The 56,147-nt window shown below is 73.4% G+C and carries 53 protein-coding genes and 1 riboswitch; of the genes, 31 read left to right on the top strand and 22 right to left on the bottom strand.

Annotated elements, in window-relative coordinates; all coding sequences use genetic code 11:
* Positions 1-91: 91 nt before the first annotated feature.
* Positions 92-898 carry a hypothetical protein gene (locus ACZ6CV_RS04690; protein WP_469249545.1) on the bottom strand — a complete coding sequence of 269 codons (807 nt, stop codon included), beginning with the start codon at positions 896-898 and terminating at the stop codon, positions 92-94.
* Between the two features lie 226 nt (positions 899-1,124).
* Between ACZ6CV_RS04690 and ypfJ the strand changes: the two genes are divergently transcribed.
* Positions 1,125-2,015: a KPN_02809 family neutral zinc metallopeptidase gene (ypfJ, locus tag ACZ6CV_RS04685; RefSeq protein ID WP_362376767.1), complete on the top strand. Its 891-nt coding sequence runs from the start codon at positions 1,125-1,127 to the stop codon at positions 2,013-2,015.
* A 61-nt stretch (positions 2,016-2,076) separates the two neighbouring features.
* Positions 2,077-2,490 (top strand): VOC family protein, encoded by a 414-nt coding sequence (locus ACZ6CV_RS04680; protein ID WP_469249544.1) that lies wholly within the window; start codon positions 2,077-2,079, stop codon positions 2,488-2,490.
* Between the two features lie 7 nt (positions 2,491-2,497).
* Here the strand turns inward: ACZ6CV_RS04680 and ACZ6CV_RS04675 are convergent, their stop codons facing one another.
* From ACZ6CV_RS04675 to ACZ6CV_RS04665, 3 genes are all read right to left on the bottom strand, one after another.
* Positions 2,498-3,955 carry a hypothetical protein gene (locus ACZ6CV_RS04675; RefSeq protein WP_469249543.1) on the bottom strand — a complete coding sequence of 486 codons (1,458 nt, stop codon included), beginning with the start codon at positions 3,953-3,955 and terminating at the stop codon, positions 2,498-2,500.
* 56 nt (positions 3,956-4,011) lie between these two features.
* The gene (locus tag ACZ6CV_RS04670; protein WP_469249542.1) at positions 4,012-5,148 is read right to left on the bottom strand and encodes an alpha/beta hydrolase family protein; all 1,137 of its coding nucleotides are present in this window, start codon (positions 5,146-5,148) and stop codon (positions 4,012-4,014) included.
* Positions 5,149-5,214: 66 nt separating this feature from the next.
* Positions 5,215-5,925, bottom strand: coding sequence for a class II aldolase/adducin family protein (locus tag ACZ6CV_RS04665; RefSeq protein ID WP_469249541.1), 711 nt, complete (start codon positions 5,923-5,925; stop codon positions 5,215-5,217).
* 292 nt (positions 5,926-6,217) lie between these two features.
* On the opposite strand from ACZ6CV_RS04665, the gene ACZ6CV_RS04660 reads away from it, so the two are divergent.
* The 7 genes from ACZ6CV_RS04660 to ACZ6CV_RS04630 all read left to right on the top strand — a co-directional run bounded on the left by ACZ6CV_RS04660 (position 6,218) and on the right by ACZ6CV_RS04630 (position 14,758).
* Complete coding sequence (locus tag ACZ6CV_RS04660; protein WP_469249540.1) at positions 6,218-7,513, top strand: inorganic phosphate transporter; 1,296 nt, start codon at positions 6,218-6,220, stop codon at positions 7,511-7,513.
* A 12-nt stretch (positions 7,514-7,525) separates the two neighbouring features.
* Positions 7,526-7,750 carry a hypothetical protein gene (locus ACZ6CV_RS04655; RefSeq protein ID WP_469249539.1) on the top strand — a complete coding sequence of 75 codons (225 nt, stop codon included), beginning with the start codon at positions 7,526-7,528 and terminating at the stop codon, positions 7,748-7,750.
* 145 nt (positions 7,751-7,895) lie between these two features.
* Positions 7,896-8,035: riboswitch (cobalamin riboswitch) on the top strand.
* A 110-nt stretch (positions 8,036-8,145) separates the two neighbouring features.
* A complete protein-coding gene (locus ACZ6CV_RS04650) occupies positions 8,146-9,102 on the top strand; it encodes a cobalamin biosynthesis protein (RefSeq protein WP_469249538.1) in 957 nt (318 codons plus the stop codon).
* Positions 9,099-10,607: a cobyric acid synthase gene (locus ACZ6CV_RS04645; RefSeq protein ID WP_469249537.1), complete on the top strand. Its 1,509-nt coding sequence runs from the start codon at positions 9,099-9,101 to the stop codon at positions 10,605-10,607. Before ACZ6CV_RS04650 ends, ACZ6CV_RS04645 begins: the two co-directional genes overlap by 4 nt.
* Before the next feature lie 70 nt (positions 10,608-10,677).
* Entirely contained in the window at positions 10,678-12,756 is a 2,079-nt protein-coding gene (locus ACZ6CV_RS04640; protein ID WP_469249536.1) for a putative cobaltochelatase, read from the top strand.
* Positions 12,756-13,364: a cob(I)yrinic acid a,c-diamide adenosyltransferase gene (gene cobO / locus ACZ6CV_RS04635; protein WP_469249535.1), complete on the top strand. Its 609-nt coding sequence runs from the start codon at positions 12,756-12,758 to the stop codon at positions 13,362-13,364. Before ACZ6CV_RS04640 ends, cobO begins: the two co-directional genes overlap by 1 nt.
* Positions 13,358-14,758, top strand: a complete 1,401-nt coding sequence (locus ACZ6CV_RS04630; protein ID WP_469249534.1) for a cobyrinate a,c-diamide synthase — start codon at positions 13,358-13,360, stop codon at positions 14,756-14,758. Before cobO ends, ACZ6CV_RS04630 begins: the two co-directional genes overlap by 7 nt.
* 23 nt (positions 14,759-14,781) lie before the next feature.
* On the opposite strand, the gene ACZ6CV_RS04625 is transcribed toward ACZ6CV_RS04630, so the two are convergent.
* The gene (locus ACZ6CV_RS04625; protein WP_469249533.1) at positions 14,782-15,513 is read right to left on the bottom strand and encodes a ZIP family metal transporter; all 732 of its coding nucleotides are present in this window, start codon (positions 15,511-15,513) and stop codon (positions 14,782-14,784) included.
* A 110-nt stretch (positions 15,514-15,623) separates the two neighbouring features.
* Between ACZ6CV_RS04625 and cobC the strand changes: the two genes are divergently transcribed.
* Positions 15,624-17,075 carry an Rv2231c family pyridoxal phosphate-dependent protein CobC gene (gene cobC / locus ACZ6CV_RS04620; protein ID WP_469249627.1) on the top strand — a complete coding sequence of 484 codons (1,452 nt, stop codon included), beginning with the start codon at positions 15,624-15,626 and terminating at the stop codon, positions 17,073-17,075.
* 177 nt (positions 17,076-17,252) lie between these two features.
* Here cobC and ACZ6CV_RS04615 read toward each other — a convergent pair whose 3' ends face one another.
* Positions 17,253-18,191 (bottom strand): SCO1860 family LAETG-anchored protein, encoded by a 939-nt coding sequence (locus ACZ6CV_RS04615; protein WP_469249626.1) that lies wholly within the window; start codon positions 18,189-18,191, stop codon positions 17,253-17,255.
* Between the two features lie 421 nt (positions 18,192-18,612).
* Positions 18,613-19,710, bottom strand: a complete 1,098-nt coding sequence (locus ACZ6CV_RS04610; protein ID WP_362376785.1) for an amidohydrolase family protein — start codon at positions 19,708-19,710, stop codon at positions 18,613-18,615.
* 161 nt (positions 19,711-19,871) lie between these two features.
* Here ACZ6CV_RS04610 and ACZ6CV_RS04605 point away from each other — a divergent pair, with 161 nt between their 5' ends.
* The 6 genes from ACZ6CV_RS04605 to thpD all read left to right on the top strand — a co-directional run bounded on the left by ACZ6CV_RS04605 (position 19,872) and on the right by thpD (position 25,468).
* Complete coding sequence (locus ACZ6CV_RS04605; RefSeq protein WP_469249625.1) at positions 19,872-20,972, top strand: pyridoxal-phosphate-dependent aminotransferase family protein; 1,101 nt, start codon at positions 19,872-19,874, stop codon at positions 20,970-20,972.
* 257 nt (positions 20,973-21,229) lie between these two features.
* Positions 21,230-21,757, top strand: coding sequence for a DinB family protein (locus tag ACZ6CV_RS04600; protein ID WP_469249532.1), 528 nt, complete (start codon positions 21,230-21,232; stop codon positions 21,755-21,757).
* 394 nt (positions 21,758-22,151) lie between these two features.
* Entirely contained in the window at positions 22,152-22,703 is a 552-nt protein-coding gene (gene ectA / locus ACZ6CV_RS04595; protein WP_469249531.1) for a diaminobutyrate acetyltransferase, read from the top strand.
* An 83-nt stretch (positions 22,704-22,786) separates the two neighbouring features.
* The gene (gene ectB, locus ACZ6CV_RS04590) at positions 22,787-24,058 is read left to right on the top strand and encodes a diaminobutyrate--2-oxoglutarate transaminase (RefSeq protein WP_362376789.1); all 1,272 of its coding nucleotides are present in this window, start codon (positions 22,787-22,789) and stop codon (positions 24,056-24,058) included.
* A gap of 53 nt (positions 24,059-24,111) precedes the next feature.
* Positions 24,112-24,516, top strand: a complete 405-nt coding sequence (locus tag ACZ6CV_RS04585) for an ectoine synthase (RefSeq protein ID WP_355818633.1) — start codon at positions 24,112-24,114, stop codon at positions 24,514-24,516.
* Positions 24,517-24,568: 52 nt separating this feature from the next.
* The gene (thpD, locus tag ACZ6CV_RS04580) at positions 24,569-25,468 is read left to right on the top strand and encodes an ectoine hydroxylase (RefSeq protein WP_362376790.1); all 900 of its coding nucleotides are present in this window, start codon (positions 24,569-24,571) and stop codon (positions 25,466-25,468) included.
* A 76-nt stretch (positions 25,469-25,544) separates the two neighbouring features.
* Here thpD and ACZ6CV_RS04575 read toward each other — a convergent pair whose 3' ends face one another.
* A complete protein-coding gene (locus tag ACZ6CV_RS04575) occupies positions 25,545-26,606 on the bottom strand; it encodes an alkene reductase (protein WP_469249530.1) in 1,062 nt (353 codons plus the stop codon).
* 161 nt (positions 26,607-26,767) lie between these two features.
* On the opposite strand from ACZ6CV_RS04575, the gene ACZ6CV_RS04570 reads away from it, so the two are divergent.
* Entirely contained in the window at positions 26,768-27,289 is a 522-nt protein-coding gene (locus ACZ6CV_RS04570) for a MarR family winged helix-turn-helix transcriptional regulator (RefSeq protein ID WP_362376792.1), read from the top strand.
* A 342-nt stretch (positions 27,290-27,631) separates the two neighbouring features.
* On the opposite strand, the gene ACZ6CV_RS04565 is transcribed toward ACZ6CV_RS04570, so the two are convergent.
* The 6 genes from ACZ6CV_RS04565 to ACZ6CV_RS04540 form a co-directional block, all read right to left on the bottom strand.
* Entirely contained in the window at positions 27,632-28,657 is a 1,026-nt protein-coding gene (locus tag ACZ6CV_RS04565; protein ID WP_469249529.1) for a zf-HC2 domain-containing protein, read from the bottom strand.
* The gene (locus tag ACZ6CV_RS04560; RefSeq protein ID WP_469249528.1) at positions 28,654-29,289 is read right to left on the bottom strand and encodes an RNA polymerase sigma factor; all 636 of its coding nucleotides are present in this window, start codon (positions 29,287-29,289) and stop codon (positions 28,654-28,656) included. The genes ACZ6CV_RS04565 and ACZ6CV_RS04560 overlap by 4 nt, the downstream gene beginning before the upstream one ends.
* Positions 29,290-29,433: 144 nt before the next feature.
* Positions 29,434-30,513: an aminotransferase class V-fold PLP-dependent enzyme gene (locus tag ACZ6CV_RS04555; protein ID WP_469249624.1), complete on the bottom strand. Its 1,080-nt coding sequence runs from the start codon at positions 30,511-30,513 to the stop codon at positions 29,434-29,436.
* 31 nt (positions 30,514-30,544) lie between these two features.
* Positions 30,545-31,270, bottom strand: a complete 726-nt coding sequence (locus ACZ6CV_RS04550) for a DsbA family oxidoreductase (protein ID WP_469249527.1) — start codon at positions 31,268-31,270, stop codon at positions 30,545-30,547.
* A gap of 105 nt (positions 31,271-31,375) precedes the next feature.
* A complete protein-coding gene (locus ACZ6CV_RS04545; protein WP_469249526.1) occupies positions 31,376-31,984 on the bottom strand; it encodes a DUF1349 domain-containing protein in 609 nt (202 codons plus the stop codon).
* Positions 31,985-31,988: 4 nt separating this feature from the next.
* Positions 31,989-33,521 carry an aldehyde dehydrogenase (NADP(+)) gene (locus ACZ6CV_RS04540; protein ID WP_469249525.1) on the bottom strand — a complete coding sequence of 511 codons (1,533 nt, stop codon included), beginning with the start codon at positions 33,519-33,521 and terminating at the stop codon, positions 31,989-31,991.
* A gap of 195 nt (positions 33,522-33,716) precedes the next feature.
* Between ACZ6CV_RS04540 and ACZ6CV_RS04535 the strand changes: the two genes are divergently transcribed.
* From ACZ6CV_RS04535 to ACZ6CV_RS04510, 6 genes are all read left to right on the top strand, one after another.
* Entirely contained in the window at positions 33,717-34,490 is a 774-nt protein-coding gene (locus tag ACZ6CV_RS04535; RefSeq protein ID WP_469249524.1) for an IclR family transcriptional regulator, read from the top strand.
* Between the two features lie 3 nt (positions 34,491-34,493).
* A complete protein-coding gene (locus ACZ6CV_RS04530; RefSeq protein ID WP_469249523.1) occupies positions 34,494-34,970 on the top strand; it encodes a GNAT family N-acetyltransferase in 477 nt (158 codons plus the stop codon).
* A 153-nt stretch (positions 34,971-35,123) separates the two neighbouring features.
* Positions 35,124-36,107: a hypothetical protein gene (locus ACZ6CV_RS04525; protein WP_469249522.1), complete on the top strand. Its 984-nt coding sequence runs from the start codon at positions 35,124-35,126 to the stop codon at positions 36,105-36,107.
* The gene (locus tag ACZ6CV_RS04520; protein ID WP_469249521.1) at positions 36,104-37,396 is read left to right on the top strand and encodes a sensor histidine kinase; all 1,293 of its coding nucleotides are present in this window, start codon (positions 36,104-36,106) and stop codon (positions 37,394-37,396) included. Before ACZ6CV_RS04525 ends, ACZ6CV_RS04520 begins: the two co-directional genes overlap by 4 nt.
* The gene (locus ACZ6CV_RS04515) at positions 37,393-38,061 is read left to right on the top strand and encodes a response regulator transcription factor (protein WP_469249520.1); all 669 of its coding nucleotides are present in this window, start codon (positions 37,393-37,395) and stop codon (positions 38,059-38,061) included. The genes ACZ6CV_RS04520 and ACZ6CV_RS04515 overlap by 4 nt, the downstream gene beginning before the upstream one ends.
* A gap of 95 nt (positions 38,062-38,156) precedes the next feature.
* The gene (locus ACZ6CV_RS04510; protein ID WP_469249519.1) at positions 38,157-39,605 is read left to right on the top strand and encodes a peptidoglycan D,D-transpeptidase FtsI family protein; all 1,449 of its coding nucleotides are present in this window, start codon (positions 38,157-38,159) and stop codon (positions 39,603-39,605) included.
* An 87-nt stretch (positions 39,606-39,692) separates the two neighbouring features.
* Here ACZ6CV_RS04510 and ACZ6CV_RS04505 read toward each other — a convergent pair whose 3' ends face one another.
* The 5 genes from ACZ6CV_RS04505 to ACZ6CV_RS04485 form a co-directional block, all read right to left on the bottom strand.
* The gene (locus ACZ6CV_RS04505) at positions 39,693-40,457 is read right to left on the bottom strand and encodes a hypothetical protein (protein WP_469249518.1); all 765 of its coding nucleotides are present in this window, start codon (positions 40,455-40,457) and stop codon (positions 39,693-39,695) included.
* Positions 40,454-40,795 carry a PadR family transcriptional regulator gene (locus tag ACZ6CV_RS04500; RefSeq protein ID WP_469249517.1) on the bottom strand — a complete coding sequence of 114 codons (342 nt, stop codon included), beginning with the start codon at positions 40,793-40,795 and terminating at the stop codon, positions 40,454-40,456. The genes ACZ6CV_RS04505 and ACZ6CV_RS04500 overlap by 4 nt, the downstream gene beginning before the upstream one ends.
* A 13-nt stretch (positions 40,796-40,808) precedes the next feature.
* Complete coding sequence (locus ACZ6CV_RS04495; RefSeq protein WP_469249516.1) at positions 40,809-41,561, bottom strand: CPBP family intramembrane glutamic endopeptidase; 753 nt, start codon at positions 41,559-41,561, stop codon at positions 40,809-40,811.
* A gap of 173 nt (positions 41,562-41,734) precedes the next feature.
* The gene (locus tag ACZ6CV_RS04490; protein WP_469249515.1) at positions 41,735-42,529 is read right to left on the bottom strand and encodes an HAD family acid phosphatase; all 795 of its coding nucleotides are present in this window, start codon (positions 42,527-42,529) and stop codon (positions 41,735-41,737) included.
* Between the two features lie 171 nt (positions 42,530-42,700).
* A complete protein-coding gene (locus ACZ6CV_RS04485; RefSeq protein WP_469249514.1) occupies positions 42,701-43,372 on the bottom strand; it encodes a TIGR03086 family metal-binding protein in 672 nt (223 codons plus the stop codon).
* 147 nt (positions 43,373-43,519) lie between these two features.
* Here ACZ6CV_RS04485 and ACZ6CV_RS04480 point away from each other — a divergent pair, with 147 nt between their 5' ends.
* Positions 43,520-44,725, top strand: coding sequence for an MFS transporter (locus ACZ6CV_RS04480; RefSeq protein ID WP_469249513.1), 1,206 nt, complete (start codon positions 43,520-43,522; stop codon positions 44,723-44,725).
* On the opposite strand, the gene ACZ6CV_RS04475 is transcribed toward ACZ6CV_RS04480, so the two are convergent.
* The 3 genes from ACZ6CV_RS04475 to ACZ6CV_RS04465 all read right to left on the bottom strand — a co-directional run bounded on the left by ACZ6CV_RS04475 (position 44,700) and on the right by ACZ6CV_RS04465 (position 48,331).
* Entirely contained in the window at positions 44,700-46,052 is a 1,353-nt protein-coding gene (locus ACZ6CV_RS04475; RefSeq protein ID WP_469249512.1) for a S28 family serine protease, read from the bottom strand. The two genes, ACZ6CV_RS04480 and ACZ6CV_RS04475, sit on opposite strands and share 26 nt — an antisense overlap.
* An 84-nt stretch (positions 46,053-46,136) precedes the next feature.
* Positions 46,137-47,360, bottom strand: a complete 1,224-nt coding sequence (locus ACZ6CV_RS04470; RefSeq protein WP_469249511.1) for a hypothetical protein — start codon at positions 47,358-47,360, stop codon at positions 46,137-46,139.
* Positions 47,357-48,331 (bottom strand): 5-dehydro-4-deoxyglucarate dehydratase, encoded by a 975-nt coding sequence (locus ACZ6CV_RS04465; protein ID WP_469249510.1) that lies wholly within the window; start codon positions 48,329-48,331, stop codon positions 47,357-47,359. The genes ACZ6CV_RS04470 and ACZ6CV_RS04465 overlap by 4 nt, the downstream gene beginning before the upstream one ends.
* A gap of 258 nt (positions 48,332-48,589) precedes the next feature.
* On the opposite strand from ACZ6CV_RS04465, the gene ACZ6CV_RS04460 reads away from it, so the two are divergent.
* From ACZ6CV_RS04460 to ACZ6CV_RS04430, 7 genes are all read left to right on the top strand, one after another.
* Positions 48,590-49,399 carry an NAD-dependent epimerase/dehydratase family protein gene (locus ACZ6CV_RS04460; RefSeq protein WP_469249509.1) on the top strand — a complete coding sequence of 270 codons (810 nt, stop codon included), beginning with the start codon at positions 48,590-48,592 and terminating at the stop codon, positions 49,397-49,399.
* Positions 49,400-49,604: 205 nt separating this feature from the next.
* On the top strand, positions 49,605-50,375 hold the full coding sequence (locus ACZ6CV_RS04455) for a DeoR/GlpR family DNA-binding transcription regulator (RefSeq protein ID WP_362376825.1): 771 nt from the start codon (positions 49,605-49,607) through the stop codon (positions 50,373-50,375).
* 122 nt (positions 50,376-50,497) lie between these two features.
* Entirely contained in the window at positions 50,498-51,865 is a 1,368-nt protein-coding gene (locus ACZ6CV_RS04450) for an ABC transporter substrate-binding protein (RefSeq protein WP_469249508.1), read from the top strand.
* The gene (locus tag ACZ6CV_RS04445; RefSeq protein WP_469249507.1) at positions 51,862-52,824 is read left to right on the top strand and encodes a carbohydrate ABC transporter permease; all 963 of its coding nucleotides are present in this window, start codon (positions 51,862-51,864) and stop codon (positions 52,822-52,824) included. The genes ACZ6CV_RS04450 and ACZ6CV_RS04445 overlap by 4 nt, the downstream gene beginning before the upstream one ends.
* Positions 52,824-53,699, top strand: a complete 876-nt coding sequence (locus tag ACZ6CV_RS04440) for a carbohydrate ABC transporter permease (RefSeq protein WP_469249506.1) — start codon at positions 52,824-52,826, stop codon at positions 53,697-53,699. Before ACZ6CV_RS04445 ends, ACZ6CV_RS04440 begins: the two co-directional genes overlap by 1 nt.
* Positions 53,696-54,685, top strand: a complete 990-nt coding sequence (locus ACZ6CV_RS04435; RefSeq protein ID WP_469249505.1) for a zinc-dependent alcohol dehydrogenase family protein — start codon at positions 53,696-53,698, stop codon at positions 54,683-54,685. The genes ACZ6CV_RS04440 and ACZ6CV_RS04435 overlap by 4 nt, the downstream gene beginning before the upstream one ends.
* Before the next feature lie 112 nt (positions 54,686-54,797).
* Positions 54,798-56,021 (top strand): TerD family protein, encoded by a 1,224-nt coding sequence (locus ACZ6CV_RS04430; RefSeq protein WP_469249623.1) that lies wholly within the window; start codon positions 54,798-54,800, stop codon positions 56,019-56,021.
* Positions 56,022-56,147: the final 126 nt, after the last annotated feature.

Raw genomic sequence — 56,147 nt, 5'->3', positions numbered from 1 at the left:
GTGGGACGACTGAGGTGCTCGGGACCGGTGGCTATGCCGTCCAACTGAGGAGAGGAGCTGCCATGGCAGCCAGTCTAACGGGACGTCGCAACTACTTTTCTGGGCGAGCGCCGCGCTCGGCGGGGTGAGGGCCGCCATCGACGACCCGCCGGACGTCCCCGTTGCCGAGCGGTGTGCGCCCCGGAACGATTCTGCCGTAGTCGTCCACCGCGATGACCTGCGCGGTCCATGCCGCGGTGGGGCTCGTACAGGGCTGGGCGAGCAGCAGGGCCGCACCGTGACGTACGGAACGCGCCGGTTCGAAGGCGCAGCCGCGGCGGGCGGGCAGCACCCAGCGCAGATCGCCGTCCGCGGTGCGGTAGGCGGCGACGCGGTGCGGGGTGACGACGGCCAGCATGCGGGCGCCCGGGGTGAGCGGCTGCAGGACCCCGGCGCCGCCGCGTCCGGCCGGGCCGCGCAGCCAGGGCGCGCTCTCCGGGATGGCGCGGTGCCAGCGCACCGAGCTGCCGTCGGCACGCGCGGTGTCGGTGACCATGCCGTCGTCCCAGAGCGTGAGGGCGTGGCCCGGCGCGGGCAGCACGGTCACCGGACGGCGTCCCGCGCGCGTGTACGTCCAGCGCGGGCCGCCGCTCGCGGTGTCGTACGCCTCGACCGCCCGGCCCCGCGTGCGCAGCCCCGGTTCCGTGCCGGTCCCCGCCGCGCGCGTGTGGACGGTGAGGCGGTCCCCGTAGGGGGCGGGCCGGGCGTGGTGGGCGGCGGTGACGAGCGGCAGCGCGAGGAGCGCGAGCGCCACGGGGAGCGCGACGCGGACGCCGCGGCGGACCGGCGCGGGCAGGCAGGAGCGCGCGCCGGACGCCTCGTGCGGCAGGCCGGCCGCGTCGAACGGCAGAGCGGACATGACGCCCCCCTTCGGTACCACTGCCCACGGATCAGGCGCAGAGCGTAGCGGCGGGGGTCGGGGCGGGCCGCCCGGCGGCGGGGCGACACGGCGCGGGGTGGTCCGCGTCCCCCGTTCGGACCTCCGTCCGGCGCCCGCGGAACGCGGACGTATCAGGATGAAGTGGCCGGGAGCCCGGTGCGGGGCGGCGCGGGCCGTTCCGGATGCGCGGCAGAGGGGTGCGCCCATGCAGTTCGACGACGACGCCGATCTGGACACCTCGGAGGTGCAGGATGCGCGCGGCAGTCGGATCCCCGGCGGCCGGGCGACGGTGGGCGGCGGCGTGGCCGGTCTGATCGCGCTGCTCCTGGGGCTGTTCTTCGGGGTGGGCCCCGACCAGCTCGGGCTCTCCTCCGGCAACGACGAGCCCGCGGTCTCGTCCTCGTCGCTCGACCAGGTGCAGCAGAGCTGCCACACGGGGCGGGACGCCAACAGCAAGGAGGACTGCCGGATCGTGGCGGTGGTCAACAGTCTCCAGGACTACTGGCGTCCGGAGTTCCAGCGCCGCAGCGGCACGTACTCCCCCGCGCGGACCTACCTCTTCACCGGCCGCGTGAACACCGCCTGCGGCACCGCCACGTCGGCGGTCGGACCGTTCTACTGCCCCGGCGACCGGAAGGTCTATCTGGACCTGGGCTTCTTCGACGACCTGCGGACCAAGTTCGGCTCCAGCGGCGGCCCGTTCGCGCAGGCGTACGTGGTGGCCCACGAGTACGGGCACCACGTGCAGAACCTGATGGGCACCCTGCGGCGCTCCCAGGACGGGCGCACCGGGCGCGACAGCAACGCCGTGAAGGTCGAGCTGCAGGCCGACTGCTACGCGGGGGTCTGGGCCCGGCACGCGACCCGCAGCCCGGACGAGCGCACCGGCAAGCCGCTGATCACCAGCCTCGACGACGCCGACATCCGGGACGGCCTCGACGCGGCGGCCGCGGTGGGCGACGACCGGATCCAGGAGAAGTTCCAGGGCCGGGTCACGCCGGAGTCCTGGACCCACGGCTCCGCGGAGCAACGCCAGCAGTGGTTCTACCAGGGCTACCGCAGCGGCGACATGGCACAGTGCGACACCTTCCGCTGACACCGCGCGAGACATCCGGCACACAGCATCCGGCACGAGACATCTGGACGGAGTGATCGGCATGGCAGGCCACGCCGCGGGACGGCCGAGCGTCTTCCCCACCCTGCTGTACGCGGACGCCAAGGCCGCGATCAAGCAGCTGACGGAGGCCTTCGGCTTCACCGAGCTGAGTGTGTACGAGGGCGAGGACGGCAGCGTCATGCACGCCGAGCTGGCGCAGGGCAACGGCGCGGTGATGCTCGGCTCCAAGGGCAGGGGCGGCGCCTTCGACCGGGCGATACGCGACGCCGGACCGTGCGGCGTCTACGTCGTGGTGGACGACGTCGACGCCCACCACCAGCGGGCGAAGGAGCACGGCGCGGAGATCCTGATGCCCCCGACGGACCAGGACTACGGCTCGCGGGACTACATGGCCCGGGACGCCGAGGGCAACGTGTGGAGCTTCGGCACGTACGCCCCGGACACCCGGGGCTGACGCCCGCTCACTCCCCGCCGGTGTGCACCTGGAAGGCCGCGCGGCGCACCGCCTTGGCGAGCGCCGGGTCGGGGTGGGCCGCGGCGAGGGCGACCAGGACCTGCACGGTCCGGGGGTGGCCGACCCGGCGCACCTCGTCGAGGAGTGCGGGCACGGTGGGCTGGACCGCCGACTCCAGGTGCCGTACGAGGAGTTGGGTCTCGCCGTGGTCCGCGACGGCAGCCGCGGTGTCGACCCACAGCCAGGTGGTCTCCTCGCGGGTCAGCACGAGGTGGACGTCCTCGGGGTCGGCGCCCTCCTGCTCGGCGAGCCAGAGCAGTGCGTAGGGGCGCAGGGAGGGCTCGTCGACGACCGCCCTGACCTCCGCCTCGGCGGGCGCGCCGACCACCCGCAGGGCCTCGAAGGCCAGGCCGCGCAGCAGGGCGTCCTCGCCGCGTGCCGCGGTGAGGAGTTCGGTGACCGCGCCGCCCACCGTGCGGGCGGCGAGCCAGGCGCGGTACTCGGCGCGGGCCGCGTTGGGACGCAGCCGGGCGCAGCCGCGCAGCATGTCCTCGGCGGCCTGCTCGATGTGCCCGGCGGGGCTCTGCGCGGCGACGCAGATCTGCTCCAGCTTGACCCAGACCGCCCAGCTGCCCAGCGGGGTGAGCGTGGCCTGGCCGTCGGCCCAGGTCAGCGCGCCGACGGCGGCGAGGCCGTGCAGGGCCCAGTCGAGCAGCGCGGGGAGCGGGGCGTCCTGCGGGGTGTCGGGCGCGGCGGCGGGGTCCGGCTGCGGGCCGTAGGGGATCTCGCAGCGCTCGGTGCGCAGTTCGGTGACGCGCTGGTCCAGGAGGTCGAGCAATTGCGGTACGGGCACGGGTCCTGCCGACAGCTGGAGCAGCGAGAGGACCTGCGGCATGGCCTCGACGACCTCGGCGACGGCCGCGGGGGCGAGGTCGTCCGGCGCCGGGTGGGCCAGCGACCAGGCGTCGAAGAGGGCGACCCAGCCGCGCAGTACGGCGGTGTCGTCGCGGTCCCAGACGCGCAGCCGCCAGCCGGGGCGGGCGACGTCGCCGTGCACCTCGACGAGGCCGGCGAGGCGCGCGGTGTCCCAGTCGGCGCGGATCTGAGCGGCGGTCAGGCCCAGCTCGGCGGCGGCCCGTTCGGCCGTGGCGTCGGAGAGCGTGCCCTTGCCGTCGGGCGTCCCCGGGGCGCCGTCCGGGCCGGGGCGCAGCGCGGCGTCCGCCCAGCGGGCGACCCGCGCGGCGTCGGCGAGCCGGGCGCGCGCCGCTCCGGCCAGCTCCGCGGGGGCGGGTGTGCCCTCGGGTGGCCGGGGCGCGGGGCGGCGCGTGCGGCGGTTGCTCATCGCGCCGGGGGCGGCCGAGAGGGGGCGCGTTGCGTCGCGCCGGGCCTCTCCTCGCTCTTCGGCCCTCGGGTAGGGCGCGCGGACAAGTCGGAGCCTGGAGTCGCGCGGGGTACGGGACGTCACGGGAACAGTCTTCCTGTTGACGGTCCGAAAACCCAAACGGAATGCGGGTGCGGGGCTCAGACCAGGGGCGTGAGGAAGCGCCGCAGCACCTCTTCGTACCCCTTCGGGTCGGCGTTCCACATGGCGCCGTGCGGGGCGTCCGGCACGGTGTGCAGGGTGACCAGGTCCGGGCGCCGGGCGGCCAGTTGGCGGGAGAGCGCCCAGGGGGCGACCACGTCGTCGGGGCCGTGCACGAGGAGGGTCGGGACCTTCGGCATCCCGGCGCCGGCCGCCGCGAGGATGCGGTCGCCGCGCAGCCCGGTGCGCCCCTGGGCCGCGCGGACCGCAAGCGGAAGGAGCGGTCCGGGGGTGCGGCGGGCGCCGGCGAGGGCGCGCAGGGTGGATTCCCAGTTCAGCACCGGGGAGTCGAGGACGAGTCCGCTGACGCGGTCGCGCAGCGCCGAGTGGGCGGCGGCGTGCAGACACATGGCGGCGCCGGTGGACCAGCCGTGCAGGACGATCCGCCCGGCGCCGTTGCGCACGGCGTGCCGCATGGCGGCGTCGAGGTCGCGCCACTCGGTCTCGCCGAGGTGCCCGAGGCCGTCCGGGGAGCGGGGCGCGCCCGGGTCGCCCCGGTAGGCGATGTCCAGGACGGGGACCCGCAGCCGGCGCAGGAAGTCCATCACGACCATGGGGTGTTCGCGGGTGGTGCCGAGGCCGTGCACCGTGATGACCCAGGTGTCGCGGGCGGCGGGCACGAACCAGGCGGGCAGGGCGCCGAGTTCGCCGGGCACGACGACGTCCTCGTGATCGATGCCGAGCGCGGAGCGCGGGTCGCCCACGTGGACCTGTGGGGTGAGCCAGACGCGCGCGCCGGGGTCCAGGGAGCCGTGGGTGACGGCTTCGAGGCGGCGTACGACCGTGTCGGCCTCGTGCGGGGCGGCGTCCAGGACGGGGCCGACGATCGCGTGGGTGCCGGGGCCGCTCAGGCCGTATCGGCCGGGGCGGCGGCTCGCGAGGGCGCGGGTCAGGGTGACCTGGCCCGCGGCCGTGGCGTGCACGGTCAGACGGGGTTCGGTCGGCAGCGGGCGGCCGACGGGCGCCTTGAGGGCGGCGTCGCTGGCGAACCGGCCCGCCGCGATGGCGGCTGCGGCCGTCCCGAGGGCGGCTGTGACTGCGGTGACGGCCGCTGCCGTCGCTTTGGCTGGGCGCACCGTCCCAGTGTCCGGGGGCGAGGCCCGCGAAGCCAGTGGGCGGTGCCCGCGGGGTGAGCGAACAGCTCAGTTGGCCGACTGTCCGTACCCCTTCAGTTTGCCTTCCGCTTCGCGCAGCTGGTCCGGCGAGAGGAGGGCCGGGGTGCGGCCGGGGAGGGCGGCGGCGGTGAGCCAGAGGCGGCACATCCACTCCAGCTGGGCGGTGCGGTCGTACGCCTGGGCGAGGCCGGATCCGTAGGTGACCGTTCCGTGGTTCTGGAGCAGGCATCCGGTGCGCTCGCGCAGGGCGCCGAGCATGGCGCTCGCCAGCTCCTCGGTGCCGTAGAGCGCGTAGGGCGCGACGCGCACCGGGCCACCGAGGGCGGCGGTCATGTAGTGGACCGCGGGGACCTCGGTGACCAGCAGCGACACGGCCGTGGCGTGCACGGCGTGGGTGTGCACCACCGCCCGCGCGTCCGTGGCGCGGTAGAGGGCGAGGTGCATGGGGAGTTCGCTGGTGGGCGTGAGATCGCCGAGCACCTGGCGTCCTTCGAGGTCGACGCCGACGGCGTCCTCGGGGCGCAGCCGGTCGTACGGGACGCCGGTCGGGGTGACCAGGACGGTGTCGCCGACCCGCACGGAGACGTTGCCGGAGGTGCCGACGACCAGGCCGTCCGTCACCGTCCTGCGGGCCGTCGCGACCAGCTCCTCCCAGGCCCGGCCGATCGCGTCGCGCGTCGCCGCCCCGTCAGTGCCGCCGGTGTCCTCGGTGGCATCGGTGTGCCGCTGCTCAGTCATGCGGGGATCCTGCCGGGTGATCTGGATCTCTTCAACGGTGGGCGCCGGCCCGGGGGGCCGGGGGCGGGCGGTCGGTCCGTGCGGGGTGCGCCGCCGGATGGCGGAGCCCGACACTCCGGTCGGTTTGCGGGTCGCCCGGCACCGCTCCGTACAGTCGATCTCAAACACCTGTCCTACCCGGAGCAAGGGCACTCCGCTTTGGGTCACCGCACCGCCCGGCCCAGTTCACTTTCCGTTCACCCGGATTGCCTACGTTCCTTGTGCCACTGACGTCCAACAGAAGCCTGGGTAAATGGAACACATCACGCTTCTCCTCGGGATCGTGATCGTCACCGCTCTCGTGTTCGATTTCACGAACGGTTTCCACGACACAGCCAACGCGATGGCGACGACCATCTCGACCGGCGCTCTCAAGCCCAAGACGGCGGTGGCCATGTCCGCCGTGCTCAACCTCGTCGGCGCCTTCCTCTCCGTGGAGGTCGCCAAGACGATCTCCGGCGGCATCGTCAACGAGGACGGCCTCAAGACAGAGGTGATCTTCGCCGCGCTCGTCGGCGCGATTCTGTGGAACCTGCTGACCTGGCTGGTGGGCCTGCCCTCCAGCTCCTCCCACGCACTCTTCGGCGGCCTCATCGGCGCCGCGGTCATGTCGATGGGCTGGTCGTCGATCAACGGCGGCACCGTCGTCACCAAGATCCTCATCCCGGCCGTCGCGGCCCCGCTGGTGGCCGGCATCGCCGCGACGCTGGCCACCCGCCTGACGTACCGGATCGGCCGCAACACCGACCAGAAGGCCACCGCCAAGGGCTATCGCGCGGGCCAGATCGCCTCCGCGGGACTCGTCTCGTTGGCCCACGGCACCAACGACGCGCAGAAGACCATGGGCATCATCACGCTCGCCCTGATCACCGGCGGCGTCCTGAACCCCGGCGCCAACCCCCCGATGTGGGTCATCGTCTCGGCCGGTGTCGCCATCGCGCTCGGCACCTACCTCGGCGGCTGGCGCATCATCCGCACGATGGGCAAGGGCCTGACCGACCTCGCGCCGCAGCAGGGCTTCGCCGCCCAGACCAGCGCCGCGACGGCGATCCTCGCCTCCTCGCACATCGGCTTCTCCCTCTCCACCACCCAGGTCTGCTCGGGCGCCGTGATGGGCGCGGGCCTCGGCCGCAAGGGCGGCGTGGTCCGCTGGTCGACCGCCACCCGGATGTTCGTCGCGTGGGGCCTGACCCTGCCGGCCGCCGGTCTGGTCGGCGCGGGCGCCGAGTTCCTCACCAAGCAGGGCCCCTGGGGCGTCGCGGTCACCGCGGCCCTCCTGATCGCCGGGGCGAGCGTCATCTGGGTCCTGTCCCGCCGCAACTCGGTGGACCACACCAACGTCACGGACGACGAGATCCGCTCCGGCGACACCCCGGCCGCCGAGCCCGCGGGCGTCGTGACCACCGCGATCGCCGCCGTCACCCCGCCCCCGGCGGGCGCGATGGCCGCCTCCGTCCTGCCGGGCGCTCCCGTCAAGGCCACCGTCTCGGCCCCGACCACCACCACGACCGGCGCCATGGCGGACCCCGCCCGGCCCGCGACCGTGTAAGGACAGACCAGCATGAGCATCGACTGGGCAGCTCTCGGCTCCGTGTTCGGAGTCAGCCTCGCGGTGACGGTGGCCCTGGTGGGCCTGTTCACCCTCGGCATCGTCGGCCTCTCCAAGCAGGAGTCGGCGGCCGCCTCCGCCGGTGGCTCCGCGGCCCTGGCGCGCACCGGCGCGTACGCCTGCTTCGCGCTCTGCGCGGCGGCGGTGGCGTACGGCATCTTCCTGATCGTCGCCTGAGGCGTCGCCCGACGGCAGCCTTTCCTCGTGGGGCGCGGAGCGTACGGACGCTCCGCGCCCCACGCGCGTGCGCGGACCCCGCGTGCAGGCGCCGCGTGTGGGCCCCAACACACTCTCCCGCCGCAGGTCAACGGCGAGTTGACGGGCCTTCGCGGGCCGTGGTGGACTGCCGGGGCCAACCACGGCGGCAGAAGAGGAAGCCGGTGCGAATCCGGCGCGGTCCCGCCACTGTCACCGGGGAGTCCCTCCCCGCGAGCCAGGAACTCTCGCCGCCGATCACGTCGAACCAGGGCGCGGACACCCTGAGTGAGGACATATCGCCATGCTCGGCCGCCCGGTGCCGCCCTTCCCTCTGAGTACGAGCTCGCTCCTCAGCGCGGCGACGGGCTGACCCCGTGCGTGCCGATCGCGACTTCGCGTACGGCGCCGCCGCCGGCCTCCTCGGCGACCTGCTGCTCGGCGATCCCCGCCGGGGCCACCCGGTCGCCGCGTTCGGCCGTGCCGCCGCCGCCGTCGAACGGGCCCTCTGGCGCGACCACCGCGGCTGGGGCGCGCTGCACACCGTGGTGTGCGCCGGGGGCGCGGCGGGTGCCGCTGCCCTGGCCACCACGCTCGTACGCCGTTCACGTGCCGGATCCGTCGCGCTGACCGCCGCCGCCACCTGGGCCGTCGTCGGCGGCACCTCGCTCGGCCGGGAGGCGCGGGCCGTCGGCGGGGCGCTGGCCGCCGGGGACATCGAGGTCGCACGGGAGCGGCTGCCACATCTGTGCGGGCGGGACCCGCAGGCGCTGGACGCGGACGGCATCGCGCGGGCCGTGGTGGAGTCCGTCGCCGAGAACACCTCCGACGCGGTGGTGGGGGCGCTCGTGTGGGGCGCGCTCGCCGGGGTGCCCGGCCTCGTCGCCTTCCGGGCCGTCAACACGCTGGACGCGATGGTGGGACACAAATCGGCCCGCTACCGGCGGTACGGCTGGGCCTCCGCCCGGCTCGACGACGTCTTCGGGTGGCCGGGGGCGCGGCTGACCGCGGGGCTCGCGGCGCTCGCCGGGGACGCGCCGCGCGGGGCCCTGCGCGCCTGGCGCGCGGACGCGGGCAAGCATCCGAGCCCCAACGCAGGACCCGTCGAGGCCGCCTTCGCCGGGGCGTTGGGCGTCCGGCTCGGGGGGACGCTCTCGTACGGGGGGCGGATCGAGCACCGGCCGGTGCTGAACGGGGAGGGGCGCGAGGTGCGGGTGGCCGACATCGACCGGGCCGCCAGGCTGTCCCGGCGCGTCGGGCTGCTCGCCCTGGGAGCGGTGGTGGGCGCCCGCTGGGCGCTGCGGTCGGCGACGTCAGGGAGAGGGAAAGCATGAGCGGTGGACTGCTGGTCGCCGGGACCACGTCGGACGCCGGGAAGAGCGTCGTCACCGCCGGCATCTGCCGGTGGCTGACCCGCAAGGGCGTGTCCGTCGCGCCGTTCAAGGCGCAGAACATGTCCCTCAACTCCTTCGTCACCCGCGAGGGCGCGGAGATCGGCCGGGCGCAGGCCATGCAGGCGCAGGCCGCCCGCGTCGAGCCGACCGCGCTGATGAACCCCGTACTCCTCAAGCCGGGCGGCGACCGCTCCAGCCAGGTCGTCCTGATGGGCAAGCCGGTGGGCGAGATGAGTGCGCGTGGCTACCACGGGGGGCGGCAGGCGCAGTTGCTGGACACCGTCGTGGGCTGCCTGGAGGAACTGCGCAGCACGTACGACGCCGTCATCTGCGAGGGCGCGGGCAGCCCCGCCGAGATCAACCTGCGGCGCACCGACATCGTGAACATGGGCATCGCGCGCGCCGCCCGTTTCCCCGTCCTGGTGGTCGGGGACATCGACCGGGGCGGGGTGTTCGCCTCGTTCTTCGGCACGACCGCGCTGCTGAGCGCGGCCGACCAGGAGCTCGTCGCGGGCTATCTGGTGAACAAGTTCCGCGGTGACGTCTCCCTCCTCGAACCGGGGCTGGACATGCTGCTCGGGCTCACCGGGCGGCGCACCTTCGGGGTGCTGCCGTTCCAGCACGGGCTCGGCATCGACGAGGAGGACGGGCTGCGGGTCTCCCTGCGCGGCGCCGTACGGGAGTCCGTGGTCGCCCCGCCGGTCGGCGAGGACGTGCTGCGGGTCGCGGTGTGCGCGGTGCCGCTGATGTCCAACTTCACGGACGTGGACGCGCTGGCCGCCGAGCCGGGCGTCGTCGTGCGGTTCGTGGACCGGGCCGAGGAGCTCGTCGACGCCGACCTCGTCGTCGTACCGGGCACCCGCGGGACCGTACGGGCGCTGGCCTGGCTGCGGGAGCGCGGCCTCGCGGACGCCCTCGCGCGCCGCGCCGCCGAAGGCCGTCCCGTGCTCGGGATCTGCGGGGGCTTCCAGGTCCTCGGCGAGCACATCGAGGACGACGTCGAGTCGCGGGCCGGCTCCGTGGACGGCCTCGGGCTGCTGCCGGTACGGGTGCGGTTCGCCCGCGAGAAGACCCTCGCCCGGCCGGTGGGCGAGGCACTCGGCGAGCCCGTCGAGGGGTACGAGATCCATCACGGGGTCGCCGAGGTGCTGGGCGGCGAGCCGTTCCTGGACGGCTGCCGGGTCGGCGAGGTGTGGGGCACGCACTGGCACGGGTCGCTGGAGAGCGACGCGTTCCGGCGCCGGTTCCTCACCGAGGTCGCCCGCGCGGCGGGGCGCCGCTTCGTGCCCGCGCCGGACACCGCCTTCGGGACGCTGCGCGAGGAACAGCTCGACCTGCTCGGCGACCTGATCGAAGAACACGCGGACACGGACGGCCTGTTGGACCTGATCGAGAACGGCGCACCGGCCGGGCTGCCGTTCATCGCGCCCGGAGCCCCGTCGTGAGCGCCGTCATGAGAGCCGTCTTCAGCGCCATCGTGAGCGCCGCCCCGCACCACCGCATCAAGGAGGCCCTGTGACCACCCCCTATCCGTTCACCGCCCTCGTCGGCCAGGACGATCTGCGGCTCGCGCTGTTGCTGAACGCCGTGTCGCCCGCCGTGGGCGGTGTGCTCGTGCGGGGGGAGAAGGGCACCGCCAAGTCCACCGCCGTGCGCGCGCTCTCGGCGCTGCTCCCCGAGGTGCCGGTCGTCGCCGGGTGCCGCTTCTCGTGCGATCCGGCGGCCCCGGACCCGAACTGCCCGGACGGCCCGCACGAGTCGGGCGGCGCCACGGCGCGCCCGGCGCGGATGGTCGAGCTGCCGGTCGGCGCGTCCGAGGACCGCCTCGTCGGCGCCCTGGACATCGAACGGGCCCTCGCCGAGGGCGTGAAGGCCTTCGAGCCCGGCCTGCTCGCCGACGCGCACCGCGGCATCCTGTACGTCGACGAGGTCAACCTGCTCCACGACCACCTGGTCGACCTCCTCCTGGACGCCGCCGCCATGGGTGCCTCGTACGTGGAGCGCGAGGGCGTCTCCGTGCGGCACGCCGCCCGTTTCCTGCTCGTCGGCACGATGAACCCCGAAGAGGGCGAGCTGCGGCCGCAGTTGCTGGACCGGTTCGGGCTCACCGTCGAGGTGGCCGCCTCCCGCGAGACCGACCAGCGCGTCGAGGTGGTGCGTCGGCGCCTGGCGTACGACGACGACCCCGAGGGCTTCGCCGGCCGCTGGAGCGAGGACGAGTCCGCGCTGCGGGACCGGGTCGTGGCGGCCCGCGCACTGCTCCCCCACGTCACCCTGGGCGACGGGGCGTTGCGGCAGATCGCGGCGACCTGCGCGGCGTTCGAGGTCGACGGGATGCGCGCGGACATCGTGATGGCGCGCACGGCGACGGCGCTGGCCGCGTGGGCGGGCCGCACCGACGTGCTGAGCGAGGACGTGCGGCAGGCCGCCCTCCTCGCGCTGCCGCACCGCAGGCGCCGCAACCCCTTCGACGCGCCGGGCCTCGACGAGGACAAGCTCGACGAGACGCTGGAGGAGGCACGCGAGGACGAGGCTTCCGAGGAGCCGGAGCCTCCGGAGGGCGACGACGACCCCGACGGCGGCGGCCCGGACGGGCCTGATGGCGGCGGCCCCGGTGGCGGGCAGCCCCCGTCCGACGGCCCCGAATCCCCCGAACTGCCGTCCCAGAACCAAGGCTCCGACACGGATCAGGCGTCCCCCCCGCAGGAGCCAGCACCCGCGCCGGGTGCACCGTCCGGGGCGGGCGAGCAGCAGCCCGTGCGCGCGGCCGAGCCGTTCCGTACGAAGATGCTGAGCGTGCCCGGCATCGGCGAGGGCGCGGCCGGGCGGCGCTCGCGGGCCCGCACCGAGCACGGCCGCACGACGGGCTCGCGCCGCCCCCAAGGCGCCCTGACCAAGCTGCACTTGGCGGCGACCGTGCAGGCCGCAGCCCCGCACCAGAAGGCCCGCGGACGCTCGGGGACCGGTCTCGTCGTACGCCGTGACGATCTGCGTCAGGCGACGCGCGAGGGCCGCGAGGGCAACCTCGTGCTGTTCGTCGTGGACGCCTCCGGGTCGATGGCGGCGCGGCAGCGGATGAGCGCCGTCAAGGGCGCCGTGCTCTCGCTCCTCCTCGACGCCTATCAGCGGCGCGACAAGGTGGGGCTCGTGACGTTCCGGGGCCAGGACGCCGAGGTGGCGCTGCCGCCGACGTCGTCGGTGGACGCGGCCGCGGCCCGTCTGGAGACCCTGCCGACGGGCGGCCGGACGCCGCTGGCGGCGGGCCTGCTGAAGGCGCACGACGTGCTGCGGATCGAGCGGCTGCGGGACGCCGCGCGCCGCCCGCTGGTGGTCGTGGTGACGGACGGGCGCGCCACCGGAGGGGTCGAGCCGGTGGCCCGCGCGGGCCGCGCGGCACGGCTGTTCGCGGCCGACTCGGTCGCCTCGGTGGTCGTCGACTGCGAGTCGGGTTACGTACGTCTGGGCCTCGCTGGCCAGTTGGCGGGCGAGCTCGGCGGGACGGCCGTGACCCTCGACGAGCTGCGGGCGGACTCCATCGCCGGCCTCGTCAAGGACGTACAGACCATGAACTCGCCTTCGAGGAGGGCCGCTTAATGCCGCAGGGACAGCCGAGCGTCGTACCGGACGACGGGCTCACGACGCGCCAGCGCCGCAACCGTCCGCTGGTGTTCGTGCACACGGGCATCGGCAAGGGCAAGTCGACGGCCGCGTTCGGGCTCGCGCTGCGGGCCTGGAATCAGGGGTGGCCGATCGGCGTCTTCCAGTTCGTGAAGTCGGCGAAGTGGAAGGTCGGCGAGGAGAACGCGCTGAAGGTCCTCGGCGCCTCCGGCGAGGGCGGCACGGTCGCCTGGCACAAGATGGGCGAGGGCTGGTCCTGGATCCAGCGCGCCCCCGCCGAGGGCGAGTCGACCAACGAGGACAAGGCCCGCGAGGGCTGGGAGCAGGTCAAGCGGGACCTCGCCGCCGAGACGTACAAGCTGTACGTCCTGGACGAGTTCGCCTACCCGATGCACTGGGGCTGGATCGACGTCGAGGAGGTCGTCCAGGTGCTGCGCGACCGCCCCGGCACCCAGCACGTCGTCATCACCGGCCGCAACGCGCCGCGGCAGCTGATCGACTTCGCCGACCTGGTCACCGACATGTCCAAGGTCAAGCACCCGATGGACGCGGGCCAGAAGGGCCAGAGGGGCATCGAGTGGTAGCTCGCCTCGTCGTCGCGGCGCCGTCGTCGGGCAGCGGCAAGACGACCGTCGCGACGGGCCTGATGGCCGCGTTCGCGGCGGCCGGGCTCGCCGTCTCCCCGCACAAGGTGGGGCCGGACTACATCGACCCGGGCTACCACGCCCTGGCGACCGGCCGTCCGGGCCGCAACCTCGACGCGTACCTGTGCGGGCCCGACCTGATCGCGCCGCTGTTCGCGCACGGGTCCGCCGGCTGCGATCTCGCCGTGGTCGAGGGCGTGATGGGGATGTACGACGGGGTCGCCGGGCAGGGCGAGTTGGCCTCCACGGCCCATGTGGCGAAGCTGTTGCGGGCGCCGGTCGTGCTGGTCGTCGACGCGTCGTCGCAGTCGCGGTCGGTGGCGGCGCTGGTGCACGGCTTCGCGTCCTTCGACCCCGAGGTGCGGATCGCCGGGGTGATCCTCAACAAGGTCGGCTCGGACCGGCACGAGATGCTGGTGCGGGACGCCCTGGACGAGTCGGGCGTGCCGGTGCTCGGCGTGCTGCGCCGCGCCCCCCAAGTGGGCGCGCCGTCCCGGCACTTGGGCCTGGTACCGGTCGCCGAGCGGCAGCCGGAGGCGGTGGAGTCGATCGCCGCGCTGGCCGCGCAGGTACGGGGCGGGTGCGACCTGGACGCGCTTCTCGCGCTGGCCCGTTCGGCACCGGACCTGCGGGGCGAGGCCTGGGACCCCGCGACGGGGCTCGGGGAGTCACCGGCTTCGCCTGGTTCGTCCTCAAGCGCCGGACGGGCTGGATACCCCCCGGCCGGGCCGGAGAGGCCCATCGTCGCCGTCGCCGGTGGGGCCGCGTTCACCTTCTCGTACGCCGAACACGCCGAGTTGCTGCGGGCCGCCGGAGCCGAGGTCGTCACCTTCGACCCGCTCCGCGACGAACAACTCCCCGACGGGACCGCCGGATTGGTCATCGGGGGCGGGTTCCCCGAGGTGTACGCGCCGGAGCTGTCCGCCAACGAGCGGCTCAGGAAGGCCGTGGCCGAACTCGCGCTCTCCGGGGCGCCGGTGGCCGCCGAGTGCGCGGGGCTGCTCTACCTCTCCCGGGAGCTCGACGGGAAGCCGATGTGCGGGGTGCTCGACGCCGACGCGCGGATGTCGGAGCGGCTGACGCTCGGGTACCGGGAGGCGGTGGCCGTCTCCGACAGCGTGCTCGCGGTCGCCGGCACGCGGATGCGGGGCCACGAGTTCCACCGCACCACCGTCGAGCCCGGCGCGGGGCCGACGCCCGCCTGGGGCCTGCACGCGCCCGAGCGGCGCGTCGAGGGCTTCGTCCAGCGGAACGTGCACGCCAGCTATCTGCACACGCACTGGGCCGCCGAGCCGGGCATCGCGCGCCGGTTCGTCGAGAGCTGCGCGCCGTGAGCGTACGCACCGCTCCCGGCGGCTCAGCCCGCGAGGCCCACCACCAGCCAGATGAACGCCGCGCCCGCCACCGTGCACAGCAGCGTCGAGCGGGCCGGGTGGTCGTGGTGCGCCTCGGGCAGGATCTCGGCGGCCGCGAGGTAGAGCAGCGCGCCGCCGAAGAAGCCCAGATAGCCGCCGAGCAGTTGCTCCGGAATGGTGAAGAGCAGCGTCGACGCGGCGCCCACGACCGGGGCCGCCGCGTCCGCGAACAGCATGGCAAGCGCCTTGCGGCGGGCGTTTCCGTACAGGCTGGTGATCGTGTACGTGTTGAAGCCGTCCGCGAAGTCGTGGGCGACGACGGCCAGCGCCACGGCGACGCCCATGCCGCCGCCCACTTGGAAGGCGGCGCCGATCGCGACGCCGTCCATGACGCTGTGCCCGACCATCGCGGCGGCGGCCGTGAGTCCGACCTCGGGGACCCGCTCGTGCCCGTGCCCGTCGGCGCCGTGCGCGGCCTGCCGGCCGGCGAGGAGGCGTTCCACCAGATGGGCGACGAGGAAGCCGGCGACGAACAGGAGCAGCGCGGCCGGTACGCCGAAGACGAGGCCGCCCGCGGCGTCCAGCGCCTCCGGCAGCAGATCGAGGCCGACGACACCGAGCATCAGGCCCCCCGCGAGACCCAGCACCAGATGGCGCCGGTCGGTGACCCGCTGGGCCGTCCAGCCGCCCACCAGGGTCATGAGAAAGGCGCCGAGCGCCACGAACACCGCCATGGGCCCTTGCTATCCGATGGACCCCGCGCCCCGCACATCCGCCACTCCCCCACCTCTGTACGAAAGGACCTCCCCGCATGGCCAGGGCCGCCGGTACCGGTGCCGGACAGATGACACACCCGGACCCCGACGCCGTCCTCGTCGTCGGCGTCGGCGCCTGTGAGGACGCCCCGGTGGAGGAGGTGCTCGGCCTGGTCAGGGCCGCGGTCCGGGAGGCCGGCCGGGGCGAGGACGCGGTCGCCGAGCTGGCGACGGTCGACGTGAAGGGCGAGGAGCCGGCGATCGTCCGCGCCGCCGCCGCGCTCGGGGTGCCGCTCGTGACGTACTCGGCGCGCGAGCTGGCGGAGGTGACGGTGCCAAACCCGTCCGCGCGGTCGCGCGCCGCGGTGGGCACGCCGTCGGTGGCGGAGGCGGCGGCGCTGCGCGGAGGCGGTGAACTGGTCGTCCCCAAGAGGAAGTCGACGCCTGCGGGCCGCCCGTCGATGGCGACGTGCGCGGTGGCGGCCCGCCCGCGCCCGGCCGCCCCGGACCTGCGCCACCACGGTGACGCGGAGGTACGGGACGACGGCGCGGCCCTCACCGACCTGGCGGTCAACGTACGTTCCGACACGCCCCCGGCGTGGCTGAAGGAGGTGATCGCCGCCTCCCTGGACGACCTCGCGGCCTACCCGGACGGCCGCGCGGCGCGCGAGGCGGTGGCGGCCCACCACGGCGTGCCCGCCGACCGCGTGCTGCTGACGTCCGGAGCGGCGGAGGCCTTCGTGCTGCTCGCCCGCGCCCTGAAGGTCCGTCACCCCTATGTGGTGCACCCGCAGTTCACGGAGCCGGAGGCGGCGCTGCGGGACGCGGGGCACGAGGTGGGGCGGGTGCTGCTGCGGGAGGAGGACGGCTTCCGGCTGGATCCGGCCGCGGTGCCGGAGGAGGCCGACCTGGTGGTCGTCGGCAACCCCACGAACCCGACGTCGGTCCTGCACCCGGCGGGCCCCCTCACCCAACTGGCTCGCCCTGGGCGGGCCTTGGTGGTGGACGAGGCGTTCATGGACGCGGTACCGGGTGAGCGGGAAGCGCTGGCGGGCCGCACCGACGTGCCCGGCCTGATCGTGCTGCGCAGCCTCACGAAGACGTGGGGCCTGGCGGGTCTGCGGATCGGCTACGTCCTGGCCGCGCCGGACACGATCCGCGCCCTCGCGCAGGCGCAGCCGCTGTGGCCGGTGTCGTCGCCCGCGCTGGCGGCGGCGCGGGCGTGCGTGAGTCCGCGGGCCCTGGCGGAGGCGGGCCACGCGGCACACCGCGTGGCGGCGGACCGCGCCCATCTCCTCGCGGGCCTCGTGGAGTTGTCCTCCGCGGGGGTGAGCGCGGTGGGACCGGCGGAGGGTCCTTTCGTCCTGGTACGGGTCCCGGGGGCGGCCGGGGTGCGGGAGCGGCTGCGGGGGCGGGGGTTCGCGGTGCGGCGCGGCGACACGTTTCCTGGCCTGGGGCCTGACTGGATCCGGGTTGCCGTCCGGGGGCGGGCGACGTCGGATGCGTTTGTCGCTGCGCTGCGGGAGACGGTGGGCCCCTGACGGGGCCGGGGGGCTAGGCTCCGCAGTTGCCTGCGCCCCCTACCATCCCGCCGCTCCGCGGCGAATACCTCCCACCCACCCACCCGTTCACCCCGCACCGTCAGGCGGGAGTAGGGGCGGGCGTTCACCCCGCACCGCTCGGCGGGAGCGCCGACCTCCCGCCCCCGCCACCAAACCTCAGCCCCGCCGCCTCCGCGCCGCCATCAGCGCCCCACCCCCCGCCACCAACAGCACCACAGCCCCACCCGCCACATACGGCGTCAGCGAACTCCCGCCCGTTTCCGCCAAGTTGGCCTCCCGCTCCGGAGCGGGCGCCTCCGGCTTCCCCGGCTCCCCCTGCGGCTTCGGCCCCGTCCGTACCCCCGCCGGCACCTCACACCCCGCCCCGGCCAACGTCACCGTCCCCGTCACCTCCGCCACGTTCAGCTTCAGCGGGTTCACGTTCACCTTCAGCTCCAGCGCCGACGCCGCCGCCGTACGCGACGTCGTCCGCGTCCTCGACAGCTCCAGCCGCACATCTCCGACCCCCGGCACCTTCACCTCGGTCGTCCCGTGGGCGGTCAGCGTGACCTTCTTGCCGAGCACCGTCACCCCGCCCAGCAGATTCGATTCGGCGACCGGCCGCTCGCCCGCCGTGCAGACCGCCTTGGAGGTCACCTGCTCGACCTCGACGAGGGAGAGCAACGGCAGCCCCGGCACATGGACCCGGGCCCGCGCGATGTTGCTGTACCCCTTCGCCGTGTCACCCCGCACCGTCGCCTTCGCCGTGGCCACATCCGCCCGCAGCACGCTGAACGGACGCCCGCCGTTCACCCCGTCGAGCCGGGCGGTCAGCGCCGTCTTGTTCGCGTCGGCGGGGGCCTGCACCTCGTTCAGGGCGACCTTGAGCGGGACGTTCACGGTCTTGTTGAGCAGGGAGACGTTCAGCCCGGTGCGCAGGACGACGGCGTCGGCCCGCCCGCCCCGGTGACCGGTGTCGCCGCCCGTGGCGCCCGCGGGCCCCGCCCCGGCGAGCGTCATGGGCCCGGCGACGAGCGCGGTGGCGGCGGCGACCACGGAGAGGCGGCGCACGGACGTACGGAAGGCGTTGCCGTTCGGGAAGGTGCGCGCGGGCATGCCGAAGGTGTTGCTGTTCAAGGTGGTGGAACCCCCACAGGAGATACGGGCCACCGGCGGCGCACGCCACAGGGGACAGCACGTGCGCGACGGCCGATGGCGTCGCCCCTCATCGACGGGGGACGACGCGGGAATCTTTACGCACTGAGAGTGAACGGTCAGCAACCTGACGTGAGTTCACTCCAAAGGGAGGTTTCCGCCCGCGCATTCGAATCCCCCGGCACACGCGTTCCCTCGCACCACCCGAGCAACCGCCTTCCCGCGCACGGCGGTTGACGCACGCTCCCCCGCGGACCGGTTCCAACGAGCCACGACGCGATCACGTCACGCCCGGGTCAACACCCCGTCAGCGCCCCGTCAGCACCCGTCGACGTGCAGGTCGACGCCCAGACACGGCGGACGCCCCGGCGGCCGGCGAACCTCACCCCACCACCCGCCCGTTCAGCACGACCCGCCGCGGCGCCGCAAGCACCCGCACGTCCTCCCGGGGATCCGCCCCGTACACCACGAGGTCCGCCGGCGCGCCCTCGGCGAGACCCGGGCGCCCCAGCCACTCTCGCGCGCCCCACGTGGTCGCCGAGAGCGCGTCCACCGCGGGGATCCCCGCGCGGGTCAGCTCGACGATCTCCGCGGCGACCAGACCGTGCGCGAGGGAGCCGCCCGCGTCGGTGCCGGCGAAGACGGGGACGCCCGCGTCGTAGGCGGAGCGCACGGTGTCGTAGCGGCGCGCGTGCAGTCGGCGCATGTGGTCCGACCAGCGGGGGAACTTCTTCTCGCCGCCCGCGGCCAGATCCGGGAACGTCGCGATGTTCACCAGGGTCGGCACGATCGCCACGCCGCGCTCGGCGAAGAGCGGGATCGTGTCGTCCGTCAGCCCCGTGGCGTGCTCGATGCAGTCGATGCCCGCCTCGACCAGATCGCGCAGCGAGTCCTCGGCGAAGCAGTGGGCCGTGACGCGGGCGCCCAGCCGATGGGCCTCGGCGATGGCCTCCCGTACCGCGTCGCGGGGCCAGCACGCCGTCAGGTCGCCGGCCTCGCGGTCGATCCAGTCGCCGACGAGCTTGACCCAGCCGTCGCCCCGCCGTGCCTCTTGGGCGACGTACGCCACCAGGTCCTCGGGCTCGATCTCGTGGGCGTAGTTGCGGATGTAGCGGCGCGTGCGCGCGATGTGGCGGCCGGCCCGAATGATCTTGGGCAGGTCCTCGCGGTCGTCGATCCAGCGGGTGTCGGAGGGCGAGCCCGCGTCGCGCAGCAGCAGCGCGCCGATCTCGCGGTCGGTCAGGGCCTGCTTCTCGGCGGTGGCGGCGTCGACCGGGCCGTGCGCGTCCAGGCCGACGTGGCAGTGCGCGTCGACCAGGCCCGGCAACGCCCAGCCCTGGACGGTGCGGACGTCGCCGGCCGCGGTCCCGGCCGGGCGGTCGTACGTCACCCTCCCGCCGACCACCCACAGTTCGTCCCGTACGTCCTCGGGCCCGACGAGCACCCGCCCCTTCACGTGCAGCACCGCGTGATCGCTCATGGCAGCAGCTTAGGAGGCACCCGAAACGCCCGACACGGGCCGGTCGGTACGTACACCGGTCGGCGCGTACACCGGTCGGCGCGCACGAGGCCGGTCGGTACGCTCGGTACCGCAGCCCGAACGAACTCGTGAGCGAAGTGAGCAGTGACGTGAGCAGTACTGTGACGCACCCCTTTCTGGACCTGGCGCCGCTGAGCGCCGAGCACTTCACCGCCATCGAGGCGCGGGTGGCCCGGCTGCTCGACACCGAGCAGGACGTCGTGATCATGCAGGGTGAGGCCCTGCTGCCCCTGGAGGGATGCATCCGGGGCGCGGCGCGGCCGGGCACCACCGCGCTGAACGTGATCACCGGACCGTACGGCCAGACCTTCGGCAACTGGCTGCGGGACTGCGGCGCGACCGTCGTCGACCTCGCCGTGCCGTTCCACACCGCCGTCACCGCCGAGCAGGTGCGCGAGGCCCTCGCCGAGCACCCGGAGATCGACTTCGTCTCCCTGGTGCACGCGGAGGCGGCCACCGGCAACACCAACCCCGTCGGGGAGATCGGCGAGGTCGTACGGGCGCACGGGGCGCTGTTCATGCTGGACGCCGTCGCCTCGGTGGCCGCCGAGCCGCTGCTGCCGGACGCGTGGGGCGTGGACCTGTGCGTGATCGGCGCGCAGAAGGCGATGGGCGGGCCCGCGGGCGTCTCCGCGGTCTCCGTCAGCGAGCGGGCCTGGCAGCGCATCGCCGCCAACCCGCAGGCGCCGCGCCGCTCCTACCTCTCCCTCCTGGACTGGAAGGAGCGCTGGATCGACGGCGGCAGGAAGGCGCTGCTGCACGCGCCCGCCCAGTTGGAGATGCTGGCGCTCGAGGCGTGTGTGGAGCGGATCGAGTCGGAGGGCCTCGACGCCCTGATGGCGCGGCACGCCACCGCCGCGGTCGCCACCCGCGCGGGCGCGCTGGCGCTGGGCGGGGGCCTGGCGCCGTACGTGCACGAGGCCGTGGACGCGGCGCCGGTCGCCACCACGCTGCGGACGCCCCCGGGTGTCGACGCCTCGGAGCTCGTGGCCAGGGCGCTCGCCGCGGACCCGGTGCTTCCGCTGGTCGCGGGGGGCGGGGCGCTGGCCACCGAGATGATCCGGGTCAACCACTACGGCCCGGACGCGACCGTTGGCGTGGTGCACGCCTGCGTCGCGGCCCTGGGCGCCGCGATGGGCGAGGCCGGCCTCGCGGTCGACCTGGAGGGGGCCCGGCGCGCGGTGACGGACGCGTGGGACTGAGGGCCTGTCCCTGAGCGGAACGGAACGCCGACGCCCCGGGCCTGACGGGTCCGGGGCGTCTGCCGTGCACCGGTGCAAGGATTGCGGCCGCACGCAGACCGGCAGCCGTACGCAGACCGGCACGAGACTGCGTACGTATGCGGGGTGGCATGGCATCGCCTACGCACCCCGGCACACGGGACCACCCCCGACCTCGACCTACCCGACCTGGACGAAATCGCTGCGCCCGTCCACCCCCTCATGGCACCGTGCCTGTCATGACCACGCTTCCGGACGGCCGTCACATCCCGCCGCTGACCGCCGACGAGTCGACGATGCTGGCGAGCTGGCTCGACCTGCACCGGGCCACGCTGGCGGTGAAGTGCGCCGGGCTCGACGACGAGCAGGCGCTGCGCACGCCGGTCGAGCCGTCCACGCTCTCGCTGTTCGGTCTCGTGCAGCACCTCGCCGAGGTGGAGCGGAACTGGATCCAGCGGATCTTCGACGGGCGTGAGGTGCCGGCGATCTACGAGGGCGCGCCCGGCGGCTTCGCCGTGGACCGGTCGAGGACGTTCGCCCAGGTCCTCGCCGTGTGGGAGGACGAGGTCGCCGTGAACCGGGAGATCTGCGCGGGCCGCACGCCGGACGAGACAGGGCGGCTTACTGCGGCCGAGGCCGCCGTAACGGGCGGCGAGTCCGAGGTCAGTCTGCGCTGGATCCTGATCCATCTGATCGAGGAGTACGCCCGGCACAACGGCCACGCGGACCTTCTGCGGGAGCGCGTCGACGGGGTGACGGGCACGTGAACCGGACGCGCCGCAACCCGTTTCGGGCGCGCGGAAACATGTTTCGGGCGCACCTAAAAGGCACCCTCCGCGCCCCGTCAGCCAATTCATCCGCGCATTCTCACGAATTCTTTATCAACACAGCTTTCCGTGTTCTTCTGCCCGCTTTCCCCGGACCTAAACACTAAGATTTCAACAGCACCAATCACCGTAATTCGGACGCCCCCCTCACGGGTTACGGGCATGTGACGCACTCCACACAAGGTCCGTTTCGCGAAGATTTTCCCGGTCAAAGTCGGGCATAACGCCAATTGCTCCTGCGGGCGCGCATGCTCGCGCGATAACACATGAGACGCCTTCGCGTAACCCCTCCCCCCGATGCAATTCCAGAAATTGCTCGGTAAATTCAATCCGCATGACCGCTGCACAAGCCGATCTACCGACCGACCTGCAGGCGAAATTCCTGGAAATGCCTGAGGGGCTGCGCCTTGACAGCCCCGCTGTCGCCGACGGCGCCGCCATCTGGCGTATCGCCCGCGACTCCAAGGTGCTGGACCTCAACTCTTCGTACAGCTACCTGCTGTGGTGCCGCGACTTCGCGGCGACCTCGGTGGTGGCCCGTGGCGCCGACGGCGAGCCGGCCGGTTTCATCACCGGCTACATCCGCCCCGAGCGCCCGGACACCCTGCTGGTCTGGCAGGTGGCCGTCGACCACGAACAGCGCGGACGCGGGCTGGCCGGCGCACTGCTCGACGGACTGACCGCGAAGGTCTCCGCCGAGCGTGAGCTGACCACGGTCGAGACGACCATCACGCCCGGGAACACCGCCTCCGAGCGGCTGTTCCTCTCCTACGCGCGCCGTCACGGCGCGTCGGTCGAGCGGAAGATCCTCTTCGACGCGGGTCTTTTCCCTGATGACGGGCATGAGCCAGAGGTGCTCTACCGCATCGGCCCGATCGGGCACTGAGCCGATCGCCCCCTGAACTTCGCTCCCCCCGCACGTCCGCAACCCCCCACTTCCACGCCTTTCCATCTCCCAGGAGATTCGCTGTGACCATCACCCAGCCCGACCTGAGCGTCTTCGAGACCCTGGAGTCGGAGGTGCGCAGCTACTGCCGCGGTTGGCCTACGGTCTTCGACCGCGCGCAGGGCAGCCGCATGTTCGACGAGGACGGCCACGAGTACCTCGACTTCTTCGCCGGTGCCGGTTCGCTCAACTACGGCCACAACAACCCGGTCCTGAAACGCGCGCTGATCGACTACCTGGAGCGCGACGGCGTCGTGCACGGCCTGGACATGTCGACGTCCGCGAAGCGCGCCTTCCTGGAGTCGTTCCAGAACATCATCCTGCGCCCGCGTGACCTCCCGTACAAGGTCATGTTCCCGGGCCCGACGGGCACCAACGCGGTCGAGGCCGCGCTGAAGCTCGCCCGCAAGGTCAAGGGCCGTGAGTCGATCGTGTCGTTCACGAACGCCTTCCACGGCATGTCGCTCGGCTCCCTCGCGGTGACCGGCAACGCCTTCAAGCGGGCGGGCGCCGGCATCCCGCTGGTGCACGGCACCCCGATGCCGTTCGACAACTACCTGGACGGGCAGACCCCCGACTTCATCTGGTTCGAGCGCCTCCTGGAGGACCAGGGCTCCGGCCTCAACCAGCCCGCCGCCGTGATCGTCGAGACGGTGCAGGGCGAGGGCGGCATCAACGTCGCCCGCGCCGAGTGGCTGCGCAAGCTCGCCGACGTCTGCGAGCGCTGGGACATGCTCCTGATCGTCGACGACATCCAGATGGGCTGCGGCCGCACCGGCGCCTTCTTCTCCTTCGAGGAGGCGGGCATCACGCCGGACATCGTCACCGTGTCGAAGTCCATCAGCGGCTACGGCATGCCGATGTCGCTGTGCATGTTCAAGCCGGAGCTCGACGTCTGGGAGCCGGGCGAGCACAACGGCACCTTCCGCGGCAACAACCCGGCGTTCGTGACGGCCGCCGCCGCGCTCGAGACCTACTGGTCCGACGGTTCGGCGATGGAGAAGCAGACCCGCGCCCGCGGCGAGCAGGTCGAGCAGGTGCTCGCCGCGATCGTCGAGGAGAACCGCGCCGACATCAAGGAGTTCCGCGGCCGCGGCCTGGTCTGGGGCATGGAGTTCCTGGACAAGGACCGGGCCGGCGCCGTGGCGAAGCGGGCCTTCGAACTGGGCCTGCTGATCGAGACCTCCGGCCCCGAGGGTGAGGTCGTCAAGCTCCTTCCGGCGCTGACCATCACCCCCGACGAGCTGGACGAGGGGCTCCGCACGCTGGCCCGCGCGGTCCGCGAGACCGCCTGAGCGGCGCAGGATCCGAGCCCCCGGCACCGTAAGAGAAAAGGAACCAACTCACCGTGATCGTCCGTTCGTTCAAGGACATTGAAGGCACCGACCGCCATGTGAAGGCCGCGTCCGGCACGTGGGAGAGCAAGCGCATCGTCCTCGCCAAGGAGCGTGTCGGCTTCTCGCTGCACGAGACGATCCTGTACGCGGGTACGGAGACGTCGATGTGGTACGCGAACCACATCGAGGCCGTCGTCTGCACCAAGGGCGAGGCCGAACTGACCGACGACACGACCGGCGAGAAGTACACCATCACGCCGGGCACCATGTACCTGCTCGACGGGCACGAGAAGCACACCATGCGGATCAAGGAAGACTTCCACTGCCTGTGTGTCTTCAACCCGCCCGTCACGGGCCGCGAGGACCACGACGAGAACGGCGTGTACCCGCTGCTCACGGAGCCGGACGCGGGCTGACCCGCGACTACATCCCGAACAGGGCCGTACGAGAGGAGAGGCAGGCAACACCATGACCACCGCACCCGAACGCACCAGTGACCTGTACCCGACCCGAGGCGCCGAAGAGGTGCTCATCGAGCGCAAGGACCCCGTCGTGTGGTCCGAGCCGGGTGCTGCTGGGCCGATCACGGCCGGGGATCTGGCCGGGTTCGAGCGGGACGGTTTCCTGGCGATCGACCAGTTGATCACCCCGGACGAAGTGAGCGTGTACCACGCCGAGCTGGAGCGGCTCATCAACGACCCGACGATGCGTGCGGACGACCGCTCCATCGTCGAGCCGCGCTCCCAGGAGATCCGGTCGATCTTCGAGGTGCACAAGATCAGTGAGCTCTTCGGCAGGCTCGCCGCCGACCCCCGGGTCGTCGGCAGGGCGCGGCAGATCCTGGGCTCGGACGTCTACGTCCACCAGTCCCGGATCAACGTGAAGCCGGGCTTCGGTGCCTCCGGGTTCTACTGGCACTCGGACTTCGAGACCTGGCACGCGGAGGACGGCCTGCCCAACATGCGGACCGTGTCGGTGTCCATCGCTCTGACGAAGAACCACGACACCAACGGCGGTCTCATGATCATGCCGGGGTCGCACAAGACGTTCCTCGGCTGTGCGGGCGCCACGCCGAAGGACAACTACAAGCGGTCCCTGCAGATGCAGGACGCGGGCATCCCGTCCGACGAGACGCTCACGCACCTCGCCTCCGACCACGGCATCCGCCTGTTCACGGGCGAGGCCGGCTCGGCGACCTGGTTCGACTGCAACGCCATGCACGGCTCGGGGGACAACATCACCCCCTACCCGCGCAGCAACGTCTTCATCGTGTTCAACAGCGTGGAGAACCCGGCGGTGGAGCCGTTCTCGGCGCCGGTGCGCCGGCCCGAGTACATCGGGGCGCGGGACTTCACCCCGGTCAGGTGAGGTAACGCGGACACGGGCCGGCCCGGCACCCTTTCGGGGTGCCGGGCCGGCCCGTTGCTGCGACGGGTCCGCCCGGTCACAGCGGCAGGTAGTCGGTGTAGCCCTTCTCGGTGCCGCCGTAGTAGGTCGCCCGGTCCGGGGTGTTGTACGGGCCACGGCTGCGCAGGCGGGCCGGCAGGTCGGGGTTGGCGAGGAACAGCGCGCCGAACGTGAGGATGTCCGCGGTGCCGTCCTCCACGAGGGCGAGCGCGTCGTGGCCGGTGGGCCCGTCCGTGTGCGGGTTGAGGACGAGGGTGCCGCCGAACTCCCCGCGCAGCCGCTGGGTCAGCTCGCGGACCTCGCCCACCTCCATGACGTGCAGATACGCGAGGCCGAGCGCGCCCAGCTCCTTGGCGAGGGCGGTGTACGCCGGCGCGGGGTCGGGCTCGGAGATGTCATTGGCGGGGTTGCCGGGCGAGACGCGGAAACCGGTGCGGTCCGCGCCGATCTCGGCGGCGACGGCCGCGGCCACCTCGACGGCGAAGCGGATGCGGTGCTCGGCCGGGCCGCCCCATGCGTCGGTGCGGCGGTTGGAGCCGGGCGCGAGGAACTGGTGGATGAGGTAGCCGTTGGCGCCGTGCAGTTCGACGCCGTCGAAGCCCGCGTCGACGGCGTTCCGCGCGGCGGCGGCGAAGTCGGCGACGGTGGCGCGGATCTCCGCGTCGGTCAGCTCGCGCGGGGTGACGAAGTCCTTGGGGCCCTCGGCCGTGTAGACCTGCCCCTGTGCGGCGACGGCCGAGGGGGCGACGTTGACCAGTCCGTCGGGCAGCAGCACGGGGTGGCCGACCCGGCCCGCGTGCATGAGCTGGGCGAAGATCGTGCCGCCCGCCGCGTGCACGGCGTCGGTGACCTTGCGCCAGCCGGCTATCTGCTCGGCGCTGTGCAGGCCCGGGGTGTCGGGGTAACCCTGGCCGACCACAGAAGGCTGGATCCCCTCGGTGACGATCAGCCCGGCCGAGGCGCGCTGCGCGTAGTACTCGGCCGTCAGCTCCGTGGGGACACCGCCCGCACCGGCGCGGCTGCGGGTCATGGGGGCCATGGCGATGCGGTTGCGGAGGCGGCGGCCGGACAGGTCGATCGGATCGAACGCGGTGCTCATCAGGATCTCCCGGGCTGGTTTATGTGGTCGGCCAACGAATGGACTGAGGGCGACTATAGCCCATTCCTTGGCCGACCAAGGTAATCTTTCGGAAGACGGTGGTCCCGCACGGGATCCGGACAGGCCACCGGGGCAGCGACGACGGACGACAGGAGCTCGCAATGAAGGCCGACACCGCGAAGGCGCCCGCGGGCGACCCCGTCTGTACCCCCGGGGCGGCGGGTGTCGCCGCGGCGGGCCCCGTCAGCCTCGCCGTCAGCCGGGTGGCCCGGCTGCACCGCATCGCCGCGGGCAAGGCCCTGAAGGGGCTCGGCCTCTACCCGGGCCAGGAGTTCGTGATGATGCACCTGTGGGAGGCCGGCGCGGTGCGCCAGTCCGAACTGATCAGGGCGGTCGGCCTCGACCCGTCGACGGTCACGAAGATGCTGCAGCGCCTGGAGCAGGCGGGACATGTACGACGTCGCCCCGACCCGGCGGACCGGCGCGCGGTGCTCGTCGAGGCCAGCGCGGCGAGTTGCGGGTTGCTGGCCCAGGTGGAGCGCGCGTGGGCGGAGCTGGAGGGCCACACGTTGGCCGGCCTGGACGAGAACGAACGCGAGGCCCTCACGAGGCTCCTCGCCAAGGTGGAGACAAGCCTCCGCACGGAGACGGCAGACTGCCCGGAGAGACGCGGCGAGCTCTGACGGCGGAGCTCCCCCGCCCCGGCGGTGCGGGCCCGCCGACGACACCACCCGGCACGCACCCGCCGAGCACCCCGGCTGCCGCCCGGCGCGTACCCCCAGCACTGCCAGCCCGACTGCCTGGCCGACGTCGACCGAAGGCTGCGGGGCCGCGGCGGCAGGCGCTCCGGGCGGCCCCGTCGCGGAGACCTGCTCCGTCGCCGAGGAGGCGGGCACCGCGGACGTGCGCGCAACGCGACAGCGACAGGCTTCCGGAGCACACGGACCGCAACGGACCGCCCGGCCTCCCGGCGGTGCGGACCCGGCGACGACGCCTCCCGGCACCACACCTGCTGAGCCCCCCGGTCACACCAGTGACGCCGCCCGGGACAGTAGGCGGCGGGCGGAGGCGGTGTCGCCGGATGTGCCTCGTGGGATGTGGTCCGGGGTGCGGCGGCCGGTCAGGAGGAGGCAGAAGTCGACGGGGTGCAGGACGAGTTCGGCGCGTACCGGGTCCGCCGCGCTGCCCAGCACCCACACCGTCTCGCCGTCCTCCCCGGCGACGGTGAGCGCGACCGGTGGTGCCTGCGGGCCGAGTGCGGGGCCGAGGAGGCGGACGCCGAGGCGGACGAGCTGCCACAGGTGCGGGGTGGGCGGCGGGGGTACGGGCAGGCCGAGCGCGGCGCCGATGCCGTCGGCGTGCGCCCAGGTGTCCAGGGCCCGCGCCAGGAAGTGGTCGGCGACGGGCAGCCGTACTCCGCCGAGCTCCGTGGCGCGGGCGGCGCGCTCGGTGTCGTGGGCGGCCGGGGTGGAGAGCAGCCCGGCGGCCTGGACGCGCCACGTGGAGACGGTCTGCGCGGGCGTACGGGCCCGCTCCCGCCGGACGACCTCACGGATGCGCGCCTCGCGCACCGCACGCCAGGGCGCGCCGTCCGGCACGCGGGCGACGCCGGTACGGGGACGGGGGGCGGGCCCGAGATGGTGGGCGAGGGGTTCGTCGGCGGCGATCAGCCGGGCGACCGTGTCGTGCACGTTCCGGCCGTGCCCGACCGGCGCGTCCCAGGGCCCGCGTCCGTCCAGCTCCGCGAGCAGCACCTGGAGTCCGGCGACCGCGGCGGCGTAGGGCGCGGCGTGCGGGGCGGTGCGCAGGGCGGGGGCGCGGGTGCGCAGGGCCAGCGAGAGACCGTGCGCCGCGGGGGTCGCGCCGGGCGCGGGGTCCGGTACGGCGGGCCCGTCCAGATGCCGCACCGCGGCCCGCAGCCGCGCGGCCTCGGCGGCGCAGGACGCGCAGCCGTCGAGGTGCGCGGCGATCCCGGCCGCGTCGCCCGGCAGGAGGGCGTCCACGGCGCGGGCGCCGAGCAGTTCGCGTACCGCTTCGTGGCCGTTCGTCACGGGTGCTCACCTCGCGGGGCGGGGTCGGCGAGCGTCTCGGTCAGAGCGCGCAGGGCCGCGCACAGGCGGGCCTGCGCGGTGGCCTCGGGGATGCCGAGTTCGACGGCGGCCTGCCGGTAGGTGCGGCCCGCGAAGTGGGCGAGGTGCACCATCTGCTGCTGGGGCAGCGGGAGTCGGGCGAGGGCGGAGTGCAGGAGCAGGGAGCGTTCCTGTCCCGGGCTGGCCGCATCCGCGCCCTGCACCTGCCCATTCCCCTGCGCCGGGGCCGGGACTGCGCGCGGGGCGGTCTCGTCGGTGGCGTTCTTGTGGTGCCGTTCCTCGCCGCGCACCCAGTCCACGGCACGGTGGTGGGCCCGCACCGAGAGCTGGACGCGCAGGCTGCCCCTACGGGTGTCGAAGGCGTAGGGCCTGCTCCAGAGGAGCGCGAAGACCTCCCGGGCCACCTCGTCGGCGGCGGCCCGGTCCCGGGTGACGCGCAGCGCGACGGCGCGGACGAGCACGCCGTACGCGGCGTGGGCCGCGGCGAGCGCCGCCTCCTCGCCGTGGACGAGGCGCCGGTGCAGGTCAGCGTCGGGCCCCTCGGAACCCGACCCCTCGGAGGACGGCGACTCGAAGGACGGCTCCACCGGCACCACCCCCTCGCGCGGACGACCGTGTGAGGCCCCCCGTACGGGCCACCTCGTACGGGCCACTCCGTGCGACCACTCCGTGCGACCACTCCGTGCGGACCACCCCGTGCTGCAAGCGTGGCGTTTCGCGGCCCGGCGCGCCAGGGTTCAGCCGGAGAGGACATCCAGGAGCCGGTCCACATCCGCCTCCGTGTTGTACAGGTGGAACGCCGCCCTCAGATGTCCCGCGCGCCCCGAGACGAGGACGCCGGCCCGGGCCAGCTCTGGGGCGCGGTCGGCGAGCCCGGGCACCGACACGATGGGGGCCTCCCCCGGCACCGGCGCGTGGCCGAGCCGGGCGAGTCCGGCACGGTAGCGGGCGGCGAGCGCCGTGTCGTGCGCGTGGATCGCGTCCACCCCGCACTCCTCGACGAGCGAGAGCGCCGCGGCGGCGCCGTGGTAGGCGAGGAAGGCGGTGGGCTCGTCGAACCGGCGGGCGTCCGGGGCGAGTTCGGTCAGCGGACCGTACGTGGAGTGCCAGGTGTCGGCCGCCGCGAGCCAGCCGCCGTGCAGCGGCCGCAGCTCCTCCTGCGCCGCCTCGCCCACGGTGAGGAACGACGTGCCGCGCGGGCACAGCAGCCATTTGAAGGCGCCGGTCACGGTGTAGTCGTAGGCCCCCGCGTCGAGCGGCAGCCAGCCCACCGCCTGGGTCGCGTCGAGCAGGGTGCGTGCGCCGTGGGCGGCCGCCGCCGCGCGGACGGCGGCGAGGTCGGCGGTCCGGCCGTCGGCCGACTGGACGGCCGAGAACGAGACGAGCGCGGTGGTTGGGCCGACGGCGGCGGCCAGCTCCTCCAGCGGCGCGTACCGCATCTTGAGGTCGCCGCGCAGCACGAAGGGGTTCACGATGGACGCGAACTCCCCCTCGGCCGCGAGGACTTCGGCGCCTGCGGGCAGCGAGGCGGCGATCAGTCCCGCGTGCACGGCGACGGAGGTGCCGACGGCGACGCGCCCCGGCGCCACGCCGACGAGCTGGGCGAACGCGGCCCGGGCCGCGTCGACCACCTCGAAGTCGCCCGCGCCGCCCGGCCGTCCGTCACCGTTCTCGGCCACGAGCGTGCGCACCGCCTCGGCGGCGCGCCGGGGCAGCAGCCCGCAGACGGCGGTGTTGAGGTAGGTCGAGGTGGGAGCGAATTCGCTGCCGAGGTGGCCGGTGCCGAGGTCGCCGGTGCCGCGGTGGTTGATCCCCATGGACTCCATGGGGATCAACCTAAACGGCCGCTCAGCCCCGCGGAACCGCGCATCCGTCGGGACCGCACGCGTCGCCGCCGCCGTCACCGTCGGCGGTGGCGAGGGTGGTGAGCGGCGCGCGCTCGCCCCAGGCCTGCTCCAGCGCCTGGGTGAAGACCTCGGCGGGCTGGGCGCCGGAGATCCCGTACTTGCGGTCGAGGACGAAGAACGGCACGCCGTTGGCGCCCAGCTCGGCGGCCTCGCGCTCGTCCGCGCGGACGTCGTCGGCGTACCGCTCGGGGTCGGCGAGGACGGCCCGCACCTCGTCCGCGTCGAGCCCCGCCTCGACGGCGAGCTCCACGACGCGCGTGTCGTCGGCGAAGACGGACCGCTCCTCGGCGAAGTTGGCGCGGTAGAGCAGCCCGATCAGCTCGTCCTGCCTGCCCCGCGCCTTGGCGAGGTGCAGGAGGCGGTGCATGTCGAAGGTGTTGCCGTGGTCGCGGCCCTCGGTGCGGTAGTCGAGCCCTTCCGCGGCGGCGTTCTCCCCGAGCCTGCGCTCGCCCTCGCGGGCCTGCTCCTCGCTCATCCCGTACTTCCCCATGAGCATCGGCAGCACCAGCCCGGTGTCACCCTTGGCCCGGCCGGGGTCCAGCTCGAAGGAGCGGTGCACGACCTCGACGCCGTCACGGTGCGGGAAGGCGGCGAGCGCCTTCTCGAAGCGGGCCTTGCCCACGTAGCACCAGGGGCAGGCGATGTCGCTCCAGATCTCGACGCGCATGTGTGTGGCTCTCTTCAGGTCGTACGTCAGGGGGCGCGGAGGCGGCCTCCGCTCACGCTGTCAACGTACGGGCAAAGCGCCTCATTCCCGGTGCCGTCGCGAGGCCTACGATCCGTCGCGCAGACCCTTGGGCCAGTTCGGCCGGAACTCGATGTGGTCGTACGTCACCACGCAGCCCTCGCCCACCGGCGACTGGGCCATGAAGCCGACGAGGGCCGCGCCCGCCGTCTCCTCGTCGCCGAGGGCGAAGATCCGTACGAAGGTCCACCGCTCGCCGTCCGTCGACGCGTGGAACGCGAACGCCGAGCCCGTACGGCTGATGCGCAGCCACGCGGTGCTGCCGTCCACCACGAAGGCGTTGGCGTCGTCGGAGTGGCCGCGGGTGACGACCGTGCAGATCGTCGGCTCGTCCGGCGAGCGCTCCAGGCAGAGCTTGGCCCACTCGCGCTCGCCCACGTGCAGATACAGCACGCCCGCGTCGAAGGCGGCCGCGAAGCCGACCGTGACGCGGGCGATCAGCTGGAAGTCACCCTCCGGGGCGCCGAGCAGGCGGGGCGCGTCGGAGGCCGGCTCCGGCACCCCGGACGTCGGGGGCACGAAGCGGTCCTGGCGCGGGCCCGCCCAGCCGGTGAGCACACCGTCCTCGTGGGACCAGTGGCCGTCGGGGCCGTAGGTGCGCAGCGGGAAGGGCAGTTCGGGAAGGGTGACGTCCATGGCCTCAGTGTTCCAGGCGGCCGTCGAGGCGACGCGGCACCCCCAGCGGGTTGGCGTCGCGCAGCTCCGGCGGGAGCAGCGCCTCGGGGGTGTTCTGGTACGCGACGGGCCGCAGCCAGCGCTCGACGGCCGTGCCGCCCACGGACGTCGAGGTCGAGGTGGTCGCGGGGTAGGGGCCGCCGTGGTGCTGGGCCGGGGCGACGGCGACGCCCGTGGGCCAGCCGTCGACGAGGACGCGCCCGGCGAGCGGGGTGAGCTCGGCGAGCAGCTCGGCGCCCCGGCCGCTCTCCCCCGCCGCCTCCCGCGAGGAGAGCTGCACGGTGGCGGTCAGGTTGCCGGGCAGGCGGGAGAGGACGGCGGTGATCTCCGCGTCGTCGGCGTACCGCGCGACGACGGTGACCGGCCCGAAGCACTCCTCCAGGAGCAGGTCGTGCGCGCCCTCGGCGGCGAGGCGGGCGGCCGGGACGGTCAGGAAGCCCGCGCTGACGGTGTGTTCGCCGCCCGCGCCGGGGGTCACCGGGGCGTCCACGTCGGGCAGTTCGGCGCGCTCGCGGACCCCGGCGACGAAGTTGTCCCGCATCCGGTGGTCGAGGAGCACCCCCGACCCGGTGTTGCTGACCGCGTCGGTCAGGGACTTCACCAGCCGGTCGCCGCCCGCGCCCTCGGGGGCGAGGACCAGGCCCGGCTTGACGCAGAACTGGCCGACGCCGAGCGTCATCGAGCCGGCGAGTCCGGTGCCGATCTCCTCGCCGCGTTCGGCGGCCGCGGCCTCGGTGACGACGACGGGGTTGAGGGAGCCGAGCTCGCCGTGGAAGGGGATCGGCACGGGCCGGGCGGCGGCCGCGTCGAAGAGGGCGCGCCCGCCCCGGATGGAACCGGTGAAGCCGGCGCCGGCGACCAGCGGGTGCTCGACGAGTTCGACGCCCGCGTCGAAGCCGTGCACCAGGCCGACGACGCCCTCGGGGACGCCGTGCCGCTGGGCCGCCCTGCGCAGCACCGAGGCGACCAGCTCCGAGGTGCCCGGGTGGTCGGGGTGGGCCTTGACGACGACGGGGCAGCCCGCGGCGAGGGCGCTCGCGGTGTCACCGCCGGGCACGGAGAAGGCGAAGGGGAAATTGGAGGCGGAGTAGACCGCGACGACGCCGAGCGGGATCTTGTAGCGGCGCAGGTCGGGGATGGGCGGGGTCGCCGTGGCGTCGGGGTGGTCGATGACCACGCCGAGGAAGGCGCCCTCGTCGACGATGTCCGCGAAGGAGCGCAACTGGTAACAGGTGCGGGCGAGTTCGCCGGTGAGCCGGACGGGCCCGAGCGCGGTCTCCGCGTCGGCCGCCTCCACGAGGTGGTCCCCGGCCTCTTCGAGGAGGTCCGCCGCGGTGCGCAGGAAGGCGGCGCGGACGGCGCGGTCGGCGAGGGCGGGCGCGGCGGCGCGGGCGGCGCGGACCGCCTCGTCGACCTCTTCGGCTGTGGCTTCCACCGCAACCTGCTCGCGCTGCTTCCCGGTTCGGGGGTCGACACTCCAGACTGGTGCTGCTGCCACCGCGGATTCCCTTTCCAGAGGTACTGCCTGAGACGTATGACCTGAGACGTATGAGGGGTCTTGCCGGGGTCTTCGAGGGGTCTTGCCGGAGGTATGCCACTCACCAGGGCCGTTCGATATGCTGAACGCCGTCTCCGTCGGTGAATGTGCGGGGACTCGGAGACTATTTCTCGGCGTTCAAAGGGGTCAAGGGCGATGTCGGCTGGCGAGACCGGAGGCGGTGCGCAGGTCAAGTCCGCGGTGCGCACGGTGGAATTGCTCGAGTACTTCGCGGGCCGTCCCGGAATGCACTCGCTGGCCGCGGTCCAGGAGGCCGTCGGCTACCCCAAGTCGAGCCTCTACATGCTGCTGCGCACCCTGGTCGAGCTCGGCTGGGTGGAGACGGACGCGACCGGCACGCGGTACGGCATCGGCGTGCGCGCCCTGCTCGTCGGCACGTCGTACATCGACGGCGACGAGGTCGTGGCCGCCGCCCGGCCGACCCTGGACCGGCTCTCCGACGACACCACGGAGACCATCCACCTCGCGCGCCTCGACGGCACGAACGTCGTCTACCTCGCCACCCGCCAGTCGCAGCACTACCTGCGGCCCTTCACCCGGGTCGGCCGCCGGCTGCCCGCGCACTCCACCTCGCTCGGCAAGGCGCTGCTCGCCACCCGCACCGACGAGCAGGTCCGCAAGCTGCTCCCGGAGACGCTGCCCGCGCTCACCGAGCACACCATCACCGACCGCGAGAAGCTCATCGAGGAGCTGCACGCGGTGCGCGAGCAGGGCTTCGCGGTGGACCGCGAGGAGAACACACTCGGGCTGCGCTGCTTCGGCGTCGCCATCCCCTACCGCACCCCCGCGCGCGACGCGATCAGCTGCTCGGTGCCGGTGGCGCGGCTCACCCCCGCGCACGAACAGATGGTGAAGGACGCCCTGTTCGACGCCCGCGACCGGCTGACACTGGCGACTCGTAGGATCTGACGCATGGATGTGAGCCTGCGCGCGGTGCACGACAGCGATCTGCCGGTGTTCTTCCGGCAGATGAGCGATCCCGAGTCCCGGCACATGGCCGCCTTCACCCCCGAGGACCGGGCCGACCGCGACCGCTTCGACGCGCACTGGGCGAAGATCCGCTCGGACCCGGACACCGCCATCCGCACCGTCCTCGCCGACGGCGACGTGGTGGGCAGCGCCGGGGTGTACGGGGAGCCGGGTGAGCGCGAGGTGACGTACTGGATCGACCGTGCGTACTGGGGCCGCGGGCTCGCCACGGCAGCGCTGCGCGGCCTCCTTGACCTGATCCCCGAGCGTCCGCTGTACGGCCGCGCGGCGGCGGACAACACGGGCTCGATCCGGGTCCTGGAGAAGTGCGGGTTCCGGCGCTTCGGCGCGGACCGGGGCTATGCCGCGGCGCGCGGGGCGGAGATCGACGAGGTGGTCCTCGTCCTGGACGGCGGCTGACCCTCCCCCGCACGGCGGAGGCGGATCGGCACGGCGCAGGAGGTGCGGGGGCCGTCCCGGCGGGAGCGTGGAGCCATGAAGCATCCACGGTCCCCCTCTCCGCCGCCCCTGACACCGGCCCCCGCCCCGCCGGTTCCCGCCTCGCCGGCCCCGATGCCGCAGACCTCATCCCCCTCCCCGCACGCCGCCCCCGGCCCACACGGCCGCGTGCTGCGGACCGTCGTCGGCATCGCCTGCGCCCCGTATCTCGCCCTCAAGGTCGCCTGGATCTGCGGCAGTCGCCTCGGGATCCCGGACGGCAGTCCGCTGCTCGACGACCGGGCGCTGATGATCTGCGCCAATGGTCTGACCGTCCTCATGGACCTGGCCGTCATCGTGCTGGCGGCCCTGCTCACCCGGCCCTGGGGCCTGCGCACGCCCGCCCGGCTGCTCGTGCCGCCGATGTGGGCGGCGTCCGGGCTGCTGCTGCCGATCGTCGCCGGGTTCCCGCTGACGCTGCTGGTCGGCGCCCTCTCCGGCGACGCCACCGCCGACGACGGCGCTGCCGAGCCCTTCCTCCGACCCTGGGTCTTCGGCGTCGTCTACGGCGGTTTCATCGTCCAGGCCCTCGCCCTCGGCACCCTCTTCGTCCGGTACGCCCTGGGCCGCTGGGGCCACCTGTGGCGCGGCCGCGTGGGCGACCTGCCGCCCGCCCCAGGCCGCGGTCCGCGCGCCGCCGCCGTCGCGGCGGGCCTCCTCGCGCTCGGCACCGTCGCCGTGCACCTGCTGTGGGCCACCGGCTCCACCGCGGGCCTCAACGCGTCCCGGATCCAAGGGCGTTCGGGTGACTTCTACGCCCTGGAGTTCCTCAACGCCCTCTACCCGGCCCTCGCCGCCGCCGGCGCCCTGCTCCTCGTCTTCCGGTGGGGCCGCGCCCTGCCCGTCGGGGTGCCGCTCGCGTTCGCCTGGCTCGGCTCGGGCGCGGTGGCGTGCTGGGGCGGCTGGCTGCTCCTCGGCTCGCTCACGACCCTCGGCGACGCCGCCGGGCGGCCCACGGGCCCGATGTACCTGACCTACGCTGTGCACATGATCACCGGGACGGTCGTGGCGGCTCTCGGCGTGCGGTTCCTCAAGGAGCGGGCGGGGCCCACCCCGTGAGGCCACGCGCCACCGTCCCGGCCGGGCGCCGGGCGGGCGTCCTGTTCGGGCGCCGGGCCCGCCGCCGGTGGATCCACCTCATCCTCGGCGGCGCCCTCGCGATGCCGTACGTCTTCGTCGGCTCGGTGATCGTCGGCCCGCTCTTCGGCGACAGCGGCCTCTTCGAGTCGTTCGGCGCCCAGCTCAGCGCGTTCGCGGTGGGGCTGCCGCTCGCCGCGGTCACCGCGCTGTTCCCGCTGACCCGGCCGATGTCGGTGGCCGCCGTGCGGGCGTTGTGCGCGGTGCCGGACGACTCCCTCGCCGAGGGGCCCGCGCGGTCCCGGGCCGCGCGCGGGCGCACCGCCGCGTGGTTCACGCTGCACCTCGGTCTGGGCGGGGTGATCAGCGGCATGTCACTGGCGCTGCCACCGTTCGCGGGCGTCCTGATCGCGCTGCCGTTCTTCGTGGTGCTCGGGGAGAGCCGCATCGGGATGCCGGGGGTGTTCGGCGAGCCCTGGATGGTGGTGCTCGCGCCGGTCATCGGGGTGGCCTCGCTGGTGGCGCTCGCGGCGTGCGCGGCCACGGCGGGCGGGCTGCTCGCGCGCTGGGCGCCCGACCTGCTCGGGCCGACGCCCGCGGACCGACTCGCCGCCGCCGAGCGCCGCGCCGCCGACCTCGCCGTGCGCAACCGCCTCGCGCGCGAGCTGCACGACTCGGTCGGGCACGCGCTGAGCGCCGTCACGCTCCAGGCGAGCGCGGCCCGCCGGGTCCTCGACCACGACCCGGAGTTCGTCCGGGAGGCGCTGGCCGCCATCGAGGACACCACGCGCCGCACGGTCGGCGAACTCGACGCGGTGCTCGGTGTGCTGCGGGAGACCGGCGGCAGCGGCCCGACCGCGCCGGCCCCCACCCTCGCCACCGACCTGGACGGCCTCCTGCACCGGACCAGGGCGGCCGGCCTGCCGGTGTCCGCCACCGTCGACGCGGACCCCGCCGCCCTGCCCCCGCTGATCTCCCGCGAGGCCTACCGCATCGTCCAGGAGGCCCTGAGCAACGCGCTGCGGCACGGCGGCGCCGGCGCCCCGGTCTCCCTGCGCGTCACTCTGGACGGACCGGACCTGACCGTCACCGCCGAGAACCCGCTGCCGTCCGGCTCCGCCGACCGCCGACCCGACCGCCGCCCTGGCGGCGGCCACGGGCTGCGCGGTGTCGCGGACCGGGCCCGGCTGCTCGGCGGCGCCTGCGAGGCGGGCCCGGCGTCGGGCACCTGGCGACTGCACGTACGACTTCCGCTGAAGGGACAGCCATGACGGCCATGCCGGTGAACGACATCAGAGTGGTCCTCGCCGACGACGAGCGGATGGTGCGCACCGCCCTGCGCGCGATCCTCTCCGCCGAGCCGGGCATCGAGGTGGTGGGCGAGGCGGCGACGGGCGCCGAGGCGGTCTCCGTCGTACGGGAGCTGCGGCCCGACGTGGTCCTGATGGACGTCCGCATGCCGGAGGTCGACGGCATCCGCGCCACCGAGCGGATCCTGAGGTCGGTGCCAGGGCCGCCGCGCGTCGTCGTCGTGACGACCTTCGAGAACGACGCGTACGTGTACGAGGCGCTGCGCGCCGGGGCCGCCGGTTTCCTGCTCAAGCGGGCGGAGGCCGACGAGCTCGTCCAGGCGGTCCGGCTGGTCGCGCGCAGCGACTCGCTCCTCTTCCCCGCGGCGGTCCGGGCGCTGGCCACCCGGCACGGCTCCGCAGCGGCGGAGCCGCCGGCCTGGGTGGCGCGGCTGACCGGCCGGGAGAGCGAGGTCCTGCGGCTGATGGCGGCGGGGCTGACCAACGCGGAGATCGCCGGCCGGATGGACGTCGGCCCCGCGACGGTGAAGACGCATGTGGCGGCCGTCCTCGCCAAGACCGGCGCACGGGACCGCACCCAGGCGGTGATCGCGGCCTACGAGGCCGATTTCCTGCGGACTTCCTGAGGGCTTGTGCGGACTTCCTGAGGACTTCCTGAGAAAACGCCCACAACCGGCTCAGATGGGAACGAAACCCGTCCGCCCGCTCGTCCTTCCACGGGATGAACAAGACGATCAGGCGCGCCTCGGTCTTCGCGCTGCTGCTCGTGCTCGCTCTGCTGATACGGGCGACATGGGTGCAGTTCCACGACTCGACGGCGCTCGCGGACGACAAGCACAACCGGCGCAACGCGATCGAGCAGTACGCGCACCCGCTGGGCGACATCATCGTGGGCGGTGAGGCCATCACCGGCTCCGAGCGGACGAAGGGCGGAGACCTCGCGTACAAACGCACCTACAAGGACGGCGACCTCTACTCGCCCGTCACGGGCTACAGCTCCCAGGTCTTCGGCGCCACCCAGCTCGAAGGCATCTACAAGGACCTGCTCGACGGGACCGACAACCGGCTGAAGAACCCCTTGGACACGCTCACCGACAAGCGTGCCGACCCCGGCGACGTCGTGACCACCATCGACCCGGCGGTGCAGAAGGCCGGGTACAAGGCGCTGGGCGACACCAAGGGCGCGGCGGTCGCCATCGACCCGGAGACCGGCAAGATCCTCGGCATGGTGTCGACCCCGTCGTACGACCCGTCGAAGATCAGCGGCTCCACGGACTCCGAGATGTGGAAGAAGCTGACCACCGACAAGGAGAAGCCGATGGTCAACCGCGCCATGCGGCAGCCGCTGCCGCCCGGCTCGACCTTCAAGCTGGTCGTCGCGGCGGCGGCCCTGGAGGACGGTCTGTACGGCTCGGTGGACACGAGGACGGACAGCCCGAACCCGTACACGCTGCCCGGCACCCGGCAGGTCCTCCACAACGAGAACCGGTCGGCGCCCTGTGAGAACGCCGACATCCGCACGGCGCTCCAGTACTCCTGCAACAACGTCTTCGCGAAGATGGCCGTCGACCTGGGCCAGGACAAGGTCAAGTCGATGGCGGAGAAGCTGGGCTTCAACGCCGACAAGCTGGACGTGCCGGTGCGCGCGGGCAAGAGCGTCTACCCCTCCGGCATGGACAAGGCGCAGACGGGGCTCAGCGGCATCGGCCAGTTCGACGTGACGGCGACGCCGCTGCAGATGTCCATGGTGTCGGCGGCCATCGCCAACGGCGGCGAGCTCGCCAAGCCGCACATGGTCTCGCAGATCAGCGACGCCGACGGGAACGTCCTGGAGAAGTACGACGACGCCGAGTCCCAGCGCGTGATGGACGAGTCCACCGCCGAGGGGCTGCAGTCCGCGATGCGCACGGTCGTCGACAAGGGCACCGGTTCCAACGCGAAGATCCCCGGCGCCACGGTCGGCGGCAAGACGGGCACCGCGCAGCACGGCGAGAACAACAGCAAGACGCCGTACGCCTGGTTCACGTCGTACGCCAAGGGTGAGAACGGCAAGGAGGTGGCGGTCGCGGTGATGATCGAGTCGTCCAGCGCGGCGCGCGACGAGGTGAGCGGCAACGGTCTCGCGGCGCCGATCGCCAAGGCGATGATGCAGGCGGCACTGAAGGGCTGAGCGCCGCCGCCGCGGCGCCGCCGACCGAGGCCCGCGCGCTGTGGTCCGTGCCCCCGAGAGGCGCCGCCCCGCCCCCGCGTCCGCGGGTCAGCTGGGGCGGCGCCTTCGCCATGTCCGCAGGGCCGCCGCCACGGCCACCATCGCCCCGGCCCCCGCCGCCGCTCCGGCGAGCGCCCCCGCCACCACGCCGAGGCCTGAGCTCGCCTCGCCGTCGGCCACGGCCACCGCGACGGCGAGGGCGACCAGCAGGACGGCGAGCGCGGCCAGCAGAGCGTAGAACTTCCGGCTGAGGAAACGGGACCGCTCCGGCACCGGCGGCGGTGACTCCACCCGGGCTGCCGGCCCGAGGCTCGCCGCCCTCGGCCGCTTGAACCACGCGTAGACCACCCAGGTCCCGCACGGCTCCCAGCCGTCGGGCGCGAGCCGCTCGTCGATGCCCTCGCGGCCGCGCGTGACCAGCTCCCTGCGGTACTCCCAGCGCTGCGCCCGCGCCGCGTCCCGGTGGCTGACGAAGCGGCCGAGGGCGTCGACGCGCTCGACCTCCCACCCCTCGTCGCCGAAGCGGTTCAGGAGCTCCTCGTCGACGTAGATGTCGGCGGTCCAGCGCCAGATCTCCACCTGCTCGGGCGGAGCCTCGGGGGCGCCGCCCGCGCCGGGGGCGAGCTGCCGGGCGAACTCGTCGACGGGGCCGAACTCGCCTTCGGCGTCCTCGGTTCCGCACTCGTCCAGATGCGCGGCGAGGTCGTCGACCGTCGCCTCGATGTGGTCGGCGGCCAGGCCGTGCTCGCGCAGTTGCTCGGCGAGGCGGACGAGGTAGCCGTCGCGCTCGTGACGCGCGTTGAGAGCGTTCATCGTGGGGTCACTCCCGCCTTCGCGAGGACGTCGCGTACGGATGCGTCGAAGGCGAGCCACAGGCCGCCCTGTTCGCCGAGGGTCTCGCGGCCGGCGTCGGTGAGCCGGTAGTAGCGGCGGCCGGGGCCCTTCTCGGTCGCGCGGAACTCCGCGGAGACCAGGCCCGCCTCCTCCAGGCGGTTGAGCACGGGGTAGAGCGTGCCGCCCTTGATCTGGCCGAAGCCCGCGGCATTGAGCACCTTGGCGATCTCGTAGCCGTAGCTCTCGCCGTCGGTGAGGCCGGCGAGCACGAGCAGGTCGAGGACGCCCTTGAACCAGCTGGCGCGGCGGTCGGTCACGTCGGTCTGCCTTTCAGACGGCGGGGGCGGCGCGCGGCCCGTCGGGCGTGGCGGCCGGCTTCTCGGGCGCGGGCAGCGTCAGATCGCGTACGGAGAGGGCGATGTGCGCGGCGACGGGGAGCAGCAGGCTGCCGGTGGCGAGGTAGAGGCCGGCGAAGACCGCGCCGAACAGGGCGAAGGCGAGGACGCCTTGGCGGCCCTGGTAGAGCCCGGCGACGGCGTACACGAGGACCGAGAGGACCGCCGCCGCGGAGGGCCCGAGGCCGAGCACGCCGACGCCGAAGGCGATGAGGAGGCCGCGGTAGAGCAGTTCGGCGCAGAGTCCGTCGGTCACGGCGACGGCGATCGCGAGCCGGCGCTCCTCGGCGGTGCGCGGCAGCATCGCCTCGATGGCGGCGAGCCCCGGCACGTTGCGGCCGCGCCGGGCGAGGGCGCGGAAGTTCCGTCCGGAGGCCACGGCGATCGCGGTGGCGACGAGGATCCCCACGGTGGCGTAGACGGGCCGGTCGGGCGCGGTGAGGCCGAGATCGGCGGCGTCCGTGCCGGGCGAGAGCAGCAGGGCCGTCACGGCGAGCGCGGCCAGCGCCCACCAGAGGGTGAGGACGAGGCCGAAGTAGCGGACGAGCGCGCGGGGTTCGGTGTCCCTGCGGCGGGCCAGCGAGCCGTACATCCGGCGGCCGGCCCATGGCTCGCCGAGCAGCAGATAGGCGGCGAGCACGGAGGTGACGGCGGTCGATGCCACCGAGAAGTCCGGCGAGATGGTCATGGGATCCCCCTTCCCGAGGGGGCCGCGCGGCACGTCGTGGGACGGCGGGGTCCCGCCGTCGACGCGTCGCCGTGCGACCCCTGAGCGTCTGAGCTACCTAGACCGTAAGACGACCTAGTCAGGAATGCAACCTATCTCGCGCCGCAGAGTCGATCGCTCCGCGTCGGCCCGGGTCAGCCCACGTAGTACGTGGGGTTCGGGAGCTTGTACGTCTTGTCGGCGTAGCCGCCCGCGAGGTCGGAGGTCTGGTCGCCGAAGCTGCCGACGATGTCGTACCCGGTCGACTCGATGTACTTGCGGGTGCCCTCCTTGAACTGGACGGTGGTGCAGTTCCACGCCGTGGGCGTCGCGCAGTTCTTCAGGTAGGCGGGCGGGTTCGCCTTGTCCTTGGTGAAGACGTGCGTGCGGTCGAGCTTGGTGGCGTAGCCGGCGCGGGCGAGGTTGGTGACGGCGCCCTGGCGCAGCGGCTCGGCGAGGCCGGTGAGGAAGAAGACCTCGACGCCCTTGCGCTTGGCGTACTTGACGAGGTCGGGCATGCCGAAGACCGCGGGGCGCTTGGCCTCGTTGACGTAGGCGTTCCAACTGTCGTTGTTGTACGTGTAGTTGGTCGACTTCTCGTAGTCGAAGCTGAGCAGCGCGGTGTCGTCGACGTCGAGGACGATCGCCGGCTTCTTGCCGTGCCGGGGGTGGTGCGCGGCCGCCTTCTTGATGTCCTTCTTCGCCTTGGCCTGGATGCGGGCCAGGTCCTTGGCGTACGGGCTGTGCGGCGAGGACTTCCACACGCCGTCGGCGCCCTTGGTGGCACCGTAGTAGGCGTCGATCTCGCCGACGAGGAGGCCGATGTTGTGCGGCTCCTTGGTGGGGCGGGCCTCGGCCTGGTCCGCGCTCGCGGCACCGGTGGCGTAGAGGGCGGCGCCGGCGACGGTGCAGGCGGTGGCCAGGCCGGCCACGCGTAGGGACTTGCGCATGTGTTGCGTCTCCGCATCAGGATTCGGGCAGGTCAATGACTGTCTACGCGCATCGACCCGGAGGCGGGGAGTGCGCGGGGAGACCCTTTACCTGATCCATACCTGGGCGGTGCCGCTTCTGCGGAGGAGTGAGCGGAGTTGCCCGGTTGTGCCGGGCCGTGGGGTCAGACCTCAGCCCCGCGGCCGCCAGTCCGGGGCGCGGCCGCTCAGGCCGATCACCCGGTCGAGCAGGGGCGCGTCGTCCGGCACCTTCACCGGCGTACCGAAGAGGCCGCCGTCGGACGGGCCGTCGCCCGTCGGGTCCGGCTGCGCCGCGGGGGCCAGCAGCGCCCGCGCGCCCTCCAGGCTCGCCTCGTCCGGCGCGTACTCCTGGCCCGTCGCCCGCGCCAGGTCCCAGCCGTGCACCACCAGTTCGTCGAGCGCGACCAGGCCCGCGACCTCGCCGGGCAGGTCGATGCCGCCCGCGCGGGTCATGCCCTGCCACGCCGCCGGGTCGCGCCACGCCTCGGCCATCGCGTCCAGCGCCGCGGGCAGTTCGGCGCGCCAGCCGGGCCCGACGTCGGGCAGCACGCTGCCGGGCGTCTGGTCGAGGGTCGGCCCGAACTCCTTGCCCGCGGCCTGCCGGAAGGCCCCGGCGAGGCCGAGCACATGGCCGAGGAGGTGCCGGACCGCGTAGTCGGGGCAGGGCGTGGGCGCAGAGAGCTGCTCGTCGGTGATGTGTCCGGCCACCCGCGCCACGAGGCGGGCCTGCGGGCGGAGGTCGAAGGGGACACGGCCCGAGCCGCCGCCCCCGTCCCCGCCGGTGGTGGCGTCGGTGTCGGTGTCCCTGCCGGTGTCGGTCATCGAAAGCTCCTGGGTCGTACGAGCCATAAGGGGGCCGTGTCGGTATCCCTCCCCTGTAGACCGGCCGCACGCCGTGAACTCATCGCCGCACCTTGGGGAAGACGCCCGATATCGCCGCCAGGGCCTTAGGAACCAGCATCACCAGGCATGACATCAACCATCGGGCGCGTCCTGCGGGACCGCAACGCCGGGCTGTACCTGGGGGCGACGGTGGTCTCGGGGTTCGGGTCCTCCGCGCTGTGGCTGGCCTCCGGGATCTGGGTGAAGGAGCTGACCGGCTCCGACGGGCTCGCCGCGCTCTGCCAGTTCGCCCTGTGGGCGCCCACCCTCGTCGGCCCGCTGCTCGGCACCCTCGCCGACCGCACCCGGCGCAGGCCGCTCCTCGTCGCCGCGAACCTCGCGCTCGGCGCGCTGCTGCTGTCCCTGTTCACCGTCGACGCCGCGGGACGGCTGTGGATCCTCTTCGCCGTCCTGGTGGTGTACGGAGCGTGCGGGGTGGTCACGGACGCGGCGGAGGCCGCCCTGGTCGCGGTCGCCGTCGACAAGCGCGTGCTCGGCGACTTCAACGGCCTGCGGATGTCCGCGAACGAGGGCATGAAGCTGGTGGCGCCGCTCGCGGGCGCGGGCCTGTTCGCCGCGTACGGCGGCGCCCGGGTGGCCCTCCTGGACGCGGTGACGTTCGTGCTCGCCGCGGGGATGTACGGGCTGCTGCGGATCCGCGAGAGCGTACCGGCGCCGGACCGCACGCCGCTGCGGGCGCGGACCGCACAGGGCGCGCGGCACCTGTGGGGGCACGAGCGGCTGCGGCGGCTGGTCCTGGCGGGGGGCCTGACGATGCTGGGCTCGGGGATGAGCGGCGCGACGGTCTTCGCGATCGTGGAGGGGCTGGGCCGCGCCCCCTCGTACACGGGGGTGCTGTACGTCGCGCAGGGCGCCGGATCCGTGGCGGTGGGCGTCGCGTCGGGCGCCCTGATGCGGCGCCTGGGGGCGCGCCGCTTCGGTGGCGCGGGCATCGCGCTGACGGCCGTGGCCCTGGTCCTGAACACGCTGCCGTACGACGCCCTGGTCCTCCTCGGCAGCTTCCTGAACGGCGTGGGGCTGCCGTGTGTCCTCATCGCGGGGCTGACGGCGGTGCAGCGGGAGACGCCGGACGCACTCGTCAGCCGGGTGGCGGCGACCGCCAACACCGTGATGTTCGCGCCGACCGCGGTCGGCATCGCGGCGGGCGCCGTCCTGGTGGAGAACGTCGACTACCGGCTGCTCCTCCCGCTCCTCGCGGGGGCACGGCTGCTGACCGCCGTGCCCCTGCTGAGGCCCCGCACCCGGGCTACTGCACGCCTGCCCAGCGCTTGATGGTGGCGACCGCCTTGGCCTGGTCCGCCTGCGGGAGCTTCGCGATCGAGGCGCCGTGGTTGGCGCCCGGGACCACGTAGCGGTACGAGTCGTGGCGGCTCGGGGTGAACTTCTCCGCGCTCCACGGGTCGTTCTCACCGTAGACGAACATCATCCGCGTGCCGCGCGTCCTCACCCAGCGGTCGACGTCGGCGACCGTCCGGTTCTCGTAAGAGCCGCGCATGGCGGCGGGCAGCACCGAGTTGGGCTGGTAGATGTCCGGGTGGTGGCGGAGGTCGGCGAGGTGCTTGAACTTCAGGTCGGCCCAGCCGAGTTGGGTGGCCGCCTGCCGGTAGTAGGGGCCCGTGCCGTTGGTGCCGAGTTCCTGGTCGTGGTAGACGCTGAAGCCGTGCTTCTTCGACCAGGAGTACAGCTCGTCGTCCGTCGCCTTCTTCGCGTCGGGGACCGTGGCGCAGTCGGCCGCGGTGCCGCTCTGCCAGAAGTTCCACACCTGGTCGAGGACGGCGAACTCGTAGGCGCGGTCGGTGGTACCGAGGGTCGCGTCGAAGGTGTGGCCCGCGGCCTTCGCCTCCGCCTCGAAGGCGGGGAGCAGGGTGTCGCGCCGTACGAGCATCTCGCGCTGCACGGCGTTCAGCCCGTCCCGGCACTCCTTGGTGCCGACCGTTCTGAAGAAGCGCTCGTAGCCGCTGTCGTCCCGGTTGTCCGCGTCGTCGGGCGCGACGAACGCGACGACGGCGTCGAGGTCGCCGGGGTGGAACCGCTCGTGGTACGTCGCCGTCATGCCGCCCTTGCTGGCGCCGGTGCCGAGCCACTTGCCCCGCTCGACGGCGCGCAGGGCGCGGGTGAGGCGGTGCTCGTCGGCGGCCTCCTGCTGGACCGTCATCTTGGACCAGTCGTCGCCCGCCGCGCCCGAGGGCCGGGACTCGGCGAAGTAGCGGTGCTCGACGCTCACTTGGTTGGCGTCGATCAGCTTGGTGAGCGAGGCGGTGCCGCCGGCCAGGGTGTACCCGCCGGTGTAGAGGACGGTCGGCTTGTCCGTGGCCTTGTGCCAGAGCGTGGCGCGCTGCGTGAAGGTGGCGCCGTGCGGCCTGCGGTGGTCGACGGGCTGCCGGTAGGTGAGCGTGTAGAAGGGGTGGCCCTCCTTGTCGGCGACGGAGACCACCGTCATGCCGGGTATGCGCTCCAGCCGTTCACGGATGTCCGGAGCGGCGGGGCCGCCCTGCCGGGCCGGGGCGGGCTGCGCGGCGGCCGGTGCCGCGCCGCCGAGTGCCGCCGCGCCCGCCATGAGTCCGGCGCAGACCAGCGCGGGTATTCCCTTGTTGCGCACCCTGTCCCCCCTCTGTCCCCTGGTGCGGGGAGTGGTCCTTCGTTGCAGGAGTGATCCTTGTGGTCACGCGGATCGTATCGGCGTTCACTCCGTGCGCGACAGGGCGTCCTTGAACAGGGCTTCCTTGACCAGGGCGAGATCGTCGTCCGACGCCAACCCCGCGTGATAGAGCCGCAGTTCGGTGGCGCCGAGCCGCGCGGCGCGCGCCGCGTCGGCCGCGAGCGTGCCGGGGCTGCCGCCCATGCCGCTCACCACCGTGAGGTTGGCGGCCAGGACCGCCCCGTCCCCGCCCTGCCCGGCGAACGGCGTCAGCAGCCGCGGATCGCCCGTGCAGGGCACGACCACCCCGTCGGCCACGGTAAGGATGTGCGCCGGGTCGACGCCCGCGTTGGCGCCGCAGTGGTACGACACCGGGTCGGCGTGGAGCAGCACTTGGAAGGGCCGACCCTCGGCGGTCGCCCCCGCACCGCTCCCGGCGGCGGCCGCGCGGACGGCGGCGACGGCGGCCTCCTGAAGGGTACGGGCGCTCTCCTCGCGCCACGCGCGCGTGGCCGCCGCCCGCTCCGACCCCAGCAACTCCTCGACGGCTACCCACCCTTCGCCCTCGGCCGCGCTCTCGCCCGCCCCGCGCCACAGCGGCTTCAGGGCGCCGCGCACGGCGACGGCCAGCTCGTCGGGGTCGAGGCCCTGCGCCGCGTACCCCTGCCGGCAGGCGGCGCAGAAGCAGAGTGACATCAGGTACTGCCCGGCCTCGCCGAGAGAGACACCGCCGATCTTGTCGTGGGCGTGCAGGTGCGCGAGCCCGTACCAGCCGCAGGACTCCAGTTCGGTGCCGCGCGTGCCGGGGCGCACGGCGGCCTCCGCGGCGAGGTCGACGAGGTACGCGCGCGTGGCGGGCCCGGCGATGCAGGGGGCCCAGGGGTAGCGGTCGCCGTAGGCGTTCACCACGGAGGTCTGCGGATACACCTCGCCCATACGGGAGTTGTGGGCGAGGACGACCCAGCTGTGCACCTCGATCCCGGCGTCGGCGAGCGCCCGCGCCGCCTCTCCGTAGGCGTCGCCCGGCGCCCACTCCCCGGCGGCGTACGGCCGTGGCTCGCGCCCCCGCCAGCGGTCGCCGGGCGGATAGAGGACGGCGGCGTGCGCGGCGGTGACGACGCGGTGGCGCGGATGGCGCGGGGTCAGCGCGCGCGTGGAGTGGTAGGCGGAGGCGAGGGTGACCTGGCGGATGCCGAGGCCGGCGAGGCGGGCCGGGGCGTCGGGGTCGCCGACGACGTCCCAGGGGTAGAGGAACGCGGCGGCCTTCACGCGCCCTCCCCGAGGCCGTCCGGCAGCCCGGTCCGCAGCAACTCCCGCCCCCGCTCGACGAGTTCCGCGAGCCGCTTGACGTGTTCTCCGGCGGGTTCGTGCAGCGGTGGGCGTACGGGGCCGACGTCCAGGCCGCCGAGCCGCACCCCCGCCTTGACCAGGGAGACCGCGTAGCCGCGGCCGAGGGCGCGCAGTTCGACGAAGGGCCGGTAGAAGCCGTCGACGAGGCGGTTCACGGTGGCGTCGCCCTGCGGCGTACCGGCGTTGAGCGCGCGGTGGAAGGCGAGCGCGATGTCGGGCGCGAAGCAGAAGACGGCCGAGGAGTAGAGGGTCACGCCGATGCCGCGGTAGGCCAGGCCGGTCAGTTCGGCGGTCGGCAGGCCGTTGAAGTACAGGAAGTCGCCCGGCACTTCGGTGCGCACGGCGCTCACCGTGCGCTGTATCAGGTCCATGTCGCCGAGGCCGTCCTTGAAGCCGATGATGCCGTCCGCGCGGGCGAGTTCGACGACGGTCTCCGGGGTGAGGACGGCGTTGTCGCGCTGGTAGACGATGACGTCCAGGGAGGTGGCGGCGGCCAGTTCGGTGTAGTGCCGGATCAGCCCCTCCTGTTCGGCGACGACGAGGTAGGGCGGCATGGCGAGAAGACCGTCGGCGCCGGCCTCCTCGGCCAGGCGCGCGTACCGTACGGCGAGCGCGGTGCCGTACCCGGCGCCCGCGACCACCGGCACCCGGCCCGCCGTCTCCGCGACGGCCGCGGCGACGCACTCCTGGAACTCCTCGGGCGTCAGCGCGTGGAACTCGCCCGTGCCGCAGCAGGCGAAGACGGCCGCCGCCCCCGCGTCGATGCCGGCGCGCACGTGGGCGCGGAAGGTGTCCAGGTCGAGAGCGCCGTCCGGCCCGTACGCGGTGACCGGGAAGAACAACGGCCCACTGGGGAGCCGGAGTCGGGAAGCGAGGGGGGCTGAGGTCACGGGCTCTCCCTAGGCGTGCATGGTTATGATTCGCGTCCATATCTCTGAACGCGACCACGCTAAGGCGCCCTCGCGTGCGGGGTCAAGCGGATGAACTCCCCACCGGCGAACGGATTCACCCCTTCCGCACCCCCTACGCGCACCCTTGACGCGCGGCGGCGGAGATCTCTAACTTGTCCATGGATATGAACGGAGTACGTGCATGCGTACGCCACCCCGCACCCGGCCGCCCAGTCCGCCCGCCCGAGGAGACCCCTCATGCCCGCTCCCCGCACCGTCCTGCTCACCGGCGCCGCCGGTGGCCTCGGCACCCTGATGCGCGGGCTCCTGCCGGCGCACGGCCACGAGCTGCGCCTGTTCGACGTGCGCCCCGTGCCGGACGAGCCCGCGGCGATCACGGCCGACCTCGCCGACCGGGCGGCGCTGCGCGAGGCCGTGCGCGGGGTCGACGCCATCCTGCATCTGGCGGGCATCTCCCTGGAGTCCACCTTCGACAAGATCCTCATGGCCAACATCGAGGGCACGTACAACCTCTACGAGGCGGCCCTCGAGGAGGGCGTGCGGCGGGTCGTCTTCGCCTCCTCCAACCACGCGGTGGGCTTCACCCCGCGCCCGCGGGGCGACGACCCGCTGATCCCGGTCGACACCCCGCGCCGCCCCGACACCTTCTACGGCCTCTCGAAGTCCTTCGGCGAGGACCTCGCGCAGTTCTACTGGGACAAGCACGGCATCGAGACCGTCTCGGTGCGCATCGGATCGTGCTTCGCCGAACCCTCGAACGTACGGATGCTGTCGGTCTGGATGAGCCCCGAGGACGGGGCGCGGCTCTTCCACGCGGCGCTCACCGCCCCGGACGTGGGGCACACGGTCGTCTACGGCTCGTCCGCCAACACCCGCCTGTGGTGGGACCTTTCCTCCGCGCGGGCGCTCGGCTACGCCCCGCGGGACGACTCCGAGCGCTTCGCGGCGAAGCTCGTCGCCGAGCAGGGCGAACTGGACCCGGCCAACGCGGACCACGCGCACCTGGGCGGCCACTTCTGCACGAACCCGCCGGTCTGGCCCTACTGAACCCATACGGGCGCCGAACGGGCGGCCCGCGCCTCTGAAACGGGCACGCCCGCGGCCCGCCGCACAGGCCGTCGCCCCACCAAGCGGGCACAAACGGGCAGCATCGTGCCCGCGACGAGCCTGGTCCTCCCCGCGCCGCACGCTGTAGAACTTCCCCACAGGGCCCGAACGGGCACCGCAACACCAAGGGAAGAGGGTGGCGCCGATGACCGCGGAAGAACGTCAGCGGCGGATCGTCAACGCGGCCCGCCACTCCGGCTCCGTCGACGTGACGGCGCTCGCCGGGGAGCTCGGGGTCGCGAAGGAGACCGTCCGCCGCGATCTGCGGGCCCTGGAGGACCACGGTCTGGTCCGCCGCACCCACGGCGGCGCCTACCCCGTGGAGAGCGCGGGCTTCGAGACCACCCTCGCCTTCCGCACCACCATGCACGTCCCCGAGAAGCGGCGCATCGCGGCCGCGGCCGCGGATCTGCTCGGCGACGCCGAGACCGTCTTCGTCGACGAGGGGTTCACCCCGCAGCTGATCGCCGAGGCCCTGCCGGCTGCCGCGGCGGGCCGCCCGCTGACCGTGGTCACCGCCTCACTGGCCACCGCCGGCACCCTCGCCGAGGCGGAGAACGTCACCGTGCTGCTGCTCGGCGGCCGGGTGCGGCCCGGCACGCTCGCCACCGTCGACCACTGGACGACCCGCATGCTGGCCGGGTTCGTCATCGACCTGGCGTACATCGGCGCCAACGGCATCTCCCGCGAATACGGCCTGACCACCCCCGACCCCGCGGTCAGCGAGGTGAAGGCGCAGGCGATCAGGGCGTCGCGGCGGACGGTGTTCCTCGGCGTGCACACCAAGTTCGGGGCGACGAGCTTCTGCCGGTTCGCCGGGATCGGCGACCTGGACGCGATCGTCACGAGCAGCCGCCTGCCCGCGTCCGAGGCGCACCGCTACTCGCTCCTGGGGCCCCAGGTCATCCGCACCTGACGCCCCGCACCTCCCGTCACCTCCCCGACGTCTCCGTCCCCTCCTGCGGTCCTCCCGGGCTCCCGCACGCCCTGAGGCACCCCCTTCGCCCCGCTTCACCCCTCTATGTACAGGAGCGATTCATGCGAACCCCGAGCCGACGGAGGCCGCGCGCGCTCGTCGCGGCCGCCGCAGGGGCGCTGCTCACCCCGCTGCTCGCCGGCTGCTGGACCGGTGCCGGCGGCGCCGGTTCGGGCGGCGACTCCCTCAACGTCCTCATGGTGAACAACCCGCAGATGGTCGAGTTGCAGAAGCTCACCGCCGCCCACTTCACCAAGGAGACGGGCATCAAGGTGAACTTCACCGTCCTGCCGGAGAACGACGTCCGCGACAAGATCAGCCAGGACTTCGCCAACCAGGCGGGCCAGTACGACATCGCGACGCTCAGCAACTACGAGATACCGATCTACGCACGCAACGGCTGGCTGCACGAGCTCGGTCCGTACGCCCGCAAGGACCGCGCGTACGACGAGAAGGACGTCCTGGCGCCCATGCGCCAGTCACTCACCGGCAGCGACGGGAAGCTCTACGGACAGCCCTTCTACGGGGAGTCGTCCTTCCTGATGTACCGCAAGGACGTCTTCGAGAAGGCCGGCCTGACCATGCCGAAGCACCCCACCTGGCAGCAGGTGGCGGACCTCGCCGCCCGCGTGGACGGCAAGGAGCCGGGCATGAAGGGCATCTGTCTGCGCGGCCTGCCCGGCTGGGGCGAGGTGATGGCGCCGCTGACGACCGTCGTGAACACCTTCGGGGGCACCTGGTTCGACAAGGACTGGAAGGCCCGCCTGGACTCCCCCGAGTTCGCGAAGGCGACCCGCTTCTACGTGGACCTGGTCCGCGAGCACGGCGAGTCCGGCGCCGCGCAGTCCGGCTACGCCGAGTGCCTCAACAACCTCACCCAGGGCAAGACGGCCATGTGGTACGACGCGACGGCCGCCGCGGGCTCGCTGGAGTCCGCCAAGTCCCCGGTCAAGGGCAAGATCGGTTACGTCGCCGCCCCCGTGGCGCGGACGAAGAGCTCCGGCTGGCTGTACACCTGGGCCTGGGGCATGCAGAAGGCCTCGCACAACCCGGACAAGGCCTGGAAGTTCATCTCCTGGGCGTCGGGCAAGGAGTACGAGAGGCTGGTCGGCGAGAAGACCGGCTGGTCCAACGTCCCCGCCGGCAAACGCGCCTCGACCTACGCGAACCCCGCGTACCGCAAGGAGGCCGCCGCCTTCCAGGACGTCACCCGCGCCGCCATCGAAGGGGCGCGGCCCCGCGACCCGGGCGTACAGCCCCGGCCCGCGCCCGGCATCCAGTTCGTCGGCATCCCCGAGTTCACCGACCTCGGCACCAAGGTCTCCCAGGAGATCAGCGCGGCCATCGCCGGACGGCAGTCCGTCGGCTCGGCCCTGAAGAAGTCGCAGGAGCTCGCCGAGAAGATCTCCGAGGAGTACGAGGGACGATGAGCGCCACCGCGAGCACCACCACGGTCGGGCACGCGCGCGTGCCCGACGCGAAGACCGCCAAGACGCCGGGGCCACCGCGGCGGCTGCGCGCCTGGGCCACCAGGGCACCGCTGCTCCCCGCCCTCATCTTCATGATCGCCGTGACCCAACTGCCGTTCGTGGCCACCCTGGTGATCTCCTTCTTCGACTGGAACGCCCTCTATCCGGACGCCCGCAGCTTCACCGGGTTCGCCAACTACACCGAGGTCCTCACCGACCCCGACCTGCGCAAGTCCGTGCTGACCACGATCATCCTGACGGCCACCGTGGTGCTCGCCAGCCTGGTCGCGGGGCTCGGTCTCGCCCTGCTCCTGAACCGGAGGTTCCGCGGCCGGGGCCTGGTGCGCACCCTGCTCATCGCGCCCTTCCTGCTGGTCCCGGTGGCCGCGGCGCTGCTGTGGAAGCACGTGCTCTACAACCCCGAGTACGGGCTCTTCAACGGGCTGCTGCACTGGGTGGGCGGCGACTCCGCGGCCCAGCCGGACTGGATCTCCCACACCCCGCTGCTCGCCGTCGAGGCCTCCCTGGTGTGGCAGTGGACGCCCTTCATGATGCTGATCCTGCTCGCCGGGCTGCAGAGCCGCGACCCCGAACTGATCGAGGCGGCCCGCATGGACGGCGCGAGCAACTGGCAGGTCTTCCGCCATCTGACCCTGCCGCATCTGCGCCGCTACCTCGAACTGGGGGCGCTGCTCGGCTCGATCTACATCGTGCAGAACTTCGACGCCGTCTTCACCCTCACCTCGGGCGGCCTCGGCACCGCCAACCTGCCCTACACCGTCTACCAGAGCTTCTACCAGGCCCACGAGAACGGCCTGGCCTCCGCGGCGGGCGTCCTCGTCGTCATCGGCTCGCTCGTCATCGCGACCTTCGCGCTGCGGGTCGTCTCGTCCCTGTTCCGTGAGGAGGCGTCCCGCTGATGGCCGTACCCGTGCAGAACCCTCCCCTGAAGAGCCCTCCTGTGACGGGCCGTCCCCGCGCGCGCGGGTCCGCGCTCGGCCTGGTCGCCTGGCTCGCCGGGATCCTCTTCTTCCTGCCCATCGCCTGGATGGCGCTGACGTCCCTGCACTCCGAGGAGGACGCCGCGACCAACCCGCCCTCGCTCGCCGCGTCCCTCACCCTGGACGGCTACCGCGACTTCTTCGGGGCGGGCGGCGGCGCGAGTCCCTGGCCCTCGCTCGTCAACTCGGCGGTGGCGTCCGTCGTCTCGACGCTGTTCGTGCTGGTCCTCGCGCTCCCGGCCGCGTACGCGCTGTCCATCAAGCCGGTGAAGAAGTGGACGGACGTGCTCTTCTTCTTCCTCTCCACGAAGATGCTGCCGGTCGTGGCAGGCCTTCTGCCGATCTATCTGTTCGCGAAGAACACCGGCCTGCTGGACAACATCTGGCTGCTCGTCCTGCTCTACACCTCGATGAACCTGCCGATCGCGGTGTGGATGATGCAGTCGTTCCTCGCCGAGGTGCCGCGGCCCGTCATCGAGGCCGCGCAGATCGACGGGGCGCGGCTGCCGACCATCCTCACGCGCGTGGTGGCGCCCATCGCGCTGCCCGGGATCGCCGCGACCTCGCTGATCTGCTTCATCTTCAGCTGGAACGAACTGCTCTTCGCGCGGGTGCTCACGGGCGTCGTCGCCCAGACCGCGCCCGTCTTCCTGACCGGCTTCATCACCAGCCAGGGCCTGTTCCTGGCGAAGGTGTGCGCCGCGTCGCTCGTGATCTCCCTGCCGGTGCTCGCCGCGGGGTTCGCCGCCCAGGACAAGCTGGTCCAGGGCCTGTCGTTGGGAGCCGTCAAGTGAAGGCCGCCATCATCGAGTCCGTCGGCAAAGCCGTCGTCGGGGAGCTGCCCGACCCCGAGCCGGGTCCCCGCGAGGTCGTCGTCGAGGTCGCCGCGTGCGGGCTGTGCGGGACCGATCTGCACATCCTCCAGGGCGAGTTCGCGCCCACCCTGCCGGTCGTTCCCGGCCACGAGTTCGCCGGCGAGGTCGTCGCGCTCGGCCGCGAGGTGCGGGAGCTGGCCCTCGGCGACCGGGTGGCCGTGGACCCCTCCCTGCACTGCCACGAGTGCCGCTACTGCCGGGACGGGCGGGGCAACCTCTGCGAGCGGTGGGCCGCGATCGGCGTGACCACCGCGGGCGGCGCCGCCCAGTACGCGGTGGCGCCGGCCGCCAACTGCGTACGCCTCCCCGACCACGTACGCACCCAGGACGCCGCCCTGATCGAGCCGCTGTCGTGCGCGGTGCGCGGCTACGACGTGCTGCGCACGCGGCTCGGCGCGCACGTGCTGATCTACGGCTCGGGGACGATGGGCCTGATGATGCTGGAGCTCGCCAAGCGCACCGGGGCGGCCAGCGTGGACGTGGTGGACCTGAACGCGGACCGGCTCGCCACGGCGCGCCGGCTCGGGGTCTCCGGTTCGGCGGCGAACCCGGACGAACTGGACCGTCCGCAGGGCTGGGACGTCGTCGTCGACGCGACCGGGAACGCGGCCGCGATCCAGGACGGCCTCGAACGGGTCGCGAAGGCGGGCACGTTCCTGCAGTTCGGCGTCGCCGACTACGCCACGCGCGTGAGCATCGACCCGTACCGCATCTACAACCAGGAGATCACCATCACCGGTTCGATGGCGGTCCTGCACAGCTACGAGCGGGCGGCGGAGCTGTTCGCGGGCGGGGTGCTCGACCCGGACGTGTTCATCAGCGACCGGCTGCCGCTGGACGAGTACCCGAAGGCGCTGGAGCGGTTCGCCGCCGGGGTGGGGCGGAAGATCGTGGTCGTACCGTGATCGGTCCTGATGTCCGGTGACCGGTCCTGGTCCCTCGGGACGGCCGGGAAAAACCTTGTGCGGGTAAGGGAACGGTAAAGCGGGATCGTTCGTTACCCCAGGCATGACAGCTATGACCCCTGGCTCGAACATCCCGCTGACCGCCGCCCGCGTGGCGGTGGACGTCGCCGCTCCGGTGCGGCTCGACGTATCGGGCCTGCTGCTCACCGCCGACGGCAAGGTGCGCTCCGACGACGACTTCATCTTCTTCAACCAGCCCTCGGGACCGGGCGTGACCTACCAGTCGGGCGGTGGTACGACGCCCGACAAGGTCACCGTCGACACGGCCGCCGTGCCGGCCGGCATCGAGAAGATCGTCGTCACCGCGAGCCCGGACGCGGCGGGCCAGACCTTCCAGGGCATCGAGCCCACCGCCACCATCCGCAACGCCGACGACGGCTCGGTCCTCGCCACCTTCACCCCGCCGCAGCTCGGCTCCGAGACGGCCCTCGTGATCGTCGAGATCTATCTGCGCAACGGCGCGTGGAAGGCCCGCGCGGTCGGCCAGGGGTACGCGAACGGCCTCGCGGGCATCGCGACGGACTTCGGCGTCTCCGTGGAGGAGCCCGCCCCGGCGCCCGCCCCGCCCGCCGCCGCCCCGATGGCGCCGCCCGCCGGTCCGCCCGTGCCGGGCCCGCCCCCGCCGGTCGCCGACCCGCGCCTCGCGGCTCCCGCCCCGGCCGCCCCGCCGGCCCCCGCCGCGCCCGCGCCCGGCGCCGGGAAGATCAACCTGGACAAGGGCCGCGTCAGCCTCCAGAAGAACCAGACGGTGTCCCTGGTCAAGGGCGGCCGTCCGCTGCTCTCGCAGGTCAAGATGGGCCTCGGCTGGGAGCCCGCGTTCCGCGGCAAGGACATCGACCTGGACGCCTCCGTCATCGCGTACGGGCCGCAGCGCAACCACGTCGACAGTTGCTACTTCGGCAAGCTGTCGATCGTGAACGGCGCGATCAAGCACTCCGGCGACAACCTCACGGGTGAGGGCGGCGGTGACGACGAGGTGATCGTCGTCGATCTCGGCCGGCTCCCGCAGGACGTCACGGGCCTGGTCTTCACGGTGAACTCGTTCTCCGGCCAGAAGTTCACGGAGGTCGCGAAGGCCTACTGCCGCCTGATCGACGCGGCCTCCGGCGAGGAGCTGGTCCGCTTCGACCTGACCAACGCCGAGGCGCAGACGGGCGTCATGATGGCGAAGCTCATCAAGCAGTTCTCCGGCGAGTGGGAGATGACCGCGATCGGCGACTTCGTGAAGTCCCGCACGGTGCGCGGCATGGTGAAGCCGGCGGCGCAGGCCCTGTAGGGGCCCGTGGACGTGACGGAGGGGGGGGGGGGGGGGGGGGGGGGGGGGGGGGGGGGAGGAGCGGGGGGGGGGGGGGGGGGGGGGGGGGGGGGGGGGGGGGGGGGGGGGGGGGGGGGGGGGGGGGAT

The organism is Streptomyces sp. NPDC041713, from assembly GCF_055591085.1.
Note: the sequence above shows the minus strand (reverse complement) of the source record. Positions and strands in the feature narration are given on the sequence as shown.

Coding starts and splice junctions, on each gene's coding strand:
- ACZ6CV_RS04430 (WP_469249623.1), top strand. CDS start 54,798: ATGACCCCTGGCTCGAACATCCCGCTGACCGCCGCCCGCGTGGCGGTG.
- ACZ6CV_RS04575 (WP_469249530.1), bottom strand. CDS start 26,606: ATGAGCACCGCGTTCGATCCGATCGACCTGTCCGGCCGCCGCCTCCGC.
- ACZ6CV_RS04570 (WP_362376792.1), top strand. CDS start 26,768: ATGAAGGCCGACACCGCGAAGGCGCCCGCGGGCGACCCCGTCTGTACC.
- ACZ6CV_RS04510 (WP_469249519.1), top strand. CDS start 38,157: ATGAACAAGACGATCAGGCGCGCCTCGGTCTTCGCGCTGCTGCTCGTG.
- ACZ6CV_RS04480 (WP_469249513.1), top strand. CDS start 43,520: ATGACATCAACCATCGGGCGCGTCCTGCGGGACCGCAACGCCGGGCTG.
- ACZ6CV_RS04445 (WP_469249507.1), top strand. CDS start 51,862: ATGAGCGCCACCGCGAGCACCACCACGGTCGGGCACGCGCGCGTGCCC.
- ACZ6CV_RS04495 (WP_469249516.1), bottom strand. CDS start 41,561: ATGACCATCTCGCCGGACTTCTCGGTGGCATCGACCGCCGTCACCTCC.
- ACZ6CV_RS04550 (WP_469249527.1), bottom strand. CDS start 31,270: ATGCGCGTCGAGATCTGGAGCGACATCGCCTGCCCCTGGTGCTACGTG.
- ACZ6CV_RS04690 (WP_469249545.1), bottom strand. CDS start 898: ATGTCCGCTCTGCCGTTCGACGCGGCCGGCCTGCCGCACGAGGCGTCC.
- ACZ6CV_RS04505 (WP_469249518.1), bottom strand. CDS start 40,457: ATGAACGCTCTCAACGCGCGTCACGAGCGCGACGGCTACCTCGTCCGC.
- ACZ6CV_RS04530 (WP_469249523.1), top strand. CDS start 34,494: ATGGATGTGAGCCTGCGCGCGGTGCACGACAGCGATCTGCCGGTGTTC.
- ACZ6CV_RS04610 (WP_362376785.1), bottom strand. CDS start 19,710: ATGAGCGATCACGCGGTGCTGCACGTGAAGGGGCGGGTGCTCGTCGGG.
- ACZ6CV_RS04615 (WP_469249626.1), bottom strand. CDS start 18,191: ATGCCCGCGCGCACCTTCCCGAACGGCAACGCCTTCCGTACGTCCGTG.
- ACZ6CV_RS04655 (WP_469249539.1), top strand. CDS start 7,526: ATGAGCATCGACTGGGCAGCTCTCGGCTCCGTGTTCGGAGTCAGCCTC.
- ACZ6CV_RS04455 (WP_362376825.1), top strand. CDS start 49,605: ATGACCGCGGAAGAACGTCAGCGGCGGATCGTCAACGCGGCCCGCCAC.
- cobO (WP_469249535.1), top strand. CDS start 12,756: ATGCCGCAGGGACAGCCGAGCGTCGTACCGGACGACGGGCTCACGACG.
- ypfJ (WP_362376767.1), top strand. CDS start 1,125: ATGCAGTTCGACGACGACGCCGATCTGGACACCTCGGAGGTGCAGGAT.
- ACZ6CV_RS04645 (WP_469249537.1), top strand. CDS start 9,099: ATGAGCGGTGGACTGCTGGTCGCCGGGACCACGTCGGACGCCGGGAAG.
- ACZ6CV_RS04600 (WP_469249532.1), top strand. CDS start 21,230: ATGACCACGCTTCCGGACGGCCGTCACATCCCGCCGCTGACCGCCGAC.
- ACZ6CV_RS04535 (WP_469249524.1), top strand. CDS start 33,717: ATGTCGGCTGGCGAGACCGGAGGCGGTGCGCAGGTCAAGTCCGCGGTG.
- ACZ6CV_RS04515 (WP_469249520.1), top strand. CDS start 37,393: ATGACGGCCATGCCGGTGAACGACATCAGAGTGGTCCTCGCCGACGAC.
- cobC (WP_469249627.1), top strand. CDS start 15,624: ATGACACACCCGGACCCCGACGCCGTCCTCGTCGTCGGCGTCGGCGCC.
- ACZ6CV_RS04460 (WP_469249509.1), top strand. CDS start 48,590: ATGCCCGCTCCCCGCACCGTCCTGCTCACCGGCGCCGCCGGTGGCCTC.
- ectA (WP_469249531.1), top strand. CDS start 22,152: ATGACCGCTGCACAAGCCGATCTACCGACCGACCTGCAGGCGAAATTC.
- ACZ6CV_RS04450 (WP_469249508.1), top strand. CDS start 50,498: ATGCGAACCCCGAGCCGACGGAGGCCGCGCGCGCTCGTCGCGGCCGCC.
- ACZ6CV_RS04440 (WP_469249506.1), top strand. CDS start 52,824: ATGGCCGTACCCGTGCAGAACCCTCCCCTGAAGAGCCCTCCTGTGACG.
- thpD (WP_362376790.1), top strand. CDS start 24,569: ATGACCACCGCACCCGAACGCACCAGTGACCTGTACCCGACCCGAGGC.
- ACZ6CV_RS04660 (WP_469249540.1), top strand. CDS start 6,218: ATGGAACACATCACGCTTCTCCTCGGGATCGTGATCGTCACCGCTCTC.
- ACZ6CV_RS04525 (WP_469249522.1), top strand. CDS start 35,124: ATGCCGCAGACCTCATCCCCCTCCCCGCACGCCGCCCCCGGCCCACAC.
- ACZ6CV_RS04545 (WP_469249526.1), bottom strand. CDS start 31,984: ATGGACGTCACCCTTCCCGAACTGCCCTTCCCGCTGCGCACCTACGGC.
- ACZ6CV_RS04680 (WP_469249544.1), top strand. CDS start 2,077: ATGGCAGGCCACGCCGCGGGACGGCCGAGCGTCTTCCCCACCCTGCTG.
- ACZ6CV_RS04665 (WP_469249541.1), bottom strand. CDS start 5,925: ATGACTGAGCAGCGGCACACCGATGCCACCGAGGACACCGGCGGCACT.
- ACZ6CV_RS04555 (WP_469249624.1), bottom strand. CDS start 30,513: ATGGGGATCAACCACCGCGGCACCGGCGACCTCGGCACCGGCCACCTC.
- ACZ6CV_RS04625 (WP_469249533.1), bottom strand. CDS start 15,513: ATGGCGGTGTTCGTGGCGCTCGGCGCCTTTCTCATGACCCTGGTGGGC.
- ACZ6CV_RS04485 (WP_469249514.1), bottom strand. CDS start 43,372: ATGACCGACACCGGCAGGGACACCGACACCGACGCCACCACCGGCGGG.
- ACZ6CV_RS04490 (WP_469249515.1), bottom strand. CDS start 42,529: ATGCGCAAGTCCCTACGCGTGGCCGGCCTGGCCACCGCCTGCACCGTC.